At 71.5% G+C, this 57671-nt stretch carries 48 protein-coding genes and 1 pseudogene (2 of these 49 running past the window's edge); 22 read left to right on the forward strand and 27 right to left on the reverse strand.

Going from position 1 to position 57671, the window contains the following annotated elements; all coding sequences use genetic code 11:
• Nucleotides 1-108, forward strand: the 3' portion of a protein-coding gene (locus HNR40_RS49775; RefSeq protein ID WP_184974754.1) for an SAM-dependent methyltransferase. It extends 720 nt beyond the left edge of the window; only the last 108 of its 828 coding nucleotides appear in the window; its start codon lies beyond the left edge, outside the window; it ends in the stop codon at nt 106-108.
• An 84-nt stretch (nt 109-192) separates the two neighbouring features.
• On the opposite strand, the gene HNR40_RS49780 is transcribed toward HNR40_RS49775, so the two are convergent.
• Nucleotides 193-1011 carry a DUF4253 domain-containing protein gene (locus HNR40_RS49780; RefSeq protein WP_221341790.1) on the reverse strand — a complete coding sequence of 273 codons (819 nt, stop codon included), beginning with the start codon at nt 1009-1011 and terminating at the stop codon, nt 193-195.
• Between the two features lie 118 nt (nt 1012-1129).
• Here HNR40_RS49780 and HNR40_RS49785 point away from each other — a divergent pair, with 118 nt between their 5' ends.
• The 3 genes from HNR40_RS49785 to HNR40_RS49795 are packed head-to-tail and all read left to right on the forward strand — an operon-like array spanning nt 1130 to nt 3822.
• Complete coding sequence (locus HNR40_RS49785) at nt 1130-2629, forward strand: carboxylesterase/lipase family protein (protein WP_184974757.1); 1500 nt, start codon at nt 1130-1132, stop codon at nt 2627-2629.
• A gap of 9 nt (nt 2630-2638) precedes the next feature.
• Nucleotides 2639-3247 carry a response regulator transcription factor gene (locus HNR40_RS49790; RefSeq protein WP_184974760.1) on the forward strand — a complete coding sequence of 203 codons (609 nt, stop codon included), beginning with the start codon at nt 2639-2641 and terminating at the stop codon, nt 3245-3247.
• Complete coding sequence (locus tag HNR40_RS49795; RefSeq protein WP_221341791.1) at nt 3244-3822, forward strand: HAD family hydrolase; 579 nt, start codon at nt 3244-3246, stop codon at nt 3820-3822. The genes HNR40_RS49790 and HNR40_RS49795 overlap by 4 nt, the downstream gene beginning before the upstream one ends.
• On the opposite strand, the gene HNR40_RS49800 is transcribed toward HNR40_RS49795, so the two are convergent.
• On the reverse strand, nt 3812-4447 hold the full coding sequence (locus tag HNR40_RS49800; protein ID WP_184974766.1) for a TenA family protein: 636 nt from the start codon (nt 4445-4447) through the stop codon (nt 3812-3814). The two genes, HNR40_RS49795 and HNR40_RS49800, sit on opposite strands and share 11 nt — an antisense overlap.
• A 168-nt stretch (nt 4448-4615) precedes the next feature.
• A complete protein-coding gene (locus tag HNR40_RS49805) occupies nt 4616-5728 on the reverse strand; it encodes a TIGR03118 family protein (RefSeq protein WP_184974768.1) in 1113 nt (370 codons plus the stop codon).
• Between the two features lie 90 nt (nt 5729-5818).
• Here HNR40_RS49805 and ppgK point away from each other — a divergent pair, with 90 nt between their 5' ends.
• On the forward strand, nt 5819-6553 hold the full coding sequence (gene ppgK / locus HNR40_RS49810) for a polyphosphate--glucose phosphotransferase (RefSeq protein WP_184974771.1): 735 nt from the start codon (nt 5819-5821) through the stop codon (nt 6551-6553).
• Here ppgK and HNR40_RS49815 read toward each other — a convergent pair.
• Complete coding sequence (locus HNR40_RS49815) at nt 6519-8375, reverse strand: tetratricopeptide repeat protein (RefSeq protein ID WP_184974774.1); 1857 nt, start codon at nt 8373-8375, stop codon at nt 6519-6521. The genes ppgK and HNR40_RS49815 overlap by 35 nt on opposite strands.
• Nucleotides 8375-9358: an SIR2 family NAD-dependent protein deacylase gene (locus tag HNR40_RS55805; protein ID WP_184974777.1), complete on the reverse strand. Its 984-nt coding sequence runs from the start codon at nt 9356-9358 to the stop codon at nt 8375-8377. Before HNR40_RS55805 ends, HNR40_RS49815 begins: the two co-directional genes overlap by 1 nt.
• Nucleotides 9359-9497: 139 nt before the next feature.
• Here HNR40_RS55805 and fxsT point away from each other — a divergent pair, with 139 nt between their 5' ends.
• Nucleotides 9498-12041 (forward strand): FxSxx-COOH system tetratricopeptide repeat protein, encoded by a 2544-nt coding sequence (gene fxsT, locus HNR40_RS49825; protein WP_184974780.1) that lies wholly within the window; start codon nt 9498-9500, stop codon nt 12039-12041.
• A gap of 68 nt (nt 12042-12109) precedes the next feature.
• On the opposite strand, the gene HNR40_RS57710 is transcribed toward fxsT, so the two are convergent.
• From HNR40_RS57710 to HNR40_RS49840, 3 genes are read right to left on the reverse strand one after another with little or no spacing between them, the layout of a single operon-like run.
• Nucleotides 12110-13129 (reverse strand): aKG-HExxH-type peptide beta-hydroxylase, encoded by a 1020-nt coding sequence (locus HNR40_RS57710; protein WP_184974783.1) that lies wholly within the window; start codon nt 13127-13129, stop codon nt 12110-12112.
• A complete protein-coding gene (locus tag HNR40_RS49835) occupies nt 13126-13296 on the reverse strand; it encodes an FxSxx-COOH-like cyclophane-containing RiPP peptide (RefSeq protein ID WP_184974785.1) in 171 nt (56 codons plus the stop codon). The genes HNR40_RS57710 and HNR40_RS49835 overlap by 4 nt, the downstream gene beginning before the upstream one ends.
• A 51-nt stretch (nt 13297-13347) precedes the next feature.
• Nucleotides 13348-14109: a hypothetical protein gene (locus HNR40_RS49840; protein ID WP_184974787.1), complete on the reverse strand. Its 762-nt coding sequence runs from the start codon at nt 14107-14109 to the stop codon at nt 13348-13350.
• A gap of 257 nt (nt 14110-14366) precedes the next feature.
• Here HNR40_RS49840 and hrpA point away from each other — a divergent pair, with 257 nt between their 5' ends.
• Nucleotides 14367-18233, forward strand: a complete 3867-nt coding sequence (hrpA, locus tag HNR40_RS49845; protein WP_184974789.1) for an ATP-dependent RNA helicase HrpA — start codon at nt 14367-14369, stop codon at nt 18231-18233.
• Here the strand turns inward: hrpA and HNR40_RS49850 are convergent.
• From HNR40_RS49850 to HNR40_RS49860, 3 genes and pseudogenes are all read right to left on the reverse strand, one after another.
• Entirely contained in the window at nt 18223-18822 is a 600-nt protein-coding gene (locus HNR40_RS49850) for a Uma2 family endonuclease (protein ID WP_184974791.1), read from the reverse strand. The genes hrpA and HNR40_RS49850 overlap by 11 nt on opposite strands.
• A 44-nt stretch (nt 18823-18866) precedes the next feature.
• Nucleotides 18867-19589 (reverse strand): ABC transporter permease, encoded by a 723-nt coding sequence (locus tag HNR40_RS49855; RefSeq protein ID WP_184974793.1) that lies wholly within the window; start codon nt 19587-19589, stop codon nt 18867-18869.
• A gap of 50 nt (nt 19590-19639) precedes the next feature.
• Nucleotides 19640-20299: pseudogene (locus HNR40_RS49860) on the reverse strand (ABC transporter ATP-binding protein); the annotation flags it as partial.
• Between the two features lie 112 nt (nt 20300-20411).
• On the opposite strand from HNR40_RS49860, the gene HNR40_RS49865 reads away from it, so the two are divergent.
• Genes HNR40_RS49865 through HNR40_RS49890 form a run of 6 tightly spaced genes read left to right on the forward strand, consistent with a single transcriptional unit; the run spans nt 20412 to nt 24185 of the window.
• Complete coding sequence (locus tag HNR40_RS49865) at nt 20412-21491, forward strand: sensor histidine kinase (protein WP_184974959.1); 1080 nt, start codon at nt 20412-20414, stop codon at nt 21489-21491.
• Nucleotides 21488-22123 (forward strand): response regulator transcription factor, encoded by a 636-nt coding sequence (locus HNR40_RS49870; protein WP_184974798.1) that lies wholly within the window; start codon nt 21488-21490, stop codon nt 22121-22123. The genes HNR40_RS49865 and HNR40_RS49870 overlap by 4 nt, the downstream gene beginning before the upstream one ends.
• 33 nt (nt 22124-22156) lie before the next feature.
• A complete protein-coding gene (locus HNR40_RS49875; protein WP_184974801.1) occupies nt 22157-22705 on the forward strand; it encodes a TetR/AcrR family transcriptional regulator in 549 nt (182 codons plus the stop codon).
• Nucleotides 22689-23093 (forward strand): DUF5360 family protein, encoded by a 405-nt coding sequence (locus HNR40_RS49880; RefSeq protein WP_221341793.1) that lies wholly within the window; start codon nt 22689-22691, stop codon nt 23091-23093. Before HNR40_RS49875 ends, HNR40_RS49880 begins: the two co-directional genes overlap by 17 nt.
• Complete coding sequence (locus HNR40_RS49885) at nt 23090-23551, forward strand: DnaJ family domain-containing protein (RefSeq protein WP_184974805.1); 462 nt, start codon at nt 23090-23092, stop codon at nt 23549-23551. Before HNR40_RS49880 ends, HNR40_RS49885 begins: the two co-directional genes overlap by 4 nt.
• On the forward strand, nt 23520-24185 hold the full coding sequence (locus tag HNR40_RS49890; protein ID WP_184974808.1) for an HAD family hydrolase: 666 nt from the start codon (nt 23520-23522) through the stop codon (nt 24183-24185). The genes HNR40_RS49885 and HNR40_RS49890 overlap by 32 nt, the downstream gene beginning before the upstream one ends.
• On the opposite strand, the gene HNR40_RS49895 is transcribed toward HNR40_RS49890, so the two are convergent.
• From HNR40_RS49895 to HNR40_RS49905, 3 genes are all read right to left on the reverse strand, one after another.
• Nucleotides 24164-24481 (reverse strand): DUF5709 domain-containing protein, encoded by a 318-nt coding sequence (locus tag HNR40_RS49895; protein ID WP_184974811.1) that lies wholly within the window; start codon nt 24479-24481, stop codon nt 24164-24166. The genes HNR40_RS49890 and HNR40_RS49895 overlap by 22 nt on opposite strands.
• Nucleotides 24482-24853: 372 nt before the next feature.
• A complete protein-coding gene (locus HNR40_RS49900) occupies nt 24854-26392 on the reverse strand; it encodes a gamma-glutamyltransferase family protein (RefSeq protein ID WP_184974814.1) in 1539 nt (512 codons plus the stop codon).
• A 59-nt stretch (nt 26393-26451) separates the two neighbouring features.
• Nucleotides 26452-28185 carry an ABC transporter ATP-binding protein gene (locus tag HNR40_RS49905; RefSeq protein WP_184974816.1) on the reverse strand — a complete coding sequence of 578 codons (1734 nt, stop codon included), beginning with the start codon at nt 28183-28185 and terminating at the stop codon, nt 26452-26454.
• Between the two features lie 95 nt (nt 28186-28280).
• On the opposite strand from HNR40_RS49905, the gene HNR40_RS49910 reads away from it, so the two are divergent.
• Entirely contained in the window at nt 28281-28697 is a 417-nt protein-coding gene (locus tag HNR40_RS49910) for a MarR family winged helix-turn-helix transcriptional regulator (RefSeq protein ID WP_184974820.1), read from the forward strand.
• Between the two features lie 697 nt (nt 28698-29394).
• On the opposite strand, the gene HNR40_RS49915 is transcribed toward HNR40_RS49910, so the two are convergent.
• The 3 genes from HNR40_RS49915 to HNR40_RS49925 all read right to left on the reverse strand — a co-directional run bounded on the left by HNR40_RS49915 (nt 29395) and on the right by HNR40_RS49925 (nt 33118).
• Complete coding sequence (locus HNR40_RS49915) at nt 29395-30573, reverse strand: Cmx/CmrA family chloramphenicol efflux MFS transporter (RefSeq protein WP_184974823.1); 1179 nt, start codon at nt 30571-30573, stop codon at nt 29395-29397.
• A 339-nt stretch (nt 30574-30912) separates the two neighbouring features.
• A complete protein-coding gene (locus HNR40_RS57715) occupies nt 30913-31854 on the reverse strand; it encodes an amidohydrolase family protein (protein ID WP_184974826.1) in 942 nt (313 codons plus the stop codon).
• Between the two features lie 121 nt (nt 31855-31975).
• Nucleotides 31976-33118 (reverse strand): PucR family transcriptional regulator, encoded by a 1143-nt coding sequence (locus tag HNR40_RS49925; protein ID WP_184974829.1) that lies wholly within the window; start codon nt 33116-33118, stop codon nt 31976-31978.
• A gap of 100 nt (nt 33119-33218) precedes the next feature.
• Here HNR40_RS49925 and HNR40_RS49930 point away from each other — a divergent pair, with 100 nt between their 5' ends.
• Nucleotides 33219-35327 carry a M6 family metalloprotease domain-containing protein gene (locus HNR40_RS49930; RefSeq protein WP_312896841.1) on the forward strand — a complete coding sequence of 703 codons (2109 nt, stop codon included), beginning with the start codon at nt 33219-33221 and terminating at the stop codon, nt 35325-35327.
• Between the two features lie 121 nt (nt 35328-35448).
• Entirely contained in the window at nt 35449-37959 is a 2511-nt protein-coding gene (locus tag HNR40_RS49935) for an ATP-binding protein (RefSeq protein ID WP_184974832.1), read from the forward strand.
• Here HNR40_RS49935 and HNR40_RS49940 read toward each other — a convergent pair.
• The gene (locus HNR40_RS49940; protein ID WP_184974835.1) at nt 37940-38812 is read right to left on the reverse strand and encodes a hypothetical protein; all 873 of its coding nucleotides are present in this window, start codon (nt 38810-38812) and stop codon (nt 37940-37942) included. The genes HNR40_RS49935 and HNR40_RS49940 overlap by 20 nt on opposite strands.
• A 52-nt stretch (nt 38813-38864) precedes the next feature.
• On the opposite strand from HNR40_RS49940, the gene HNR40_RS49945 reads away from it, so the two are divergent.
• The gene (locus HNR40_RS49945) at nt 38865-39644 is read left to right on the forward strand and encodes a tyrosine-protein phosphatase (RefSeq protein ID WP_184974838.1); all 780 of its coding nucleotides are present in this window, start codon (nt 38865-38867) and stop codon (nt 39642-39644) included.
• 2 nt (nt 39645-39646) lie between these two features.
• Here HNR40_RS49945 and HNR40_RS49950 read toward each other — a convergent pair whose 3' ends face one another.
• Both HNR40_RS49950 and HNR40_RS49955 read right to left on the reverse strand, forming a co-directional pair.
• Nucleotides 39647-40687, reverse strand: coding sequence for a Gfo/Idh/MocA family oxidoreductase (locus HNR40_RS49950; protein WP_184974841.1), 1041 nt, complete (start codon nt 40685-40687; stop codon nt 39647-39649).
• A gap of 13 nt (nt 40688-40700) precedes the next feature.
• Nucleotides 40701-41603, reverse strand: coding sequence for a proteasome assembly chaperone family protein (locus tag HNR40_RS49955; RefSeq protein WP_184974844.1), 903 nt, complete (start codon nt 41601-41603; stop codon nt 40701-40703).
• A 95-nt stretch (nt 41604-41698) separates the two neighbouring features.
• Here HNR40_RS49955 and HNR40_RS49960 point away from each other — a divergent pair, with 95 nt between their 5' ends.
• Both HNR40_RS49960 and HNR40_RS49965 read left to right on the forward strand, forming a co-directional pair.
• Nucleotides 41699-42070 carry an ankyrin repeat domain-containing protein gene (locus HNR40_RS49960; protein WP_184974847.1) on the forward strand — a complete coding sequence of 124 codons (372 nt, stop codon included), beginning with the start codon at nt 41699-41701 and terminating at the stop codon, nt 42068-42070.
• Between the two features lie 208 nt (nt 42071-42278).
• Entirely contained in the window at nt 42279-43148 is an 870-nt protein-coding gene (locus HNR40_RS49965; protein WP_184974850.1) for a terpene synthase family protein, read from the forward strand.
• A gap of 1 nt (nt 43149) precedes the next feature.
• Here HNR40_RS49965 and HNR40_RS49970 read toward each other — a convergent pair whose 3' ends face one another.
• The 4 genes from HNR40_RS49970 to HNR40_RS49985 all read right to left on the reverse strand — a co-directional run bounded on the left by HNR40_RS49970 (nt 43150) and on the right by HNR40_RS49985 (nt 49380).
• Nucleotides 43150-45264 (reverse strand): ATP-binding protein, encoded by a 2115-nt coding sequence (locus HNR40_RS49970; RefSeq protein ID WP_312896842.1) that lies wholly within the window; start codon nt 45262-45264, stop codon nt 43150-43152.
• Between the two features lie 223 nt (nt 45265-45487).
• Entirely contained in the window at nt 45488-46336 is an 849-nt protein-coding gene (locus HNR40_RS49975) for an ABC transporter permease (protein ID WP_184974853.1), read from the reverse strand.
• A gap of 86 nt (nt 46337-46422) precedes the next feature.
• Nucleotides 46423-48951, reverse strand: a complete 2529-nt coding sequence (locus tag HNR40_RS49980) for a CocE/NonD family hydrolase (RefSeq protein WP_184974856.1) — start codon at nt 48949-48951, stop codon at nt 46423-46425.
• Between the two features lie 15 nt (nt 48952-48966).
• Complete coding sequence (locus tag HNR40_RS49985; protein WP_184974859.1) at nt 48967-49380, reverse strand: DUF4267 domain-containing protein; 414 nt, start codon at nt 49378-49380, stop codon at nt 48967-48969.
• 73 nt (nt 49381-49453) lie between these two features.
• Here HNR40_RS49985 and HNR40_RS49990 point away from each other — a divergent pair, with 73 nt between their 5' ends.
• Entirely contained in the window at nt 49454-52780 is a 3327-nt protein-coding gene (locus HNR40_RS49990; protein WP_184974862.1) for an ATP-binding protein, read from the forward strand.
• A gap of 51 nt (nt 52781-52831) precedes the next feature.
• Here HNR40_RS49990 and HNR40_RS57720 read toward each other — a convergent pair whose 3' ends face one another.
• Nucleotides 52832-53239, reverse strand: coding sequence for a PaaI family thioesterase (locus HNR40_RS57720; protein ID WP_221341795.1), 408 nt, complete (start codon nt 53237-53239; stop codon nt 52832-52834).
• A gap of 25 nt (nt 53240-53264) precedes the next feature.
• On the opposite strand from HNR40_RS57720, the gene HNR40_RS50000 reads away from it, so the two are divergent.
• Nucleotides 53265-54521: a cytochrome P450 gene (locus tag HNR40_RS50000; RefSeq protein WP_184974868.1), complete on the forward strand. Its 1257-nt coding sequence runs from the start codon at nt 53265-53267 to the stop codon at nt 54519-54521.
• Between the two features lie 60 nt (nt 54522-54581).
• Nucleotides 54582-55730 (forward strand): hypothetical protein, encoded by a 1149-nt coding sequence (locus HNR40_RS50005; RefSeq protein WP_246510790.1) that lies wholly within the window; start codon nt 54582-54584, stop codon nt 55728-55730.
• Nucleotides 55731-56112: 382 nt separating this feature from the next.
• On the opposite strand, the gene HNR40_RS50010 is transcribed toward HNR40_RS50005, so the two are convergent.
• Together HNR40_RS50010 and HNR40_RS50015 are read right to left on the reverse strand one after the other, a co-directional pair.
• Complete coding sequence (locus tag HNR40_RS50010) at nt 56113-57165, reverse strand: CopD family protein (protein ID WP_246510791.1); 1053 nt, start codon at nt 57163-57165, stop codon at nt 56113-56115.
• 104 nt (nt 57166-57269) lie between these two features.
• Nucleotides 57270-57671 carry the 3' portion of a copper resistance CopC family protein gene (locus tag HNR40_RS50015; protein WP_184974871.1) on the reverse strand. It continues 204 nt past the right edge of the window, so only the last 402 of its 606 coding nucleotides appear in the window; its start codon lies off the right edge, out of view; the stop codon is at nt 57270-57272.

The following is a 57671-nucleotide window of genomic DNA, read 5'->3' on the forward strand; positions in this document are numbered from 1 at the left end:
GTCGACCCCGGCTTGACGTGGGTCTCGCAGTGGCGTCCCGACGACCATTGCGGCCCCATCACACCGGAGTCCTCGGGCAACTACGGAGCGCTCGCCGTCCTGCACTGAACACCGGCCCGGAGGTACGGCGCCGCCGTACCCCTAGGGCCGGAGCTCAGGCGGGAAGCACGAAAGGAGGAGAGGCCCCTGGGGTCAGTCCCACCAGAACGACCAGGCATGGCCGCCGACCAGCTGCTCCGCGTAGCCGATCAGGTCGCCGGCCCCCTGCACCACGTTGTCCGGGCAGAACGTCCAGTGCTCGGCCGCCACGTGCAGGGCATGCTCGACGTCCCCGGGCGGCGCGGCCACGCTGAGTTCGAGGGTGTTGAAGCCGAGGCTCACCACACGGGCGCCGAAGCGGTCCTCCCAGCTGCGGATCACGGCGGCCAGCGGGACCATCCACTCGTTGTGGTGCAGCGCGCCCTGCCAGCCCATGACGGCCAGCGCGTCGGCGCCCCGGTCGACCGCGGCCAGGCCCATCGGCATGCCGCGCACCGCGAGTTCGCCCGCGTACCAGTCGGCGACCGCGCCGGGCTCGGCCACCAGCACGCCGGGCGGGGCCAGCCCCGGGCAGAGCGCCCCGAAGGGCTCCAACTCGCTCAGCGCCTCCGGCGGCACCTGCGACACCCACTCCTGCCAGACCTCGGCCATGAAGCCCTCGGCGGTGAAGTGCTCGATCTGTCCGGCGTCGTCGGGCACCACCTGACCCGCGGCCCACGCCTGGGTCGACTCATCAAGCAGCACCGGCCATAACCCGCTGCGGGCGTGCTCGGCGCGGAAGGCCGACCACAGCGCGCCGCCGACGGGCTCCTCGCTCATCCAGAACGCCGGCCGCGCGGCCTTCTGCGCGAACCCGGGATCGGGCCAGACCAGCTCGCCCGCGGGCATGCCGACGGCCAGGGTGCGCCCCATGCCGCCGTCCGAGAACAGCTGGCGCAGCTCCTGTGGCAGCCGCAGATCATTCACGCCCATCGACGGAGATGGTAGTGCCGAACGCCGACATCGCTTCGAGCGGCAGGACATTTGTCCTGGGCGATCCTGGATCGACGTTCCTTCCGGCGGCGGGGTGGAGATCGGCACCGTTGGGTGCATGAAGATTCTGCTCGCGGCAGCCGTACTGCTGACCGGATGCGCCGACGCGCGTACGGCGGCCGCCACCGACACGGTCGTCACCACCGACAAGGGCGCGGTGCGCGGGAGGGAGGACGGGCGGCACCGCCTGTTCGAGGGCATCCGCTACGCCACCGCGCCCCGCTGGGACTCCCCGAGACCCGCCGCGGCCTGGAAGGGAGTCCAGGACGCCACCAAACCGGGCAGCCCCTGCCCGCAGGTCGGGTCCGACTACGCCAAGATCACCAGCGAGAACGAGGACTGCCTGTTCCTGAACGTCACCACCCCGGCCAAGAAGGGCGCCAAGCGGCCGGTCATGGTGTGGATCCACGGCGACGGCGCGCTCGGCGCCGGCCACTACTCCAACGCCAGGGCGATCGCCTCCGCGGGCGACGCGGTCGTGGTCACGATCAACTACCGGCTCGGGGTGTTCAGCGGGTTCGGCTACCCGGGCCTGCGCGACAGCGGCACCTACGGCCTGCAGGACCAGCAGGAGGCGCTGCGCTGGGTACGCCGCAACGCGGCCGCCTTCGGCGGCGACCCCGGCAACGTCACGGTGTTCGGCATCTCGTTCGGTGCGCTGGCCATCGGCGGCCATCTCACCTCGCCGGGCGCCAAGGGCCTGTTCCACCGGGCCGCCATGCAGAGCGGCGAGACCATGATGGACATGCCCGCCGGCAGTATGCTCCCCGGCCTGGAGGCCCAGCCGTCCTACGCCTGGCGCCCGACGGCCCAGACCGAGGCGGTCGGCCAGATCTACGCCAAGCAGCTCGGCTGCGCCGACCTGGCCTGCCTCAAGGCGCTGCCGGTGAAGAAGATCCTCGCCGTCCCGCAGATCATGAACGTCTTCCAGTCCTACACCTACGGCAACGCCGTCCTGCCCGAGATCCCCTCCACGGCCATCGAGAAGGGCCGCTTCCACCGCGTGCCCGTGCTGGCCGGGGCCACCAAGGACGAGCACCGCATCTTCGCCGCCATGCGCGGCAAGATCGCCTACCCGGAGTCGCTGAAGGAGACGTTCGGCAAGCGCGCCGCCGCGGTCGCCAGGGAGTACCCCCTCAAGAGGTACGGCAAGCCCGCCGTGGCCTGGGCCGCCGTCATGACCGACCGCATGTGGGCCCGCGGCACCCATGCCCAGAACACCCTGCTGGCCAGGCGGACCCCGGTCTACGGCTTCGAGTTCGCCGACCGGGACGCGCCGATGTTCCTGCCCATCAAGGCCGATTTCGACCTGGGCGCCTATCACGCGGGCGACCTGCCGTACCTCTTCCCCGAGAAGGGTGTGAAGCTGAGCCCGGCCCAGCAGAAGCTCTCCGGCCAGATGCTCTCCTACTGGACGAACTTCGCCCGCACCGGCGACCCGAACGGCGCCGGACTGCCCGCCTGGCCCAAGCTCAAGGGCGGCACCCTGTCGCTGGAGCCGGGGAAGATCCGACCCGTCGACTACGCCGCCGAGCACCGGCTGGCCTTCTGGAACTAGCGTGGACCCATGACCGTGCGCGTGCTGATCGCCGAGGACCAGGGCATGATGCGCGACGCCCTGGCTCTCCTGCTCGGCCTGGAGGACGACCTGGAGATCGTGGCCCAGGTGCCGACGGGCGCGGAGATCGTCGCGGCGGCCCTGGAGCACGCGCCGGACGTGGCGCTGCTCGACATCGAGCTTCCCGGCCGCAGCGGGCTGGAGGTCCTGCCGGAGCTGCGGGCGGCGCTGCCCGGCTGCGCGGTGCTGGTCCTGACCACCTTCGCCCGGCCCGGCTACCTGCGCAGGGCGATGGAGGCGGGCGCCGCCGGCTTCCTGGTCAAGGACGGGCCGGTGGAAGAGCTGGCCGCGGCGATCAGGCGGGCGGTGGCGGGGGAGCGGATCGTCGACCCGGCGCTGGCCGCCGCCGCCCTGCGCGCCGGGCCCAGCCCGCTCACCGACCGCGAGCGCGACGTGCTGGCCGCCGCGCTCGACGGCGCCACCATCGCCGACGTGGCCGCCCGGCTGCACCTGTCGGAGAGCACGGTACGCAACCACCTGTCCTCGGCCATCGGCAAGACCCACACCAGGAACCGGATCGAGGCGGCCCAGCTGGCACGGCACAATGGTTGGTTGTGACGACCTTTGACGCGGTACTGAGCGACCTCGATGGAGTCCTCCGGATCTTCGATGACGCCGCCCAGGCCGACATCGAGGCCCGCTACGGCCTTCCCCTGATGAAGACCGCGTTCCGGTCCGACCTCATCCTGCCCGCCACGCTCGGCCAGATCACCTCGCGGCAGTGGGTCGAGGCGATCGTGGCCGAGCTGGGCGGCCACGAGAGCGCCAGGCAGGCCGCCGAGGAGTTCGCCGAGGTGCCGTTCTGGGTCGACGAGGACGTCAGGGCGGTGCTGGCCAAGGTCCAGGAGCGGATGCCGCTGATCATCGTCACCAACGCCATGGACAACCTCGACGCCCACCTCGACCGGCTGGGCCTCACCTACTTCGCCGACGCCGTGGTCAGCAGCGCCAAGGTCGGCTACGCCAAGCCCGACCGGCGCATCTACGAGATCGGCGCCGAACAGGCCGGGGTGGCGCCCGAGCGCTGCCTGTTCATCGACGACCGACTGGAGAACGTCGAGGGCGCCCGCGCGATCGGCATGACCGGCATCCACTACCGGAACATCGAGGACCTGGCGCCGCTCACCCGCTAGCCATGTCGAAGAAGCGCCGTTCCAGGGCGACCGCCCGCCGGAAGACCGCCAGCACCGCGTCCCGGCCAGGCTCACCGAGCCGGGGCCCGAGCCGGTCGAGCTCCCCGCGCAGGAACCCCACCCAGGCGCGGAACTCCGCCCCTTCGTGCAGCTCGATCCACTCCCGGTGCACGAACCCCTCAGGCAGCGGCTCCGTCGCCCGCGCCGCCCAGTCGAGATAACTCCACTCCGCCACGCACAGCACCGCCACGATCAGCGGGTAGTCCTGCGCGGACCTGACCTCGTCCATCAGCGCGCGGAACTCGGCCGTGACCGGCTCGGCCGCCGCGTCGGTGCTGCCCTTCAGCTCCGCCAGCGCCCGGTGGAAGTACGTCTTCTCCTCCGTCGTGGCGACCTGTCCCAGGAATTTCCCGTACGGCACGCGGGCCTCGAACGTGTCCGCACTGGCCACGGCCGCCCCGAGCAGGGCGGTGAAGGAGTCGACGAACAGGAAGTCCTGCTCCAGGTAGTGCCGCATGTCGGCGGTGCCGGCCGCGATGGCGGCGGCGAACGGGTGCCCGGCCACCGCCTCCCACTCCTCGGCGCACTGGGCGCGCAACCACGTGCTGAAGGCTTCTTCACTCATGCCGCGACTCTAGACACCCCTCGTGCGCGCGGAAGGCCGGGGGGACGCGCGAACCCCGCCGCGGCCGGGGCGGGCCGGGCGGGGTGTGCGGCGCGTGCAGAACTCCGTACCAGAGGAGATCACCGCCGCGGCGCGGGCCGCGCCGCCCGCGCCGGGCCGGAGAAGAGGCTAGTAACCACCTCCCGTCGTCTTCGTCGGCTTCGGGGTGGAAGTGCCGGCGGGCGCCGGTGTGGCGGGCCGGGCGCCCGCCGGCCGGAGAAGGCCGATCAGGCCGTGCTTGGCGCCGTCGATGCCCGCCGCGAACCACACGGCGTTCTCGCCGCCCGTGGCGGCGGTGCCGGGTTCCAGGTCCCACAGGCCGGGCAGGACGACCGGGCGGCCGTTGGCGCCGCGCAGCGCGCCGAGGTGGCGGCCGCTCCTGAAGGCGTGGACGGTGCCGTCGCCGAAGTTGCCGACCAGCAGCGATCCGGCCAGCGCGCCGAAGCCGCGCGGGGCCGTGGTGATCGCCCAGGGGGCGTTGAGCGGGCCGCGCCCGATGCGGCCGGTGAGCCTGCCGTCGGTGCTGAATCGGCTCAGGAAGCCCTTGCCGCGCCCGGGGACCGCCTTGCCGGTCTGGGGGTCGCGCAGCACCGAGGCGACCCACACCGAGCCGTTGGCGATCGCCACGTTGAACGGGTGGTAGTTGCTGGGCAGGGCCCGGTCGCGGAACTGGGAGCGGCCGAGCCGTACCCGCTCGAAGTCCTCGTTGAAGGCGTGGATACGGCCACCGGCGAAGTCGGCGGCCAGCAGGAACGAGCCGTCGTCGTTCTCCAGCATGGCCAGGCCCTTGTAGTCGGCGCCCCGGGTGAACGCGGCGATGATCGCGTTGGCGGGGTCGGCCTCGGCGTTCCAGCCGGTGATGGCGCCGCTCGGGCTGGCGAAGATGAACGTGGCGGGCTTGCCCTTGACGGTGAAGCCCTGGCCGGTGTTGACGACCTGGCCGGTGGGCGCGCCGCCGGGGACGGCGACCTCGGTCTTCTCCTTGGTGCCGTTGCCCGAGTAGACGGTGGCGGTGCCGGTCCCGGTGTTGGAGACCCACAGGGTCTTGCCCATGGCCAGGCCCCAGGGGTTGACGACCTTGGGGTCGGTGACGGCGGCCTTGCCACGGACGTCGGAGACGAGGTTGACGACGTCGAAGCGGTTGCGGGGGGTGGTGGATTGCGCCGGGGTGGTGAGGGTAGCTCCCAGCACGACCGCGACAGCACCGAGCGTGATGATGCCGCGTCTATGGGGGTGCCGCATCCGTGCCTCCTTGATATGCGCTTGTGACGCGAGATACGCGGGAGGCGGGAGACTGGTTCATCGCTCGTTATGACTGGGAATGGGACAGACATGGAAGTTTTGGGCATTGATATCGGTGGTTCGGGAATCAAGGGCGCGCCGGTGGACGTCACCGCCGGACGCCTCACCAAGGAGCGCCTGCGCATCCCCACGCCGCAGCCCGCCAAGCCCGCCGGAGTGGCCGAGACCGTCGCCGAGATCGTCGAGCACTTCGCCTGGACCGGTCCGGTCGGCGTGACCTTTCCCGGCGTGGTGATGGACGGCGTGGTCAAGACCGCCGCGAACGTCCACCACTCGTGGGTCGGCGTCAACGCCTCGGAGCTGTTCGACGGCGCCCGGGTGATCAACGACGCCGACGCCGCCGGGCTGGCGGAACTCGCCTTCGGGGAGGGCAGGGGACGGAAGGGGACCGTCCTGATGCTGACGTTCGGCACGGGGATCGGCAGCGCCCTGTTCATCGACGGCACGCTCGTGCCCAACACCGAACTCGGCCACCTCGAACTCCACGGCAAGGACGCCGAGCACCGCGCGTCCGACCGCGCCCGCGAGGAGCACGACCTCGGCTGGAAGGACTGGGCCGAACGCGTCGAGGCCTACCTGAAGCACGTGGAGATGCTGTTCTCGCCCGCGTTGTTCATCGTCGGCGGCGGCGTCAGCAGGAAGGCCGACAGGTTCCTGCCGCACGTGAAGATCGACACCCCGATCGTGCCCGCCGCGCTGCAGAACGAGGCGGGCATCATCGGCGCCGCCCTCACCTGCGCAGGCGGGCCGCACGCTCCCGCGTGAGCGGGCTGCCCGGCGCCAGGAGCAGGGCCGCCTCCATGGCGGCCGCCGCCTCGTCGTGCCGGCCGAGACCCGCGAGGGCCAGCGCCCGCGCCGAGCAGGCGTCGGCCTCGTCCTCCGGGTTCAGGCCGAGCGCGAGCGCCCGGTCGAGGTCGTCGAGCGCTCTGGCGTGCAGCCGCAGATCGACCCTGACCTGCCCTCGGCCGGACAGGGCGCGGGCGGTCGCGGCCGGTTCGGCGCCGGGGCGGGCCGTGATCGCCTGGGCGAACTCGGCCTCCGCGTCCGCCGGCGAGCCCAGCCGCCACAGCGCGAAGCCGAGGCCGGTCCTGGCCTCGACGTCGGTGCGGTTGATCTCCACGGCCTGCCGGTAGAGGTCGGCGGCCGCGCGGTGGTCGCCGCTGGTGGCCACCACGTTGGCCAGCGCCGACAGCGACCGCGCCGTGGATACCCGGTCGGCCAGCGACTCGAAGCCGTTGAGCGCGCTCCTGAAGCTCTCCCTGGCCGCGGTCAGGTCGCCCTCCACCAGCGCGATCTCGCCGTGCAGCGCCATGGCCTGCGCCTGCCTGCGGGTGTCGCCCTCCAGCTGGTAGCGGCTGGCGGCGACGGAGGCCAGGCGGCGGGCGCCGGTGAAGTTGCCCTCGCCGAACGCCGCCTCGGCGGCCTCGGTGAAGACCCCGGCGTCCTCGGGCACCCGGGCCGGTCCCGGCTCGGCGAACCCCTCACCGGCCCGCCGTACGACCTCGATCATCTGGTCCTGCCCGAGCTGATACCAGGTGCCGCGCAGGCGCGTCGTCGCGGTCAGCAGATGCCGGGCGACCAGGGCGTCGGCGACCTCGTTGCGCATGTCGGCCGTCCTGGTCAGGCCGCGGAGTTTGGTGTCGCGGGTGCCGTACTCGGTGATGAACGCCGACTCCACCCACGCGCGCACCTCCGCCACGGGCACGCCGGTCTCCAGGCCCGCCTCCTCGGTGGCCCTGCGGTAGAAGGCGCTCAGCGCCTGGGCGACGCCGGGGATGCCGGTCAGGCCGGGGTCGGCCCAGCTCTCGGCGCAGACGATCTGCAGGTGCAGCGGCTCGACCAGCGGATGGACCACGCTCGCCGCGTTGCCCAGCAGGTCGGTGTGGGTGCTCGTGCGCAGCCGGTCGACGAGCGCGCGCGTCTCCTCGTCCGGCAGCTCCCTGCCGGTTCCGCGCCTTGGTCCCTGTACGGCTTCCGCCGCCGCCCGCTCGTCGAGCCCGTCCAGCCGGCGGTAGTTCATGGGCACGCCGAGCAGGGCCTCGCTGGCGTTCACCGAGGCGAGATGGTCGTCGCGCACGACCAGCAGCAGGTTGAGCGAGGGGATCTCGGCCAGCGCGGCGGCGAGCTGGCGCAGCAGGCCCTCGCGCTCGGCCATCCGGGTCGGGAAGGCGCTGTAGACCTCCTCGAACTGGTCGATGGCCGCCAGCAGCCGCCCGCTCGGCGGCATCTGGGTGACCCGACCGGCCAGGAACTCGGCGACGGTGGTGCCGGGCGCGGCCGGCGCGCCCCAGTCGCTCAGCACCGAGTAGACGAAGGCGTTGTGCCCGGCGGCGCCGGCGCGCGGTGGCGCGGGCGGGGCGAGGCGGCTGGGGCGCAGCGTGACGACGTGCGGCTCCTGCTCCAGGAGCGGAAGGATGCCCGCCTGCAGCAGTGAGGTCTTGCCCACGGCGGGCGGCCCGTGCAGCACGGTGACGCGGTCGGCCAGCCAGTCGAGTGAGAGGTTGCGGGCCTGGACCCGGCGGCCGAAGAACAGGCCCGCCTCGGAGCGCAGGAACGGGCGTGGACCGACATAGGGGGAGTCGTTCATCACGTCCCTCTCAGCCGCGAGTCGAGCATGTCGGTGAATTCCTCCAGTGACATCCAGAAGATCTCGATCTGCTGCCGGCCCAGCCGCTTGTCTAGGTATTCGCGGACCGCGGCCCTTCGTTTCACCCTCGGATCGAGCTGGAGGCACACGTGGCTGCTGCGCTGCCCGTCGGGCATGGCGATCATGAGCGACTTGAAGAGCGTCCAGAAGGTCGAGTCGCGCAGGCTGTAGCCGAGGAACAGCAGCGGCGCGCGGCGTAACCGGGTGCGGACGTAGGACGGCACGACGGCGGCCCGGTCGGCCTCCGGGGTCAGGCTCTTGTCCCGCCCGTCGCGGGCGTGCCGGACGTGGAAGTCGATGTAGTCGTCCTCGGTCAGCACCATCGAATGCGGGATCGAGTGGTGGCCGTGCAGGTGGAAGACGAGGGGACGCTCGGCCGTGGGGTCGTCGGCGGGCAGGGGCGGCCGCCGGTCGTCGTCATCGTCCATCCCGGAGGAATACCACGGACTCACATTCCAGGTCGGCCTTTTGCCGGCTCGTTGCAGCGCTTCCACCATGAAATCGTCGTAGTTGGTCGTTAGATAGAGAGGAAGATCGCAACGTGCCAAGATGTGGTGGATATCAAGCTGATCGGTAGTTAAAGCGACTTGCGAGAAAACTGTCCGGTGGAGTGCCCGTTTGAGTTGATTCGCATCGTGATTGAACGCCATCACAACTGCATACTGCATGACGCTGGACAGGTTGTCGGCGTCATGGTACGGATAGCGGACTCGTTCGGCCCAGTCCTTGGCCAGCGCCGCGCCCGTGGGCAGGCCCTGGCTCGCGCCCGCACCCAAGAAAGGGACACACTCTTTCTCCTTAATTGACTTAACCAGATTCTCCCAGCCTCTAGTGCTCTGCACGTTCCCTGCCGTTCTGGTCCAGGTGGAATCTTCAGTAATCCGGATGGAACGGCGTGAGTCAACGGCCAGGAAAAACGCCATATCTCCTCGGCGGCGGGCAGTCTGGAAGCAAGAAGTCCTCGCCTACCATTGAAGCTTGACAAGGTGAGGCGTTCAATGCGTACAAATCCCCATTCGTGGGACATATCTCCAGTTTGAATATGAGCAGGGAGCGATCGGCGTGACACAAGGGGCGTCCGAGGGTGGAGCGAGGACCCGCGTCACCGCATGGGGCAAGGAAATCCCTTTCCGCAACCCCAACTTCACCGGGCGTGTCTCCGAGATCGAGGAGCTGAGACGCGGCCTGGCGCGGGAGAGCGCGGCGGTGATCGACCAGCCGCCCCAGGCCCTGTTCGGCCTCGGCGGCGTCGGCAAGACCGAGATCGCGGCCGAATACGCCCACCGCCACCGCGGCGACTACGACCTCGTCTGGTGGATCAGGTCGGAGCAGGAGACCGCCGTGGTCAACGGCCTGGTCGCGCTCGGCCGCCGGATGCAGCCCCCGGGCTTCCGCGCCGAGGAGCGCGACTACTCCGCCCAGCTGGTGATCGAGGCCCTGGAGAAGGGCGAGCCGTACGGCGACTGGCTGATCATCTTCGACAACGCGAACAACGCCGGGATGATCTCGGAGTACATCCCGCGGGGGCGAGGACATGTGATCATCACCTCTCGTGACTCCCACTGGCGCAAGGCGCTGGGCGTCTCGGGGATCGAGGTGGGGGAGTTCACCCCCGACGAGACGGTGGAGTTCCTGAGCAAGCGGGTGCCCGCGCTCACCGGCCGCCGGGCCGAGGCCGCCACGCTGGCCGCCGAACTCGGCCACCTGCCGCTGGCCGCCGAGCACGCCGCCGCGTACATGAACGAGACCGGGACCTCCGCCGCCGAGTACCTGACCAAGCTGCGCGACAACGCGCACGAGCTGCTGGCGCGGGAGGTCGACATCCCCTACCCGCTCGCCGTGGCCGCCACCTGGGGCGTCTCGCGCGACGCCATCTCGCCCGAGGCCGACACGCTCTTCCAGGTCATGGCGTTCTTCGCGCCGGAGCCGATCGCCGAGGAACTGCTCGCGCAGCCCGCCAAGGCCGGTGACCTGCCGGAAGACCTCGGCCGGGTGCTCGGGGACGTCGGCGAGCTCAGGCAGGCCGCCCGCCAGCTCGCCCGCTTCTCCCTGGCCAAGATCGACGGCGTGCTCAACGCCGTGCAGATGCATCGCGTGGTCCAGGCCGTGACCCGCAGCCGCCTGATGCGCGAGGACCCGGAGCAGGCCGAGCGGTTCCGCCATGCCGTACATCTGCTGCTGGCCGGATCCGACCCCGGCGCGCCCGGACTCGACGAGAGCGACCCCCTCTACGAGCGCTCGCGCAGCCACATCGTGCCCTCGGGCGCCATCGAGAGCGCCGACCCCACCGTGCGGCAGCTGATCATCAACCAGGTGCGCCGCCTGCACCGCCGCGGCGGCTTCTTCGAGAGCCTCTCGCTCGGCGAGCTGGCCCTGGAGGAATGGAAGCTCCGCTTCGGCGAGGACGACCGGCTCACGCTCGCGCTGGCCATCGAGGTCGGCAAGGCCACCCGGCTGAGCGGCCACTGGGAGCGCGCCTACGCGCTCAACCTCGACACTCTCGAACGGCTGCGCGCCTTCGGCGAGGACGACCAGACCTACCTGGCCTGCGCGCTCAGCCACGGCGTCGACCTGTGCATGATGGGCCGCTACCAGCAGGCGCTCGACAACGACCTCGACCTCCTGCCGCGCTACGAGCGGGTCTTCCGTCCCGAGCACGAGTTCACGCTCCAGGTGCGCAACAACATCGCGATCAGCCTGCGCTGCCTGGGCCGCTTCGAGGAGGCCCTGGAGCACGACCGGATCGCGCTGACCATGCGCGAGAACATGTTCGGCCCCCAGGAGGACCAGACCCTGACCTCCCGTTTCGCCGTGGCGCGCGACCTGCGCCGCATGGGCAGGTATGAGCAGGGCCTGGACATGATCAGGGACGTCGACCAGCTGCTCGTGCGGATGAACGCGCCCTGGGACGCGCTGCGCGTGTTCACCGCGCTCGACCTGGCGATCGCGCTGCGCCGCGTGGGCTACCACCAGCAGGCCGCCGCCCAGGCCGAGGAGACCCTCACGACGCAGATCGCGTCCAAGGGGCCCGACCACCGGATGACGCTGCTGGTGTCCACGAACGTGATCAACGACCGGCGGCTGATCGACGACCTGGCCGGGGCCCAGGCCCTCGGCGAGCAGACCGTCGCCGGCTGGGTGAAGGCGGCGGGTGACGACCACCCCAACACGCTGTCCGCCCGCGCCAACCTCGCGGTCGTGATGCGGGTACGCGGCAACCCGCGTGCCGCCCGCGAACTGAACGAGCAGGCCCTTGAGGGGTTCCGCCGCCACTTCGGCGACGACCACACCAGCACGCTGGTCGTCATGCACAACCTCGCCAGCGACCTGGCCATGATGGGCGCGGTGCGCCAGGCCCGGGAGCTTGGCGAGGCTGCTTACGAGGGTCACCGGCGGGTACGCGGCCCGTTTCACCCCTGCACGCTGGCCACCGGGGCCAACCTCTCGGTCGACCGGCTGGCCGACGGGGACGAGGAGGGCGCCGCGCGGCTGCGCGAGGAGATCCTGGCGGCCTACGCCGAGACGCTGTCCAACGAGCACCCCGAGGCCCGCCTGGCCGCCCAGCAGGGCCGGATCAACCTCGACGTGGAACCGATGATGAGCTGACCCCGCCACGCTTCAGGCGGTTTCGCGGCGCTCAGGCAGTCTGGCGGCACTCAGGGGGCTTGGCCTGCTCAGGCTAAGGCGGCTTCGGCGGCGCGGGCGGCCGGGGCGGGGACCGGTTCGGCCAGGGCGGCGCGGATGCGAGCCTCCAGGGGGCGGGCCAGCGCCGCCCCGGCCGGTGTCAGCGCCCCCGACCGGCCGAGCTGCTCCATGGCCCGCCCGGTCGCCAGCCGCCACAGCGCGAAGGCCGCCGCGTGCCCGGGACGCTCCTCCAGCGGCCCCGCCAGCCACTCGGCCCGGTGGAACTCCACCACGGCCACGTGCGCGAAGATGCCCTGCAGGGTGGCGCTCGCGTCGCGCTCGCCGTCCCGCCAGTGCACCGCGAACCGGCCGGGATGTCCGGGCACGGTCAGCGCGACGATCTCGTCGGCCGCCCCGAGCACCTGGTGCTGAAGTTCGTGGGTGAACGTGGCGGCCAGTTCGGCGGCGTCGGCGGGAGCGGACAGCGCCACCGCGCCGAACGCGGCGCCGGAGGTGGCGCTGAAGGTCTCGGGCGGGGCCGGCGGGACGACCGGCACGACGGTGGTGACCAGCTCGGCCATCGCGGCGGCCACGCGCGGATGCCGCGCGCGCAGCAGCCGGTACGCCTGGCGGCACAGCTCCGTCCAGTCCGCCGGTCCGGGACGCTCGGCGACGGCCAGCCCGAAGTGCCCGCGCAAGGGCTCACCGGTCTCGAACCGGAGCCTGAGCGGCCGCGGGCCGTCGAGCGCGACCGGCCCCCGCTCACGCTCCAGGGCGGCCAGCAGCACGCCGGTGTCGCCGGACCCGAAGCGCAGGGCGTCGTCGGCCCAGGCGCCGAGCTGGGGCGAGATCAGGACGTCCAGCGCCTGGCCCGGATGGGCGCCGAGGCGCCGCCAGAGGTCGTCGATGGCGGCCGAGCCGGACTGCCGCCGGACCGATTCGAGCAGGGCGATGTTCCTGCTGGCGATGGCCCGCTTGAGCGTGTCGGCGAGCGCGGGCGGGACCTCGCCCGCGCCCAGCCCGGCCAGGTCGGCGGGCGACAGCGTGTGCCGGGCGTAGCCGCCGGTCACCGATCTCGCGGGCCAGGTTGATCGGGCTGCGGGCAGGCCTTGTCGCTCTTGTTCCAACGCCGGCTGGCCGGGTCGGTCGCCATGTGGCGGGCCAGAGACTCGCGCAGGACCTCATCCGGCACCGTTGCCAGGCGGTCGAACGGGATATGGGTCAGATCGACGAGCATGGACTCGCCCATAGAACCCCCTGCGGCCATGTGGTGTCCCTTTCTCCGTCGCTATTCACCGTGTTGTCGACTAAGCACTCTTGAAGAGTCCCAAATCCTCTCGAACTGCTCAATCCAGTAGTGGTACCAGTACCCATGCGCACGCCGGGTCAATTCCAGGTGCATACGGTTGTCCGTCGCCCGGTTGCCGACGCCGTGGGGCTCCACGATCACCGTGCCGTCGCCGCCCGCCGGATTGACGGCGAGCAGGCTGAATCCCGGGTTGTAGGAGAAGGTGGCGTACTCCACCCGGCCGGCCACGTGCCAGTCCGTCATCGCGGCCAGCCGGTCGAGCGCGGTCGCGATGCTCGCCGGCAGGTTCTGCAACGGGAACTCCAGCCCGGCGTCGAGCTGGCGGGTGGCGAGGTCGACGGCGTGCAGCTCCTCCGGATCCAGGAGCACGACGCGGAAGACGCCGTCGGGACGGCTCAGCACGGTCCGGCGGATGATCTCGCAGTTGGTCTCGGACAGCAGGTTGATGCCGGACGGGGCGAACAGCCACACCTCCCTCGCGTCCCGCAGCCGGTCGCGTAGAGGATGCGACTCGAAGTCGGCGCGGTCGCCCAGCGGCAGGCGCGAACGGTCGGGCACGGTGATCCGGTGGAGCAGCACGCCCATGCCGGCCAGGATCGCCGCCCACCGGTACTGCTCGGCCACGGCCTCCCCGACCAGCGTCAACACCGCGAACACGATCGCCACGACGGCGATCACGTAGGCGTCGAGGTTCCTGCGCTCACGGACATCACGCAGGATGCGGCGGACTGAACGTCGCATGGCACCTCCGCCTCGATCGTGTCATCGGTCAGGAGGCGCGTCCATACGGCCAGAAATCCTTCGGGATCATGCAACCCTTCAGGCGTCTCAGGAGTCTCACTAGTGTCCGTGATCGACCGTGGTGAACTCTGGGGAGAGTGCTGACACACCGCGGCCGGTCACGGACGCTGCCGATATTCGGATGCGATCCACGGCGCGGTCAGGCACGATGGGCCGTTGGCACCCGGTACGCGGGGCTCCAATATCCTGAAAGCAGTATGGGAACCTCGTCGTTGTCTTCTCCACTCACCGAGCTTCAGAGCCGCCTGCCCGAACTCATGCCGCGCGACCAGCGGCGGCTTCGGCGCAGGCTCGACGGCGTGCGCCGGGTGCGCTCGCGCGAGGCACGGGACAAGATCACCGCGGAGATCCTCGCGGACGTGGAGCGCGCCGAGCAGCGCCTGGCCCGGCGCCGCGAAGCCGTACCCGTGGTGAGCTATCCGCAGGAGCTCCCCGTCTCCCAGCGCAAGGACGACATCCTCGCGGCCATCCGCGACAACCAGGTCGTGATCATCGCGGGTGAGACCGGATCAGGAAAGACCACGCAGATCCCCAAGATCTGCCTCGAACTCGGGCGGGGCGTGCGCGGCCTCATCGGGCACACCCAGCCCCGCCGCATCGCCGCCCGCACCGTCGCCGAGCGCATCGCCGAGGAGCTCGGCACCGAGCTCGGCCAGGCCGTCGGCTACAAGGTCCGCTTCACCGACCAGGGCGGCGACCGCACCCTGGTCAAGCTCATGACCGACGGCATCCTGCTGGCCGAGCTGCAGAACGACCGGCTGCTCGAGCAATACGACACGCTGATCATCGACGAGGCCCACGAGCGCAGCCTCAACATCGACTTCATCCTCGGCTACCTCAAACAGCTGCTGCCCCAGCGCCCCGACCTCAAGATCATCATTACCAGCGCCACCATCGACCCGGAGCGCTTCTCCCGCCACTTCGGCGACGCCCCGATCGTCGAGGTCTCCGGCCGCACCTACCCCGTCGAGGTCCGCTACCGGCCGCTCAACGAGGACGACGACCAGACGCAGGGCATCGTGGACGCCTGCAAGGAACTGGTCCTGGAAGGGCCGGGCGACATCCTGGTCTTCCTCAGCGGCGAGCGGGAGATCCGCGACGCCGCCGACGCGCTGTCCAAGGCCGAGTTCCGCAACACCGAGATCCTTCCCCTGTACGCCCGGCTGAGCGCCGCCGAGCAACATCGCGTCTTCCAGCGCCACACCGGCAGGCGGGTCGTGCTGGCCACCAACGTGGCCGAGACGTCGCTGACCGTGCCCGGCATCAAATACGTCGTGGACCCGGGCTTCGCCCGCATCTCCCGCTACAGCCACCGCACCAAGGTGCAGCGCCTGCCCATCGAGGCCATCTCGCAGGCCAGCGCCAACCAGCGCAAGGGGCGGTCCGGGCGCACCTCCGACGGCATCTGCGTGCGGCTGTACGAGGAGGAGGACTTCCTCAACCGGCCCGAGTTCACCGACCCGGAGATCCTGCGCACCAACCTCGCCAGCGTCATCCTGCAGATGACCTCGATCGGGCTGGGCGACATCGAGGCGTTCCCGTTCGTCGAGCCGCCGGACAAACGGCAGGTGCGCGACGGCGTCAACCTGCTCGTCGAACTCGGCGCCTTCGACGCCCAGGGCAAGCTCACCGGCGTCGGCCGCAAGCTCGCCGGGCTGCCGGTCGACCCGCGCCTGGCCCGCATGGTGCTGGAGGCCGACAAGAACGGCTGCCTGCGCGAGGTCATGGTCATCGCCGCCGCGCTGTCGATCCAGGACCCGCGCGAGCGCCCCGCCGACAAGCAGCAGCAGGCCGACGAGAAGCACCGGCGCTTCGCCGACCCCGAGTCCGACTTCCTCACCTATCTCAACCTCTGGAACTACCTCAAGGACAAGCAGAAGGAGCTGTCATCCAGCGCCTTCCGCCGCCTGTGCAAGTCCGAGTTCCTCAACTACCTGCGCGTCCGCGAGTGGCAGGACATCTACAGCCAGATCCGGCAGACGCTCGGGGTCCAGCCGAACAGCGCGCCGGCCGCGCCGTACCAGATCCACTCCTCGCTCCTCGTCGGGCTGCTGTCGCACATCGGCGTCAAGGACGTCGTGGACAAGCAGCGCGGGCAGGACGGGCGGCGGCCCATCCAGGAATACGTCGGCGCGCGCAACGCGCGCTTCGCGATCTTCCCCGGCTCGGCGCTGGCCAGGAAGCAGCCGCAGTGGCTGATGTCGGCCGAGCTCGTCGAGACCTCGCGCCTGTGGGCGCGGGTCAACGCCAAGATCGAGCCCGACTGGGTGGAGCCGCTCGCGCAGCATCTCGTCAAGCGCAACTACTCCGAGCCGCACTGGGAGAAGAACCAGGGCGCGGTCATCGCGCTGGAGAAGGTCACACTGTACGGCGTGCCGCTCGTCGTCGGCCGCAAGGTCAACTACGGGCGCATCGACCCGGAGCTGTCACGGGAGCTGTTCATCCGGCACGCCCTGGTCGACGGCGACTGGGACAGCCACCACGCGTTCCTGCGCGAGAACCGCAAGCTGCTCGGCGAGGTCGAGGAGCTGGAGGCGCGGGCCAGGCGGCGCGACATCATGGTCGACGACGAGGCGCTGTTCGACTTCTACGACCAGCGCGTCCCGGCGGACGTGGTCTCCGCGCGGCACTTCGACTCCTGGTGGAAGACGGTCTCCGACAAGAGCGTGCTGACGTTCACGCCGGAGATGCTGGTCAACGAGAACGCCGACGTCAGCGCCCAGGACTACCCCGACACGTGGCGGCAGATGGGCCAGCGGATGAAGCTGACCTACCAGTTCGAGCCGGGCGCCGACGCCGACGGCGTCACCGTGCACGTGCCGCTGCAGGTGCTCAACCAGGTCAACGGCGACGGCTTCGACTGGCAGATCCCCGGGCTGCGCGAGGAGTTGATCACCGCGCTGATCCGGGTGCTGCCCAAGCACCTGCGCCGCAACTTCGTGCCCGCGCCCAACTACGCCAAGCAGGTGCTCGCGGGCGTCAAGCCGACCGGCGAGCCGCTGCTGGACGCGGTCGAGCGCGAACTGCTGCGGCTGACCGGCGTACGCGTGCCGCGCGACGCCTGGCAGCTCGACCAGGTGCCCGACCACCTGCGCGTCACCTACCGGGTGATCGACGAGCGCAAGCGCACGATCGCCGAGGGCAAGGACCTGGACGGGCTGAAGAAGCAGCTCGCCCCGCGCCTGCGCAAGACGCTCTCGGCCGCCGGCGACGACATCGAGCGCACCGGGCTCCACACGTGGAGTTTCGGCACGCTGCCCAAGGTGTTCGAGCAGGGCCGGATGAAGGGCTTTCCGGCGCTGGTGGACGAGGGCTCCAGCGTCGGCGTCAAGATCTACGAGACGCAGGCCGAGCAGCGCCGTTCCATGTGGACAGGCACCCGCCGCCTGTTGCTGCTCAACGTCACCAACCCGGCCAGGTCGCTGCTCGGCGGGCTGTCCAACCAGGCCAAGCTGGCGTTGTCACGCAGCCCCCACGGCGGTGCGGTGGCGTTGTTCGACGACGTGGTCAACGCGGCGGTCGACCAGCTCATGGCCGACGTGGGCGGGCCCGCCTGGGACCCGGTCTCCTTCGACCGCCTCTACCAGCACGTACGGGCCGACCTGTACGAAACCGCCCGGGACGTGCTGGGCAAGGTGGAGCAGATCCTGAGCACCTGGCACACGATCGGCACCCAGCTGTCCGGCCTGCGCCGCAGCGCCTCGACGGACGACGCCCGCGACCAGCTCGGCAAGCTCATCTACGCGGGCTTCGTGACGGGGACCGGTGTGAAACGCCTACCCGACATTTCCCGCTATCTCCGGGCCCTTGAGCGCCGCCTGACCAAGCTGCCCGAGGAGCCGTGGCGGGACGAGGAATGGATGGACCGGGTCCACAAGGTCGAGGACGACTACCAGGACCTGCTCGACCGCCTCGCCCCGGCCCGCCGTGCCGACCCGGACGTGCGGGAGATCCGCTGGATGATCGAGGAACTCCGCGTCAGCTTCTTCGCCCAGACCCTGGGCACCCCCACCCCGGTCTCGGAGAAGCGCATCGCGAAGGCGATGGAGAAACTCAGTCCTTGAACAGGGTGGTCTCCAGGTCGAAGTCGACGGGCTCGGGCAGGTGCAGGGTCTCGCCCAGCACGCACTCGTCCTTGGCCTGATAGGCGCCGTCGGCGATGTCGCTGTAGACGGTCGCCGTGTTCGCGATCGGGTCGAGCAGGAGGTAGACGGGGACGCCGCCGATCGCGTAGAGGCCGACTTTCGTGACGCGATCGTCGTGCTTGCTGCTGGGCGAGACGACTTCGGCCACCATGATCAGGCCCGATGAGCGCATCTCGCGCTCTCCCCATCGGGGGCAGTCGGGCGGCAGGAGAACGTAGTCAGGCACGACCGGCTCACGCGGGCCTTCGATGCACACGTCCAGGCCGCCGGGATATCCCTTCCAGCCTCGCTCCTTCCTGACCGGGAGAAGCAGATCGTGAAGATCTGCGAAGGCACCCTGGTGTTCCGGGGATCCAACGGGGCTCACGTGCAAGTTCCCTTCGATGACCTCGACCCGGAGACCGGGGAGGGGGGGTAGGGCATCGAACAGCTCCCGCACCGTGAAAGGCAGCTCGGCAGGCGGGGCCTCGTAGGGCGTCACACGATGCCTACGCGCAGTTGCGACCATGGAACCTGTCCCTTCGTGTCTGGGCGGGTACGCTCAGTATTGCATCATGCCCTGACATCTCGCCGGTAAAAGACCGCCAGCCCGGCGCCGACGGTCAGGGCGACGAAGGCGGTGTAGAGGGCGAAGCCGCCGAGGTGGCCGTCCGGCGACAGGACGGACAGGCCGGCGACCATCGGCCAGATCTGGGCCACCCATTCCGGCAGCAGCCGGAGGATCGCGATCACCAGGACCGTGGCCGAGACGACGATGATGACGCCGCCCGCCGTGGAACGGACCAGGAACCCCATGGCCAGCCCGAACAACCCCAGCAGGCCCAGGTAAAGGCCCGCGCCCAGGACCGCGCGCAGCGCTCCCGGGTCGCCCAGTGCGGCCCGCGGCAGGCCCGCGGCGGCGAAGACGTGCTGGCCGATCAGGAAGGAGGCCACGGCGGTCAGGAGTCCGGCGAACGTGCCCAGGCACGCCACCACGGCGCACTTGGCGGCGAAGAGGCGGCTTCGGCTCGGGACGGCCATCACGCTGGTCCTGATGGTGCCGCCGGCGTACTCGGAGGTGACGGCCAGCACGCCCAGCACGCCGATCGCGACCTGGCCGAACAGCAGGCCGCCCTGGAGGCTGGCGGCCACCGGCTCCAGGCGCTCGCCCTCGTGGGCCGCCTCCGCCGCGGCGCCGGCCATGATCACGCCGAGCCCCGCGGTGAGCACGGCGAGGGCGGCCAGGCACCACCAGGTCGAGTGAAGCGTCCGCAGTTTGATCCATTCAGCTTTCATGATCCGAACTCCACGCTGTCGGCGGTCAGGGCGAGGTAGGCGTCTTCCAGGGAGCCGGTCACACTGGTCATCGGCGTGTCGGCCAGCAGGCGGCCCCGGCCGATGACGATCAGGTGGTCGGCGGTCTGCTCCATCTCGGCGAGCAGGTGGCTGGAGACCAGGACCGTGCGGCCCTCGGCGGCCAGCCCGCGCATCAGGCCACGGATCCAGCGGATGCCGCCCGGGTCCAGCCCGTTCACCGGCTCGTCGAAGATCAGCACGCCCGGATCGCCCAGGAGCGCCGCCGCGATGCCGAGGCGCTGGGACATGCCCAGGGAGAACGTCCCGGCCCGCCGGTCGGCGACGCCGTCCAGGCCCACCTGCTCCAGCACGGCGGTGACGCGCCTGTCGCGGATGCGGTTGCTCGCGGCGAGCATGCGCAGGTGGTCGCGGGCGCTCCGGCGCGGGTGCGCGGACCGCCCGTCCAGCAGGACGCCCACCTCGCGCAGCGGCGCGGGCAGTGCGTGGTACGGCCGTCCGCCGACGGCCGCCCGGCCCGAGCTGGGACGGTCGAGGCCGACGATCATCCGGATCGTGGTGCTCTTGCCCGCGCCGTTCGGGCCGAGGAAGCCGGTGACGACTCCGGGGTGGACGGCGCAGGTCAGCTCGTCCACCGCGGTGGCGCGGCCGTACCTCTTGGTGAGTCCTTCCAGGGTGATTGTTTGGTTCATGGGGAGATTCCAGCGTCGCGGGGCAGTCGGGCAGAAGCCCGGAAAGTGGTGACACCTGCGACTTTCGTAGGATCCGGTGCGGGCGGCTGCGGCCTAGGGTGAGGGCGTGCTGATGCGTGTCGTCATGACCCTCGCCGCACTCCTGCTGTCGCTCCACGTCGTGGGCACGCTCGATCCGCCGTGGCCGGTGGCCGTCGCGCTGGTCGCGTCCGGGCTGGTCCTGCTGGTCCGCTCGCCTCTGGTGGCGGCCTGGGTGACGGTGGGGGCGGCGGTGGTTCACCTGTTCGCGCCGCCGGTGCACCTGGAGATGATCCTCTGGGCGCCGCCGGCCGCGCCGTTCGTCGCCTATCTGGCGATGCGGTACGCGCCGCGCAGCCCGGTCGCCGTGGTGCCCGTGGCGCTGTTCACCGCGCTGGCGGCGTGGTGGGGGCCGACGTCGGAGTTCGGCATCCGCACCGTGCTGCTGACCGTGGCCGCGGCCGTGCTCGGCCTGTACCTGTCGACGCGTGCCAACCTGCTGCGGGCGCTCACCGACCGCGCCGAGCGGGCCGAGCGCGAGCAGCACCTGCTCGCGGAGCAGGCCAGGGGCGAGGAGCGGGTACGGCTCGCCGCCGAGATCCACGACCTCGTCACCCACCGGGTCAGCCTCATGGTGCTCCAGGCGGGCGCCCTGGGCCTGACCGCCGCCGACCGCCCGGCCAGGGAGGCGGCCGAGACGCTGCGCGCCACCGGCTGCCAGGCGCTGGAAGAACTGCGCGAACTGGTCGGCGTGCTGCGCGCCCCGTCGGCCCCGGTGCGCGGCCAGCCCGAGGTGCCGCTGCTGCCCGCGCTGGCGGAACTGGTCGAGGGTTCCGGCCTGCGCGTCGGGTTCGAGGCCGACGACGCGCAGGTCTCGCCGGTCGTCCTGCGTACGGCGGAGCGAACCCTGCAGGAGGCGCTCACGAACGTGCGCAAACACGCCCCGGGCGCCGAGACCACGGTACGGCTGCGCTGCGACGGCGACCGGGTGCGCATCACGGTGGCCAACTCGGCCCCCGCGGGTCCGGGCGACCCGGAGCTGGCGGCGGCCGGTTCCGGCACCGGCCTGCTCGGCCTGCGCGAGCGCGTGGAACTGGTGGACGGCACGCTGGCGGCCGGCCCGTCGGAGGCAGGAGGCTTCGTGGTGGACGTGACCCTCCCGGTGGCGTCGTGATCAGCGTCGTGGTGGTGGACGACGAGCCGATGGTCTGCGCCCACCTGCGCGCGATCCTCGGCTCGTCGGGCGAGATCACCGTGGTGGACGAGGCGCACGACGGCGCCGCCGGGGTCGAGGCGGTGGTGCGCCACCGGCCGGACCTGGTGCTCATGGACCTGCGGATGCCCGGCGTGGACGGGCTGGCGGCCATCGCGCGCATCGCCAGGCTGCCCGCGCCGCCCGCGGTGCTGGTGCTGACCACGTTCGACGCCGACCACTACGTGCTGCGCGCGCTCACCTCGGGGGCGGGCGGATACCTGCTGAAGTCGACGCCGCCCGCCGACCTGATCAACCTGGTGAAGGCGGCGGCCGGCGGCCACACGGTGCTGTCCGGACCGGCGGCGTCCCGGCTACTGGACGGCGCGGTCCGCCGCCAGGCCGCCCGGCGCAGGCTGGAGGCGCTGACCGGGCGCGAACGGGAGGTGCTGGCCGGTCTGGGCGCGGGCCGCAGCAACGCGGAGATCGCCGGGCAGCTGTTCCTGACCGAGGCCACGGTCAAGGGGCACGTCTCCCGCATCCTGATCAAGCTCCGCTGCTCGAACCGGACCCAGGCGGGGCTGCTGGCGTTCGAGGCCGGCCTACCCGATTGAAAGTATACCGGCTGACCGGTATAGTTGCGAGGCGTGCCCAGACCCAGTTCCAGGGAGCGGCTGCTCGACGCCGCCGCCGACGTCCTGCTCACCGACGGGGCCGAGTCGCTCACGCTCGAAGCCGTCGCCAAGCGGGCCGGAGTCTCCAAAGGGGGGCTCTTCTACCACTTCCCGACCAAGCAGGCGCTGGTCGCCGGCATGGTCGAACGCCTGACCGCCGCCTTCGACGACGCCCTGGCCCAGGCCGGCGGGCGGCCCGGCGACTACCTGCGCGCCTACATCGAGGCCACGATCCCGCTCCAGCCCGCCGCCGCGGCGCCCGCCGACCGGGTCACCGTCGCCCTGCTGGCCGGGGTGCTGGTCGATCCCGCCGGGCTGGAACCGCTCAGGCAGCGTTACGCCGCCTGGCAGGAGCGGCTGGCCGCCGACGGGATCGACCCGGCGGCCGCGACAGCCGTACGCCTGGCCGTGGACGGATGGTGGGCGGCGCGGCTGCTCGGACTCGGCGAGCCGGGACCGGACCTGCACGAGAGCACCCGCCGCTACCTTCTGGAGATGATCGACCGTGCTGCGCGCGACTAAGGCCCTCATGCTCGGCACCGACGTCGGCTTCGTCGTCTACTTCAGCGTGACGGGCCTCGGGCTGATCCCGCCCGAGTGGGCCTTCGCCGACTACGCCAACCCGCTCATGGCCGACTGGAACTGGTCGTTCCTCTGGATCGACATGCTGGCCAGCGCGACCGGGCTGACGAGCCTGTGGCTGCTGCGGGGGAGCGTGCCCAGGCCGGGCGGCCCGCCGCTGATGCTGGTCTCGCTGGTGCTGACCATGGCGTCGGGGCTGATGGCGATCGCGTTCTGGACGTTGCGCGGTGATTTCTCCCTGGCCTGGTGGATCCCCAACCTCTACCTGATGCTCTTCCCGATCCCCGCCATCGCCTGCCTGATCACGGCACGTAGGATCGAGGCATGACGGAGCGCAAACCTCTTGGCATGCCCTTCGAGTCATGGATCGACCGGCAGATCCGCGAGGCCGCCGAGCGCGGCGAGTTCGACGATCTGCCGGGCACGGGCAAGCCGATCCCCGGCGCCGGCCGGCCCCAGGACGACAACTGGTGGATCAAGAACAAGCTCGCAGAAGAAGGCCTGTCGATGCCGCTGCCGCCCAGCCTCGCGCTGCGCAAGGAGGCCGACGAGGTGCTCGAACTGGCGTTGAAGGCGGGCTCCGAGGGCGAGGTGCGCCTTCTCGTCCAGGGGATCAACGAGAAGATCAACAAGGCCATCAGGCGGGGCGCGGCCGGGCCGCCGGTCGACCTGTTCCCGTTCAACGTGGAGCGCGTGGTGGAGCGCTGGCGCGTCTCGTACCCTGATGGGCGTCCGCGCACGAGGGAAGAGGAAGATGATCAAGGCGCTGGTGTTCGACGTCGGTGAGACGCTCATCGACGAGACCCGCATCTGGAGCCGCTGGGCCGACCGGCTCGGGGTGACGCGGCTGACGTTCATGGGCGTGCTCGGGGGCGTGGCCGCCCTCGACCGTTCGCACCGCGACGCCTTCCAGATCGTACGGCCCGGCCTCGACGTGGACGCCGAGATCACCGCCTGGCGGCGCGACGACCCGGACGGACTGCGCAACAACTTCGACGCCGACGACCTCTACCCCGACGTACGGCCCGCGTTCCACGCCCTGCGCGCCGCCGGCTACCAGGTGGTGATCGCCGGCAACCAGCCCGTCGAGGCCTACGACGCCCTCATGGCGATGGAACTGCCCGCCGACTCCATCCACACCTCCGACGGGTGGGGCGTGGCCAAGCCGGCGCCCGAGTTCTTCGCCAAGGTCGCCTCGGTGGCCGGGCGCGAACCCGCCGAGATCCTTTACGTCGGCGACCGCCTCGACAACGACGTGCGCCCGGCGCGGGCGGCGGGCATGCGCACCGCCCTGCTGCGCCGCGGCCCGTGGGGCCATCTGCACGCCGACCGCCCCGAGGCCGCTGAAGTGGCCGACCTCGTCGTGAACGATCTCCAAGCCCTGCTGCCCGCCCTCGCTCAGCGGTCAGGCTCGATGTGAACGGCCCGCTCCTCGGCTGACAGGTCCTCGCCCGCGTCACCGCCCCAGTCCTCACCCACCTCCTCGCCGTCGACGTCCGGCCCGAGGCCTTCGTCGGGGGCGGTGAGGCGGTGGTCGGCACGCGGCTCGCGGCCGGGGCCGTCGGGCAACTCCCGCCGGAGCCGCTCGTCGAGCGTGTCACCGCGCGCCGGGTCGTCCTCCCGGATCTCGTGGTCGCGGCCGAGATCGTCGTTCCACTCCTCGACCTCTATGCCCTGCTCGTCGCTGTATCCGTAGCGGTCCGGTGTTTCGGTCATACGCGCTCCCTACCCACCCAACCCCCAAAAACCCAACCACTTGGCCCCCCAAAGCCCGGCCAAAACCCATCCTTGCCCATCCCCCCACCCTCAAGCCCAGCAACCCGCGCCCGTGCGCCACATGCCCCCACGCTCCATCGCACACCCTGCCCCAGCGTCGTCCCCGACCCGACCCGACCCAGCCGCGCTGCGCTCGCGTTCTCGCGCTGCGCGCCAACCGGGTGCCAGCCTTGCGCCTCGTGCCCTGTGCGCCGCGTCCCTTGCTCTTGTGCGGGGTCGCTACCCATGCCAAGCGGCCCCGCCCCTTGCCCTGGGCCGCCGGCCGGCCTGGCAGTCCGCGGACCTGGGAGTGCGTGGTTGCTGTTGGGCTTGTCAGCGGCCGATGGCGGCGCCGATCATCGCGCGGGGGTCGGCGGCGCCGGCGAGCACACCGTCGGGCCGCAGGTCGATGAGGTGCGCGTGACCGAAACCGGTCCCGTATGGGCGTTCCACCACGGGGTGGCCCAGGGCGGCCAGCCCGTCGCCCCACGCGGTGCCCGCCTCCACCTCCACCGCCATCTCGTCCGGCGCGTCCCACGTGTCGAACCCGGTGGTCCCGCCGAGCTTCCAGCGCGGTGCCGAGATGGCCGTGCCCGGCGCCTCGCCGTACCTGAGCAGGCGGGTGATGACCTGCAACAAGATCTGGGGCTGCGCGTCGCCGCCCATGGTGCCCACGACGGTGCGCAGTGAGCCGTCGGGGCGGGTGATGAGGGCGGGCGTGAGGGTGTGCGGAGGGCGGCGCCCGGGCGCGTACTCGGCCGGATGTCCCGGCGTCAGCGAGAACCCGATGCCCCGGTTGTGGAGGTTGATCCGGGTACGCGGCTCGAAGACCATGCTGCCGAACCCCGAGGCGTTCGACTGGATGAGCGAGACGCCCATGCCGTCGCCGTCCACCGCGCACAGGTAGGTGGTGTCGCCGTCCGCGGCGGGGACGCGCGCCTTGAGGCGCGCCCTCGGGTCCACCAGCGCCCGCCGCCGCGCGATCTCGTGCTCGCCGAGCAGGTCCTTGGCGTCTTCATGGAGTACGGCGAGGCGGTCGTGACCGGCCGCCCGCGCCGCCTCGGCCAGCAGGTGCGCCCATGCCGAGCGGGCAGGGGCGGGCGGCAGGTCCAGGCCGTCGGCGATGCCGAGGGCGAGCAGCAGCAGGTAGCCCTGGGAGTTGGGCGGGGTGGACCATACGTCGTGCCCGAAAGCCCGCACACGCAGGGGATCCACCCAGTCGGCGTTGACGCGTTCGAGGTCGGCCGCGGTGTATTCGCCGGCGCCCAGTTCCAGCAGGCCCTGGCCGAACTCACCGAGGTAGAAGCCGTCTCTACCTGATCCGGCGACCGCCTCCAGCGCGCGGCCCACGCCGGGCCTGCGGACCAGGTCGCCCTCGGCGGTGACACCGGCGAAGTCGTCGCCGCCGGGGCGCGTGGCCGCGACTTTCGCCCCATGGAGCATCAGCGGCGAGGCGGGGAAGCCGTCCTTGGCCAGCCGGATCGCCGGGGCGAGCACGTCGGCCAGCGGCAGCCTGCCGTACCTGCTGTGCAGCGCGATCCACCCGTCCACACAGCCTGGCACGGGCACGGACCTGATGTCGTGCAGGTGCGGCATCCTGGTGTGTCCCTCGGCGCGCAGCCGCCCGGCGTCGGCGCCGGAGCCGGAGCGGCCGGAGGCGTTCAGCGCGCTCACCCGCCCGTCGTGGACGAGCGCGAACAGGTCGCCGCCCAGGCCGCACATGTGCGGCGCGGTGACGGTCAGGACGGCGTTGGTGGCGATGGCGGCGTCCGCCGCTGAGCCGCCCCGGTCGAGCATGGTGATCCCGGCCGCTGAGGCGAGGTGGTCCACACTGCACACCATGCCGGAGCGGGCATATCTGGTGTTCTGCACCCATAGAGGGTACGCCTGGGCGGGCCGCCGCCGGGGGCGGAGCTCCAGCTCATGGGCGGTCAGATGAGGGTGAGCGGGAGATCCCGGGCGATCAGCGCGGCGTAGTGGCCGTCGGCGGCGAGCAACTCGTCGTGGGTGCCGAGTTCGGCGATGCGGCCGTGGTCCAGGACGGCGATCTGGTCGGCGTGCCGGACCGTGGAGAGGCGGTGGGCGATCGTGATCGTGGTGCGGCCCTCGGTCAGCGTGTCCAGAGCCTCCTGGACGGCCCGCTCGGTCTGGGTGTCGAGGGCACTCGTGGCCTCGTCGAGGATGAGGACCGGCGGGTTGCGCAGCAGCGTGCGGGCGATGGCCAGGCGCTGCTTCTCGCCGCCGGAGAAGCGGTAGCCGCGTTCGCCGACGACCGTGTCGTACCCCTCGGGCAGGTCCGCGATGTAGTCGTGGATACGGGCCGCGCGGGCGGCGGCGACCAGTTCCTCGTCCGTCGCGTCCGGCTTGGCGAAGCGCAGGTTGTCGGCGATGGAGGAGTGGAACAGGTAGGTCTCCTGCGACACCACGCCGACGGTGGCGGCCAGCGTCTCGAAGGAGAGTTCGCGCACGTCCACGCCGTCGATGGTGACGCGGCCCGAGCTCACGTCATACAAGCGTGGCAGCAGGTAGCTCAGCGTCGTCTTGCCCGATCCGGTCTCGCCGACGACGGCCAGGCTGCTGCCCGCGGGGATGGTCAGGTCGATGCCGGTCAGGGTGGGGGCGTCGCCGTACGAGAAGGAGACGCGCTCGAGACGCACGTCGCCGCGCGGACGCTCCAGCGTGCGGGTGCCGGGGATGATGTCGACGGGCAGGTCCAGGTACTCGAAGATGCGGCCGAACAGCGCGAGGGAGCTCTGCACCTCCACGCCCGTGCGCATCAGCGACAGGGCAGGGCGGAACAGTCCGGCCTGCAGCGTGGTGAAGGCCACGACGGTGCCGATGGAGACTGCCGAGGTCATTCCGGACACCCAGTAGATGACCGCGGGCATCGCGGCCATGACGATCTGGATGGTCGACTGCCGCCAGCGCCCGGCCATGCTCGACTGCACGCCGAGGTCGGCCAGTTCGTCGGAGGCGCGGGTGAAGCGGCCGGTGAGCTCGGGCGACTGGCCCATCGTGCGGCCGAGCAGAATGCCGCTCACCGACAGCGACTCCTGCACCATCGACGACATCGTGGCGAGCTTGCGCTGGCGCTGGGCGGTGATGCGCTTGCGCTCCTCGCCGACCTTGCGGCTGATCCACACGAACAGCGGCAGCAGGACGAGCGAGGCGGCCGTCAGTCGCCAGTCGAGCACGAGCATCGCGACGAAGCTGGCCACGACGGTGGTGAGGTTGGAGACGATCGAAGTCGCTGTGCTGGTGACGACCGCCTGCATGCCGCCGATGTCGTTGGCCAGCCGAGACTGCACCTCGCCCGTGCGGGTGCGCGTGAAGAAGGCCAGCGACATGCGCTGCAGATGGGAGTAGACGGTGGTGCGCAGGTCGTGCATGACGCGCTGGCCGACGGTGGTGGAGATGAGCGTCTGCACCACGTCGAACAGGCTCGTCGCGACCGCCACGGCCAGCATGCCCAGCACGAGCAGGGACAGCAGCCCGACCGCGCGCGAGGGGATCGCCACGTCAAGAACCTCGCGCAGCAGGAACGGCGAGGCCAGCGACACCAGCGAGGAAAGGAAGATGAGGCCGAGCACGATGCCCAGCTGCCCTCGGTAGGGGCGGAAGAGTCGGATGATGCGCCTCAGGGGCGCGCGGGGTTCCTCTGTCATAGGGCTCCTTTTCAGATGTTCACTTTTTCAGATGTTCACTCAAACAGAGGTTACCTCATATTCATTCCACCGAACAGTGAGATAAGCTCAGCGGGGTGAAGGACGCCACTGAACTGCTGGAACTCGTGCACCGGATCAGCCACCGCTTCCGGCGCGGCTACCGGACCGGCCTGGAGCCGCTCGGCCTGAGTCCCAGCCAGGCACGCGCCCTGAAAGTGCTCATGGAAGCCGGGCAGCCGCTCCGGATGGTGCAACTCGCCGAGGCCCTGCGCATCGCGCCCCGCTCGGTCACGCCGGTGGTCGACGCACTGGAGGAGGCGGGGCTGCTGCGCCGCGAGGTAGACCCGGCCAACCGGCGCTCGACGCTGGTGGTCCTCACCGAGGAGGGACGCGGAGCGTTCGTACGCGTGCAGCTGGTACGCGCCGAGGTCGCCGCCGACCTGTTCGCGCCCCTGTCGGCCGAGCAACGCGAAACCCTCCGCGACCTTCTCACCCTCGTAGACGAACCATAACCCCACCCCGCCCCCACCCCACCTCCCACCACAGCCCGCAACACCCCAGACCGCCACAGCCCACAACGCCGCCGCAGGCACGGCCGCAGACCGCAACGCCAGGGCCCACAGTGCCCCCGCCAGCAACGCCGCAGACCGCAAGGTCGTGGCCCGCGACGCTACGGCCCACAGTGCCGCCGCCGGCAACGCCGCAGGCCGCAAGGTCGCAGCTCGCGATGCTGCAGTCTGCACTGCTGCGGCCCGCAAGGTCCCCGCACCCGCGACGCCACGGCCTACAGTGCCGTCGCTGGCAATGCGGCAGCGCTGCACCGGCAAGGCCGCAGACTGCCGGGTCGCCGCATCTGCGACGCCACGGCCTACAGTGCCGTCGCTGGCAATGCGGCAGCGCTGCACCGGCAACGCCGCAGACTGCCAGGTCGCCGCATCTGCGACGCCACGTCCCACAGTGCCGTCGCCGACAGCGCTGCAGCCCGCAAGGTCGCAGCCCGCGACGCTGCAGTCTGCAGTGCCGCCGTCCGCAAGGTCCCCGCACGAATCGCCGTGGTTGGGTGGGAAGGTGGGTGGGTGGGTCGCGTCAGCGGGCGTGACCGTGGTGCGGGTCGGCGGGCGTGGCTGTGGTCCGGGTTGGTCCGTGTGACTGCGGTCAGGGCGGCGGGCGTGGCTGTGGTGCGGGTTGGCCCGCGTGATGGGGTGTGCGTCAGGTCGTGTGGCGGCGGTCTAGGAGGATCAGGGGGACTGTGGCCACGGCTAGGGCGGCGCCGATCCAGATGACCGAGGTGAGTCCTGCTCCGGCGTTGAGTGCGACGCCGGCCAGGCCGGGGACGAGGCTGATGCCGAGTTGGAATGCCGAGACTGTGGTGGCTCCGGCCAGTGTGGGGGCCTTGGCGGCCAGGGTGAATACGCGGCCGTAGATGGCTGGGTTCAGGATGAAGCCGGCCACCCCGAGCAGCAGTACGAGCGCTACCACGGCCACCACGTTCCGGGACAGGAGTGCCAGCAGGGCGGAGGTGGCGGCGATTCCTACCGCTCCGGCCAGCAGTGCCCGGGTGGGTTTGCGGTCGGCGACTCTGCCTCCTACCGACAGGCCGGCGAACGCGCCTACGCCGAACAGGGTGAGGATCGCTGGGACCCATACGGGCGGGACGCCGGTGATGCTGGTCAGGAACGCTGCCAGGTAGTTGAACGAGATCATGTAGGCGGCGGTGCTCAGCAGGGTGATGGCGAAGACCACCCACAGTTGGGGGCGGCGCATCGTCTGTAGTTCTGCGCGCACACTTGGTACGCCGCTCGCGCTTGTCGCCGGCAACGCCACCATGGTCAGGACCGCTGCCGCGATGGTCAGGATGGCTACCGCCCAGAAGCCGCCTCGCCAGCCGGTGAAGTAGCTGAGCAGTGCGCCCGCCGGGCCGCCGGCGATCATCGCGATGCTGAGCCCGCTGACCACCACGCCGGAGGCGCGGGCGGTGCGGTCAGGCGTGACCAGGCTGATCGCCGTCACCGCCGCGACCGCCCAGTACCCGGCGTAGGCAAGCCCGCAGACGAAGCGGGTCAGCACGATCACCGCGTAGTCGTCGGTGACCAGTCCGATCGCCAGGCAAACGGCGAAGACGGCCTGGGTGGCCACCAACGTGGTACGGCGCGGCCAGCGCAGGGTCAGGATGGCCAGCGGCGGACCGCCCACCACCACCCCGGCCGCGAACGCCGAGATCAGCGCGCCTGCCGCCGACAGCGAGATGTCGAGGTCGGCGGCGATCGCCGGCAGTACTCCAGCGAGCAGGAACTCGGCGCTGCCCATCGCGAACAGGCTGAGCGCCAGCAGGTACACCCCGAGCGGCAACCGTCCCCGGGTGGGCGGCGCCTGGGCCTCGACGCTCATCGCACGGGCCGTTCGACAGAAGCGGTGAACGCGGGCCGCCCGAGAGGGGAAGCGAACGCGGGCTGTTCGACCCAAGAAGCGAAGGCGGGCAGTTCAACCGAGAAGGCGGGCCGTTCGACACAAGAGGCGGGCTGTACGACACAAGAAGGGAAGACGAGCTGTTCGGGAGGGGAAGTGGATACAGGCATGCGAAAGTCTCCTTCGGGCTGAGTGAAGTCGGCCCGCGACGATGGGCGGGCTGGGAGGGCTTGTCGCCTTGTGGCGATCACCTCTGGCCCCGATGGTGCGGCTCTCACATGCAGCCTGGCAACTTTCGTTGCTGTTTCCGGGACGCCCCGCTCAGGAAGCGATGACGGTGGCCAGGCAGGGCGGGCCGGAAAGGAGGGCGGAGTACGGGTAGCGGCCGCGGGCGTCGAAGACGGCGAAGTCGGCGCGGGCGCCCGGCGCGAGGATGCCGATGCGGCCGGGGCCGGTGTGCATGCCCATCGCCCGCGCGCCGCCCAGCGTGGCGGCCTCGACCAGGCGCTGGTCCAGGCCGGGCAGGCGCTGGCCGCGGCCTCGGACGTAGTCGCGGATGGCGCGGGCCTGGTCGAGCGGGGTGCCTTCGCCGCGGGTGCCGAAAGCGAGCAGGTTGCCTTCGTCGAGGAGGGCGAGGGCGTCTTCGGGGCGTTCGCGCAGCAGCGACGGGCAGACGGCGGCGACGCTGCGGCGCAGGCGCAGGAGCTTGCGTTCGCCGGGGTCGAGCGGGCCCGCGCAGGCGACGTGGCAGTGCGGGCCCAGGATGCCGGACTCGTCCAGCGCGGCGGTGTTGTGGCGGTCGAGGTCGACGAGCACGCGGAGGCCGAAGGTTCTGGCGAGCACCGCCAGGTCTTCCAGGACGAGCGGGTCGGCGGTGTGGGCGGCCATGCCGACGGGGAAGGCCACCTCGCGGATCGCGGTGATCAGCGTGTCGCGGCCGGTGTCCTCCCAGGCCTCCTCGGACTCGGTCTTCACCGCGAGGTAGGTGACGCCGCCCAGCGCGGGTACGGCGGCCGGGTCGGCCGGGGCGGTGACGACGGTGGCGCGGGCGGTGACGCCGGGAGGCGGGGCGGCGGGGGGAGAGCAGGCGTCTACCAGGCCGGGCGTGATCATGCCCTTCCAGCGGACCTCTTCGACGGCTGGATGGGCGGCGAGCACCGACGTCCTCGGCCCCACCTGGAGCACCCGGTCGCGACGGACCGCGACGGCGCCGTCGCGGATCGGTTCCGCGCAGATGGGAAGCACCAGGGGTGCTGAGTGCACGACCACAGGCGCGGGCGCGCGGCTGCGAAGGACTCTTGCGGCACGCGCGACTGCCCGCATCAACTCTCCCGTCGGATCTTCTCCTTTTGGCATTAAACGGCAGCTTGGCCCGCGTATGCAATCAGACACGGGGTCGATACCTGCCAGACAATCGGGCCAGTTTTAGGCCAAGATGCAGGGCCAGCCGTTCGCCGCCGTCCTTGAGGTCGGTTTGGGCGAGTTCCTCGACGCGCTGCAGCCGGTAGTAAAGGGAGGTCCGGTGCAGCCGCAGGACGCGCGAGGTGGCCACGGCGCTGCCGGCCAGGTCCAGATAGGTCTCCAGCGTCTCCAGCAGCGGCAGGTGCTGGGGGTCGGCCAACAGGTGTTCGAGGCCGGGGTGGAGCTCGTGGTCGGGCAGGCCGGTCAGCAGCCGGTAGACGCCCAGCCGCGCCCACTCGGCCGACGGGCCCAGGCCGGGGACGCGGGCGGCGGTCTCGGCCGCGTGCAGGGCCTCGGTGTAGGAGCCCGCCGCGTCGGCGAGCGCGGGCCGCGTACGCCCGACCCCCACCACCACGGGTACGGCCAGCGCCGCGTGCACGTCCTCGGCCGGGACGGCGGGCCCGGCGACGAGCAGCACGCCGTGGTCGTAGCGGACCAGGTGCAGCGGATGGTGACCGGACAGCCGGCGGCGCAGGGCAAGCAACCCCTGCTCCAGCGCCATCCGCAGCGGCTCGTCGGGTTCGGCGGCCACGGGCCTGGCCACCAGCGCGGTCACCGGCTGTCCCTGCGGGAAGGCGCCGGCCTCGATGAGCTGGCGGGCCGCGTCGCGCTCGCCGAGCAGGACGCCGGTGACCGCCTCCAGTTCGCGGTGTGAGGCGAGCCCGGTGGCCAGGCTCTCGTGGAACAACGCCATGGCCAGCAGAGGAGCGGAAGCGGCGGCCAGGGCGATGTCGGCGTCGGGCATCTCGGGCTCGGCGTCGATGAACCAGAGGAAGCCGAGCAGGGCGCTGCCGTGCCGTACCGGAACGCAGACGCGCGGCAGCAGGCCGAGCGGGGGCGCGCCCGGGGTGCGCAGCGGGGCGCTCGCGTCGTGGATGCCGGCGGCGCGCAGCCAGGCGCGGACCTCGGGGGTGGTGTGGCGGCGCAGGATGGAGTCGCGGCGGATGTCGTCCATCGCGCCGCTCTGCTCGCTGTAGGCGACCACCCGCTGCACCCGGTCCTCCAGGAGGAGGGGCCGGTCGAGGCGGGCGGCGAGGTCGTCCACGATGCGTTGAAGATCAGCCACCGGTCACCAGGCGATTTCGACATTTGTCGGATAGGAAGTGATGGCTCTTCCCTACAACTGATCGGTGATCTCCGTCAATAACGTATATACCGTCCAATCCGTGAATCTCCCGAAGAAGCTGCTTAAAGGCCTTTTAGCGGGCATCGTGCTCGTCCCGCTCGCCTGGACAGCCACCCCCGCTTCCGCAGCACCTCCCACCGACCCTGAACACCCCTGGCGCCAGGACCACTGGCCGCAGACCCAGCCCTGGCAGCGCGACGAGCCCGAAGGGGCCCAGGCGCTCCGCTCGCAACCCGGCGACGGCCCGCTCAAGCCGATCGACCCGCAGAACTGGGAGAACCCGGACCACATGACGTGGGCCGACTACAAGAAGCCCCCCGGCACCAAGTGGAACGACCCGAACGTCAAGGGCTCCAAGCGCACGTTCAAGGGCGCGCTGGTGCTGCTGGACTACCCCAACCAGCCGTTCGTGGTCACCCAGCCGAAGGGCTCGACGGTCTACAAGAACCCCAGCGCCGAGGCGCACGACGTGCCGCGCGGCGAGGTCGCCAAGTTCTACCAGGACTTCCTCAACACCCCGAACGCCCTCAACAAGGGGCACACCATCCACGAGTACTGGATGGAGGACTCCGGCGGCCGGATCGGCGTCGAGCTGACCGGCTTCGGCCCGTACACGCTGACCGGCAAGGACCACGAGTACGCCATGGAGTTCCAGGGCGGCACCGGCTGCCCGGCGGGCGACAGCTGCAACAAGAACCTGCGCACCGAGGGCAACGCGCTCTGGATCGGCGACATCGGGCCCGAGGAGGCCGCGAAGTTCGACTTCATCTTCTACCTGAGCGCCGGCCAGGACGAATCGGCCACCTGGCAAGAGTTCGGAATGATGAAATTTCCGACCAAGGAGGACGTGACCGAGGAGTTCGGGCCTGACGACCCCAACCTCCCCAACTGGGTCAGGACCCGGTACGTCGAGTGGACCTCCTGGCAGGCCGGCTCCAACTTCTGGCCCAACGCCCGCTTCGGCGTCGACTCCGTCCAGGCCGAGAGCTCCGGCATGGCCGTCTACGCCCACGAGCTGAGCCACATCTTCGGCATCGCCGACAACTACAACAACCCGTACGGCGTGCCGCCCAGAAGGGCGTACACCGGCATCTGGGAGATGCTCAGCCGAGGCAGCTTCAACGGACCCGGCGGCCCGCACAGCCGCTGGCTGATCCCGCCGACCTCCGGCGCGTCCATGGGCGCCCAGCACATGCTCCGCAACAAGATCAAGCTGGAGATGGTCGACGAGGCCAACGTGCTGCGCCTGTCGCGCGAGGCGCTCGACGACTCCGGCCTGGTCACCGCGAAGATCACCGCCCGCACCGTCCAGCCGGGCCCGACCGGCCTGTCGGGCGTCAACCTGCAGTTCGACACCGGCGACAAGTCGCCCGCCTGCGACCCGGCCCAGAACCCGCTGTGCGACGGCGGCGGCTACGAGAACTACACCGTCGAGGTCGTCGACAGGATGGGCACCGACTCCTTCACCCCCGACTCCGGCGTGCTCCTGGCCAAGACCAAGAACGAGGACCGGGCGCCGTTCGAGTGGGTGATCGACGCCAACCCGCAGGACATCGGCATGACCGACTACGTCCTGCCCGACGGCACCAAGGTCCCGATCACGATCGGCGACTACCGGCAGCTGTCCGACGCCCTCTTCCACGCCGGAACCGACTCCGGCAGCGAGTACGAGTTCGTCGACCAGGCCAACCGCCTGCACTTCTACGTCACCGACGTCAAGCGCGACCGCAAGGGCGTGCTGTCCTACACGGTCGCCATCCGCTCCCTGGACGGCTCCGGCCCGCAGAAGCGCGGCGTCAAGGTCCTGCCCGCCATCGGCCTGCCCACCGCCAAGGGCGTGTCCACCTGCAAGTTCCCGCTGTTCAACACCGGCAGGGCCGCCCCGGCCGCCGGGCAGCACCCCGAGGACGTCAGCGCCTACCTCAACGGTGACATCTACCGCCTGAAGGCCGAGGTCCAGGGCCGTGGCTGGAGCGCCAAGCTGCCCAACGCCCTGGCCGCCGTCGACTTCGGCAAGAACGAGCTCGTCACCGTCAACGCCGTGCGCGGCGCCGGAGGCAGCCGTCTGGCCCAGGTCAAGCTCACCGCCACCTCGGAGAGCGACCCCGCCAAGACCGTGACCGCCACCTGCCAGGTGATCGGTCTCTGACCCATAGATGGGGTACGGCCACGCCGGCCGTACCCCATCGGCGTGCCCGGCGGGATCTTGGCGAGACCTCTGGCGCCGGCCGTACACAATCAGCTTGAATCAGCCCCGAAGGGGGTGCTTCTTGACCGGCCCGCTACGTCTTCCCGACGAGCCGATGCCCGAGCCCAAGCCGAGAAGGCGCAGGGTGCCGCTGGCCGCGCCCGTCGCGGCGGGTGTCGCGGCGGCGGCGGCGAGCATCCTGGCGGCCTCCCTTGAATGGGAGATCCCGCCGATAGCCAAGATCGGTGTCACCGCGACCGCCGCGCTTCTGGTGGGGCTGACCACGTGGGCCACCACCGAGGGCGGCGTGCGCCCGCGGCGGCAGCGGCTGACCGCCCCAGACGCGCCGGGCCGCGCGCCCGACCAGTGGCCGCCGGTGCCCGAGCACTTCACCGGGCGCGCCGAGTCGCTCAACGAGCTGCGCTCGGTCTTCGCCGGGCGCAGGAGGCCGAGCGAGCTCGAGCCGCCGCTGGTCGCCTCCGTGTACGGCAGGGGCGGCGTCGGCAAGTCGGCGCTGATGGCCAGGTTCGGGCACGAGGTCGCCGGCGGCTTCCCCGACGGCAGGCTCTACGCCGACCTGCGCGGCGTGGGCCCGGACGAGGTGCTGATCGGCTTCCTGCGCGCGCTCGGCGTCCGCCTCACCACCGACCCGGGCGGCGTGGAGGAGCTGCGCAAGCTCTGGCTCACCTGGACCAAGGGCCGGCGCATCCTCATCGGCCTGGACAACGCCGACGACGGCGAGCAGGTCAAACCGCTGCTGCCGGCCGACCCGGGCTGCGCCGTCATCGTCACCTCGCGCCACCCGCTGTTCCTGATGAACGCGATCGACTTCCAGCTGCCGGTCTTCAGCGAGGCCCAGAGCGTCGAACTGCTGGCCCGCCTGGCCGGCGGCGCCCGGGTCGTGGACGACCTGGAGTCGGCCAAGAAGATCGTCGGCATCTGCGACCACCTGCCGCTGGCGATCAGCATCTGCGGCGCCCGGCTGGCCACCCGCTCCACCTGGTCCTTACGCGAGCTGGCCGGCCGCCTGGCCGACGAGCGCCGCCGCCTGGACCAGCTGGAGCTCGCGCCGAGGGTGGACAAGAGCGTGCGCGCCTCCGTGCAGCTCAGCTACGAGGACTGCACCGGCATCCAGCGCCGCCTGCTGCGCATGCTCTCCGGCCTGACCGCTCCCGACGTGCCCGGCTGGGTGGCCGGCGCGCTGCTGGACACCTCCGAGCTCGACGGCGGCGACCAGCTGGAGGCGCTGATCGACGCCCAGCTCGCCGAGTGCTCCGGCACCGACCCGACCGGCGTGATGCGCTACCGCCTGCACGACCTGGTCCGCCTGTTCGCCGCCGAACTGCCGGAGGAGCGCCGCGGGCCGGCGACGGAGCGGGTGCTGAGCGGCTACCGCCACCGCGCGGAGGCCGCCGCCCAGGATCGCTGGCCGCAGGACTGGAGCAGGGGCGGGCGGCGTTCCAGCGCCGAGGGGCAGTCGCAGGCGGCCGACTGGCTCAACGCCGAGCGGCTCAGCGTGATCGCGATGATCCACCACGCCCGCGAGCTGGAGCTGTGGGAGCAGACCTGGGCGCTGTCCAGGGCGTTCTGCTCGCTGTGCCACTCGCTGCGCGCCTACTGGGCCGACTGGCGGGCGGTCGCCGACATCGGCCACGCGGCGGCGCTGCGTACCGGCGACCGGCGGGTGCTCGGCATCGCGCTGCTCGACCGCGCCGCGGTGGCCAGCGGCGGCAGCACCGCCGACGCCGAGACGGCCCTGGAGATCTTCACCGGGCTCGGCGAGTCCTGGTGGTCGGCCCGCTGCAGGCGCACCATCGGCATGATCCTTTACAGCGGCGGCAACCTCGACCGCGCCCAGGACTACCTGCTTGAGGCGATCGCCGGCTTCCGCGACGTGGACGACCTGTGGTGGATGGCCCGCACCCAGCGCAACCTGGCCGAGCTCCGCCTCGCCGAGCGCCGCACCACCGAGGCGCGCGAGCTGCTGGAGGACGCGCTGGAGGTCTTCGAGCGCGACGGCAACCGCTACTCCGAGGCACAGACCCTCCGCGTGTACGGCGAGGCCCTGGCCGCCCAGGCCCGCGGCCTGCGCAGAGAGGGCGAGACCAGGGCGGCGGCCGAGCACTTCACCAGGGCGGGACTCAGCCTGGACCGGGCCACCGAGATGTTCAAGCAGCGCGGCGAGCTGTGGGAGGTGGCCCGCTGCCTGCGCTCGGCCGGAGAGGTCGGCAACCCGGCCAACAGCCTGGTCGAACTGGACCACGTCCGCGAGTCCGGCGACATCCTGGCCGCGCTCGGCGACTCCTGGGGCGTCGCGCGCAGCGCCCAGTCGGCCGGACGGGTGCTCGGGCGCATGGGCCGGGTCGGCGAGGCCCAGGAGGAGCTGCGCCGCGCCTACGCCGCCTTCGAGGAGCTGGGCGAGCGCTGGCGGATGGCCCAGTGCCTGCGCTACCTGGGCGAGGCGCACCTGGACGCGGCCGAGCGCGAGGCCGCGGTCGAACCGCTGGAGCGGGCCAGGGAGATCTACCGCAGCCTCGGCAACGAGGCGGGCACCCGCAGGACGCTCGAACTGCTCAGACGAGCGGCGTCCTGAGCAGTTCCCCCGCGGTCTGCCTGGCCTGGTCGATGCTCTGCTCGAAGAGCTTGCGCACCTGCGCGGCCTGGGCCGCCAGCTCCCTGATGTGGGCGCGGGCCAGGTCGTCGCGGACCGTGTCGGCGATCAGCGCCTGGTAGTCGGGCGTCCTGGCGGCCAGCGCCTCCAGCCGCAGGTGCGCGTGGTAGACCTCGTCGGCCTTGCGCACCTGCATGGCGTACTCCTCCAGGCGGCGTACCCGCTTCGACAGCGACGTCCAGGCGGCGTCCAGGGCGGTGCTGTAGGGCTTGAACGCGTCCTCCAGCGCCGAGGGCATCAGCTGGGGCACGATCTGGCCGTGCTCGGCGTGCATGGACGAGAGCTTCGCCAGCCGGGTGCCGATCTGCCAGACCTCCTCCGGCAGGGACACCCGGTTGTTGACCGAGTCGAGCAGCCCCGCCCGTTGCACGTCGGCGGCGAGAATCCGGTCCACGGCGTCCTGGGCCCGGCGCAGCAGCCGCGAGCAGGGGTAGTCCAGGTCCTGCGGGAGCACGTAGTGGGCCGAGTACTCGTAGGCCAGTTTCAGGCGCCGCCGCGCCGTGGTGTTGGAGACGCCGGTGGCCGCCCAGCGCAGCAGGGCGATCAACCCCATGCCGACGCCGGCGACGATCATCCCCTCGGTATTGGTCAGCACCCAGATCAGCAGCAGGAACCCGGGCAGCACGATGAGCAGGGCCGGGTTGAACGTCCGCTCCATCCGCCGCCCGCGGCGAGCCATGTGGAGCAGGTGCGGGCTGGCCCGGAGCTCGGCCGAGATCTCGGCCGGCAGAGAGGGGTCGATGACCAGCCGCGGGGGATGAGCGCGCGGATCCATACGTTCATGTTGCGTTATGAACGGGGAATTCGCTCACATGTAGGTTAATCAGATGAACAGCTGGATTGAGCTACAAGGGGCAGTCAACGCTCGTGACCTGGGCGGGTTGCCGACGAAAGACGGCCGGACCACCCGCTCCGGCAGGATTTACCGATCCGACAACCTGCAGGGTCTCACCGAGAGTGACGTCTCCTACCTCGTGGGTGAGCTCAAGCTCCGGCACGTGGTGGATCTGCGCTCGCACGCCGAGGTCGCGCTGGAGGGTCCCGGCCCGCTGACCCGAGTGACCGAGGTCACCCATCACAACCTGAGCTTCTTCGCCGAGGGCGGCAAGCACACCGACGTCGAGGCGGACTCCATCGACGCCGACAAGGTGCTGCCCTGGCAGGAGCGCCAGCTGGACGAGGAACTGCGCGTCACCGGCTTCTACTTCGGCTACCTGCGCGACCGGCCGGACTCGGTTCTCGGAGCGCTGCGCGCGCTGTCGCTGGACGACGGCGCGGCCATCGTGCACTGCGCGGCCGGCAAGGACCGCACCGGCGTGGTCTCCGCGCTCGCGCTGGAGGTGGCCGGGGTGACCAGGGAGGCGATCGTGGCCGACTACACGGCCACGGGCGAGCGGATGGACCGGGTGCTGGCGCGGCTGCGCGCCAGCTCCACCTACCGCGACGACCTGGACTCGCGCCCGGCCGACGACCACATGCCGCGCGCGCCCTACCTCGAGCAGTTCCTCGGGGTGCTCGACGACCGCTTCGGCGGGCCGCTGGAGTGGCTGCGCTCGCACGGCTGGACGCAGGACGACACCGCGGCGGTGCGGGCCCGCCTGCTCTAGGTTCAGTCGAGGTGGGTGAGCATGCCCTGGAGGGAGGACAGGCGCGCGGCCTCGATCACCTTCAGGGCCTCCACCACGTCCGCCGGGTCCACCGGGGGCGGGCCGCCGTCCCTGAGCGCCGACTCCACGCCCCGGTAGAAGGCGAGATAGTCGCCGGGCGCCGTGGGCAGCGGGCGGGCCGCGTCGTCGGTGCCGATCAGGCCCCAGCGATCCTCCGGTTCGTCGCCGAAGCCGGGCTGGTCCGGGGTGGCTCCGGCGCGCAGCCGGTCCTCCTGGACGTCCAGGCCGTACTTGACGTAGGCGCCGGTCGAGCCCAGCACGCGGAAGCGCGGGCCCAGTTGTCCGGTGACGGCGCTCATCCACAGGTGCGAGCGCACGCCGCCGTCGTGGGTGAGCGCGACGAAGGTGTCGTCGTCGGAGCCCACGCCCTCCCGCCTGGCGTCGCTCTCGGCGTAGACGGTGCGGACCGGGCCGAACAGTTGCAGCGCCTGGTCGACCAGGTGGCTGCCGAGGTCGTAGAGCAGGCCGCCGACCTCCTGGGCGCCGCCGGACTCGCGCCAGCCGCCCTTGGGCTGAGGACGCCAGCGCTCGAAGCGCGACTCGAACCTGGCCACCCGGCCGAGCCCGCCCTCCTCCAGCAAGGCGCGCAGGGTGAGGAAGTCGCCGTCCCAGCGCCGGTTCTGGAAGACGGTCAGCAGCAGGTTCCGCTCCTTGGCCAGCGCGACCAGCCTGGTGGCCTCCTCGGCGGTCGCGGCCAGCGGCTTGTCCACGACGACCGGCAGGCCCGAGGCCAGCGCCTCGGTGGCCAGCGGGACGTGCGTGCGGTTGGGCGAGGCGACCACGACGAGGTCGCAGCGGGGGAAGAGTGACTCGGCGTCGGGTACGGCCGCCGCGCCGTACTTGTGCTCCACCTCGGCCGCGCGCTCCGGGTTACGCGTGACCACGGCGGCCAGGCGCAGGCCCGGGGTGGCGTGGACCAGCGGCCCGTGGAAGAACTGCCCGGAGGGGCCGTAGCCGACGAGGCCAACCTGGATGTCGTCCATGGCCCCAGGTTACTTAGAGATCTTCGTCCCGCTCGGCCAGGAAACGCTCGAACTGCGCCGCGAGTTCGTCGCCGGTCGGCATCGAGGACGGCTCGGCCAGCAGGCTCTCCTTGTCGGACCCGGCGGCGAAGGCGTCGTACTGCTGCTCCAGGCCCTCGATCGCGGTGGACAGCTCAGCGGAACCGCGGATCTGCTCCTCGATCTCCACGTTGGTCCGCTCGGCGGCGTCACGCAGCCCTTCCATGGGGAAGACCAGCCCGGTGCCGCGGGTGACGGCCTCCAGGGCGGTGACGGCCGCGTGGGGGTACTCGGCCTGTGAGAGGTAGTGGGGCACGTGGACGGCGTAGCCCACCGCGTCGTGGCCCTGGCCGCCCAGGCGGAACTCCAGCAGCGCCGCCATGCTGCCCGGCACCTGCACCCGGCCGAAGTTGCTGCTCTGGGGCCCGATGAGCTCGGGACGGCTGGCGTGCATGGTGATGCCGAGCGGCCGGGTGTGGGGCACGGCCATGGGGATGCCGTGCAGGGTCACGATCTTGCTCACCTTGAGCTCGGCGAGCAGCGCGCCCACGGCCTTGGCGAACAGCTCCCACTCGCGGTCCGGCTCGGGGCCGCTGAGCACGAGGAACTGCGTGCCGGTGGCGTCGGCGGTCGAATAGACGGCCAGCTCAGGACTCTCGCAGTCCACCCACTTGTCGGTGTCAAAGGTCATGATGGGCCGGCGGGAGCGGTAGTCGAGGAGGCGGTCCACGTCGAACGTGGCCACGACCCGGTGCTCCAGCTCGGCCAGGAGGTGGCCCAGCGCCAGTCGTCCGGCGCCGCCCGCATCGACGAAACCATCGAAGTGGTACAAAAGCACCGGATCGGTCAGCTCGGGCGCATCTTTGGCGAGCTCGTAGAGATCCGTCGGGTCGAACACGGTTGGACAGCCTTTCCCTAGGTACTCTCCACAGCAACCTACGGCGAGCCGGAACGATTCCGTGCAGGGCACCCTATCGAGGCAGAATGGGCTTCATGGACGGGGAGCAGGAGCTCGAGGAGTTCGCCACGCGCATGTTCGATCTGGCCAGGGCCGGGGACACCGAGACGCTGCGCGCGTACGTGGAGGCCGGGGTGCCGGCCAACCTGACCAACGGCAAGGGTGACACCCTGCTGATGCTCGCGGCCTATCACGGGCACGCGCCGACCGTGCGGATGCTCACTGAGCTGGGCGCCGATCCCGGGCGGCCGAACGACCGCGGGCAGACGCCGCTGGCGGGGGCGGTGTTCAAGAAGGAGCCCGAAGTGGTCAAAGTGCTGCTGGAAGCGGGTGCGGACCCCAAAACGGGCAACCCATCGGCTATCGACACAGCCCGCATGTTCGGGGTGGAGGACTGGTTGACATAGCCCCCAAGGGCAGAAAATTCGCTATTAATGCGATATGGCCACCCTCCAAGATCATTGCGATCATGTGGTCATGGCTAGAACCTCTGCGCAAGCCACAAACAACCCATCCCTCCGCATCCCCATCCTGCAGTGCCCGTTCGAAAGCGAGGTGAACCCCTACGTAGTAGAGGCCAGCGAAGACAGCTTCGCCTGGCTCCTCGAGTCAGGCATGCTGAACGAGCCCGACATGCTGGAACGTTACAAGAGCGCCAGGTTCGGATGGCTCACCGCCCGAGCCTACCCCCTCGTCGACCGCGACATGCTCAAGCTCCTCATGGACTGGTGCATCTGGCTGTTCGCCTTCGACGACGGCTTCTGCGAGTCGGAGAACCTCAGCCGCCACACCGCTCTCATCGCCAGGGCCCTCCCGGAGATGTTCCGGGTCCTGCACGACATCGAATCCGACGAACCCGTCACCAACGTGTTCGCCAAGTCACTGCAGGGGCTCAAGGAGCGCATCGCCGAGCACGCGGAGCGCGACCAGCTCGACCGGTGGTCCACGGCCACCAAGGAGTACATCTTCGCCCAGGTCTGGGAGGCCGCCAACCGCGAGTCCAACGTGGTCCCCAGCCCGGAAGACTACGTGTTCATGCGCCGCCGCACCGGTGCCATGTACCCGGTCTACGCCCTGATCGACATCGCGGGTGGCCGGCGGCTCACCCCCGACGAATGGCACCATCCCGACATCAGGGCCCTCACCGAGCACGCCAACGACCTCGTCGTCTGGGACAACGACCTCTTCTCCTACGCCAAGGAGAAGAAGCACGACAAGGCCCGGCACAACCTCGTCAACGTGCTCATCACCCATCGGGGCTACTCCCTGCAGGAGGCGCTCGACGAGGTCGCGACCATGCATGATCGCGCCGTCGCCGAGATGGTGCGCCTGCGCGGGTCGGTCGACACCTGGGGCACCCGCGCCGTCCGCGCGTACGTCCAGGGGCTGGAGCACTGGGTCCGCGGCCACATCGAGTACTCACTAGGCAGCGCGAGGTACGTGCACGCCTGGCCGACGGGCACCGAATGGGCCCAGGCCGTCTGAGTCAGGACGGGGCGTCCAGTTCGCCCAGCGCGAGCGCGGACGCCTCGTCCAGGTCAAGCTTGGCCCCGAACTCCGACGCCTGCTTGTACGCCACCTCGCCCAGCGACTTCTGGCACTCCTTGACCAGCTTGTCGTGGTCGTCGGTGAGCCACGGAGCGCCCAGCATCGGCAGGCCCGCGGTCTTCCAGTTTTGCTGCAGCGCGCCCAGCAGGCGGGCCGACAGCAGCGGCTGCTCAAGAGCCGTGTAGATCCGCGCGGTGGTCTCCAGCGCGATCAGCGTGCCCAGCGTGTCGTGGAAGTGCCGCTTGATCCGCAGCCCCTCCTGGGCGTCCTGCAGCGCGTCGTCGGCCCGGCCGGTGGCCAGCCGGGTGAGCGCCAGCGCCCAGTACGCGTAGGAGCTGACGAACAGCTCGCCGCGCTCCTTGCACACCTGCAGGCAGTCGACCAGCAGCGACTCGGCCTCATACAGCTCGCCCTGCGAGGTGAGCACGATCGACAGCTCGACGATGGCGGGCAGCAGGCCGGGGTTGAGCTCCTTGTTGTCGGTGTTGAACTCGATCGCCACGCCCAGCAGCGCGCTGGCCTTCTGCAGGTCGCCCTGGAGCAGCGCGGCGGTGCCCTGCATCTTGGAGGCCAGGATGACCGCCTTGGAGTCGCCGACCCGGACCGCTTCGGTGCTGCACTGCTCGGCCGCCGACAGCGCGCCGGTGCTGTCGCCCTGGGCGCTGCGCACGTACGACAGCACCCACAGCGCCTTGCACCGTTCCTTGCTGGGCGTGGGGTTGGCCTGCAGCGCCCGCTCCAGGTAGAGGCGGCCCTCGCGGGTGAAGCCGCAGCAGATCCACATGAACCACAACGACGAGAGCAGTTTCAGCGCGAGTACGGCCTCGCCCGCCGTGTGCAGGGCGTGCTCCAGCGCGACCCGGACGTTGTCATGCTCCTGGCGCATGCGCACGAACCAGTAGATCTGCCTCGGGCCGGACCAGGCGTCCTCGCTGCGCTGGGCCAGGCTCAGGTAATACTGCAGGTGCTTGTGGCGCATCTGCTGGCTCTCGCCGAGCTTGTCCAGCCACTCCTCGCCATACTCGGCCAGGGTGTCGATCAGCTTGTAGCGTACGCCCGCGTGGTTGCTGCGGATCAGCAGGATCGACTTCTCCACCAGCCCGGTGACCAGGTCGGTGATGTCCTCCGAACGCAGCCGGTCGTCGGCGCAGACGAACCTCGCCGCGTCCAGCTCGAAGTCTCCGGCGAAGACCGACAGGCGCGCCCACAGCAGCCGCTCGGCCGGTTCGCACAGCTCGTGGCTCCAGCCGATGGCCGCGCGCAGCGTCTGGTGGCGGGGCAGCGCGGTGCGGCTGGCCCCGGCCAGCAGGCTGAACCGGTCGGCCAGCAGCGCCAGGATCTGATCCACCGACAGCGCCCGCAGCCGCACCGCGGCCAGCTCGATCGCCAGCGGGATGCCGTCGAGGCGGCGGCACAGCTCGGCCACCGAGCCGATGTTGTGCTCGTCCAGCGCGAACTCCGGCATCACAGAACCGGCCCGCGCCGCGAACAACTGCACCGACTCGTTGGTGAACAGGCTCTCGGTCAGGTCCTCGCCCGGCACCTGCAGTGGCGGAACCGGCACCACCCGCTCGTACGGCAGGTGCAGCGACTGCCGGCTGGTGGCCAGGATGCGCAGGCTCGGGTTGGCCTCCAGCAGCTCCTCGACCAGCTCGGCGCAGCCCTGGACCAAGTGCTCGCAGGTGTCGATGATGAGCAGCATGTGCCGCCCCTCGACCCACTCCGTCAGCGACTCCGAGGCCGCGCGCGAGGACTGGTCGGCGATGCCGAGCGCCGAGGCGATCGTGTGCTTGACCATGCCCGCGTCCTGAAGCCGGGCCAGATCGGCGAACCAGACGCCGTCCTCGTACTGGGAGCGGACCTGATGGGCCAGGCGCAGCACCGTGCGTGACTTGCCCACGCCGCCGATGCCGGTGACCGTGACCAGGCGTGACTCACCCAGGTGGCGTTTGAGATTGGCGAGCAGGCGGGTCCGGCCCACGAAGCTCGTCAGCTCCGCCGGCAGATTGCCTTCTCGCCGCCAACCTGTAGGGGTGGCCATGGGCAGCCTCACGGGGGGTTAGGCGACACCTGCAAAGGCATCGTACCCCCGGTCAAACCTGATGTCCTTTGGGTGGCGGACGGCGTGGGGTCGGGTTTGTTCGTCTCGGTAGCATGTATTCCGTGAGCGAATTTCTCCCGGAGCAGACCGCCGACGACACCGACGTGGCGTGGGGCGACTGGCGCGAGGCCGACGACGACAGTTTCTACCTGGAGAACAAGCCGCCCCACTGGGGTTAGGACACCACGTCCTTGCGCCGGAAGCGGCGGAAGGTGAAGGCCAGCAGCAGCGCCGCGTACGTCACCGAGATCGAGGCGCCCTTCGCCATGCCGCCCCAGTCGATGGTCGGCGCGAGCGCGTCCAGCCAGGCGGTGTTCCAGAACGTCGGCAGGAATTCCCGCAGCGTCCCCAGCGCCTCCACCGCCTGCAGGATCGTGCAGACGATCCACAGCCCCACCGCGCCGCCGACCGCGCCGAGCGGCGAGTCGGTGACCGTGGAGATCAGGAACGCCAGCGCCGCCACCACGAGCTGGCTGACCAGCGCGTAGCCGATCACGATGCCGAAGCGCGGCAGCACGTCCAGGGCCGGGATGACCTCGCCGGTGCCCGGCACCTGGATGTCGTCCCAGCCGAACGCGACCGTCCCGGCCAGCAGCGCCATGAGCGGCAGCGCGATGACGGCGGCGGCGGAGAAACCCAGGGCCACGATCAGCTTCTGGCGCAGCAGGCGGTCGCGCGGCACCGGCGCGGCCAGCAGGTAGCGCAGCGACGACCAGTTCGCCTCGCTGGCCACCGTGTCGCCGCAGAACAGCGCCACCGCCACCACCAGCAGGAAGCTGGCCGAGACCGACAGCGCGAAGGCGGCGAAGTTCAGGCCGCTGGCCGTGGCCAGGTCGGAGATGCGCAGGCCTGGCTGCTGCCCGCTGGGCTGCTGGGGGCCGAACTGGAAGGCGATGACCAGGATCCACGGCAGCGCGAGCAGCAGCCCGAACATGACCATGGTCCGGCGCCGCTTGAACTGCCGGACGATCTCCACCCGCAACGGCAACGTCCGGCCGGGCGCATAGCCTTCGGCCCTGTTCATGGGTCGCTCACCCTCCTCGTTCGCTGCGCGGAGTCCCTCCTCCGTCGGGCCTCCACTCCGCTCACTCCGTCGGGTTCGCTCCGCGGTCACGAGTTCTCTCCGATCAGGTCCAGGAAGACGTCCTCCAGGCGGGGGCCGTGGCCGTTGGAGCTGGCCAGCAGGGCGGCGACCGGGCCGGTGGTGATCAGGCGGCCGCGGTGCATGACGACCACGTGGGTGCAGGTCTGCTCCACCTCGGCCAGCAGGTGACTGGAGACGATCACCGTGCGGCCGTCGCGGGCGTAGCGCTTCAGCACCTCGCGCATCTCCCTGATCTGGGGCGGGTCGAGGCCGTTGGTGGGCTCGTCGAGCACCAGCAGGTCGGGCAGGCCCAGCATCGCCTGGGCGATCGCGAGGCGCTGCCGCATGCCCTGCGAGTACGTGCGCACGGCACGTTCCAGCGCCGCGCCGAGCCCGGCGATCTCCAGCGCCTCCTCCATGTGCGCCTCGGCCGCGGGCCGGCCGGTCGCCGCCCAGTACAGCTCGATGTTCTCCCGGCCCGACAGATGCGGCAGGAAGCCCGGCCCCTCCACGAACGAGCCCAGCCGCGACAGCACGGGCGCGCCCGGCGTCACCCGCTCGCCGAAGATGCGGATCTCGCCGGCGTCCGGGTGGATGAGGCCCATCATCATCCGCATCGTGGTGGTCTTGCCAGCTCCGTTGGGACCGAGCAGGCCGAGCACCTGGCCCTGCTCGACGCGGAACGACAGCTCGTCCACGGCCTTCTCGCCGTTGCGGTAGGCCTTGGTCAGGCCGCTGATCTCCAGCGGCGCGGAGTCCTCCTCGACGGTACGGCCGGCCGTACCCCTGCGTGCCCTGCCCATGGCCAGCAGGACGGCGGCCAGCACGATCGCGGCCAGCGGCATCGCCCACACCCACCACGCGACGCCGCTCGGCGGCGCGCTCAGCGTCGCGACCGTCGGCACGCTCAGGGCGGGGGCGGCGAGCGCCACCCGGTAGGAGGCGGGCTCGGCCGGGGTGGCGAAGCCCATGTCGGTGGTGGTGACGGTCAGCCGGAGCCGGTGGCCCACGGTGAACCGGTGGTCGAGCGCGGGCAGCGCGACCGTCACGTCGGCGCTCTGCGCCCCGTCGGGGATCTTCACGCGCAGCGGCGCGACCAGCCCGGCGGGCAGGGTGGGCGGCTGGATGGCGTCGGGGACGTCGTACAGCTTGGCGAACAGCGTCACCTCGCCCTTGCCGTAGACGCGCAGCTTCACCGACGGCGAGCCGGTGAGCTGGAGCGGGGCGGTCAGCGGGGCCGACTCGAAGCTCGCCGCCTGGCCGGGCATGTCGAGGGAGACGCTCAGGTTGTTCTGGCCGCCTCCGCCTCCGCCGCCGCCGAGCAGGCCGCTGACGCCGGGCACCGTGGAGATGGAGGCGGGGTTGCCGCCGGGCGGGTTGACGATGTTCTGCTCGGGGCCCGACAGCGTGACGTCCGTGGTCGTGGTGCCGGACAGGCCCGGGTACGCGCCGGTTTCGGGGTGCAGGCGGATGCGCTGGCGGGTGCCGGGGTCGCGGCCGCCGTCCCTGGTCACGGTGAACGCCTGGACCGGGGTGGCGGCGGTGTCGCCCTTGAGGTGGCGGGCCAGCCAGGCGGAGGTCTGGGCGTAGAGCCAGTCGGCCTCGCCGTTGCCGCCGTCATGGCCGCCGTCGAACCACATGACGCTCACCGGCGTGCCCGGCGCGATCGCCTTCGCGTTGGCGTCGGCGTGGCCCAGCGGGAACAGCGAGTCGCGCTGGCCCTGGATGAGCAGCGTGGGCGCCTTGACGCGGCCCTGGACGGAGCTGGGGCTGGCCTTGCGCAGGAGTTCGATCGCCTCGGGGGTGGCCCGGCCGGTCGTGGCGACCTGCTGGTAGATCGCGCAGATCTCCGGCAGGAAGCGGCCGCAGCGCGCCTCCTCCGCGGTCATCGGGGCCGGCTGGCGGGTGAGCGCCTGCAGTCCCTGGGCCGAGGGGGCGCCCCTGCCGAAGAAGAAGCCCGCCCACAAGCTCTTGAACACGCCGCTCTGCGGGCCCTGGCCGGTGGCGTCGGGGAAGAGGGCGTCGGCCAGGTCGTACCAGGTGATCTGGGGGACGATCGCGTCCACCCTGGCGTCGTGGGCGGCGGTCATCAGCGCGATGGCGCCGCCGTAGGAGCCGCCGGCGATGCCCACGCGCGGGTCGCCCGCCTTGTCCAGGACGACCTCGGGGCGCTTGGCCAGCCAGTCGATCAGCTGCTTGACGTCCTTGACCTCGTAGTCGGGGGAGTTCAGCGCGATCTGGCCGGTCGAGCGGCCGAACCCGCGGGCCGACCAGGTCAGGACCGCGTAGCCGTCCTGCGCCAGCCGGAGCGCGTCGGCGCGTACGCTCTGCTTGCTGCCGCCGAAGCCGTGCGCGAGCAGGACCGCGGGCGCCTTCCCGCCGCCGGCGGGCGGGAAGAACGTCGTGTCGAGCTCCACCCGCTGGTCGTCGGCCGGGCCGTCGATCACGGCGACGCGGCTCTCCTGGCCGCGCACCTCGGGACCCGACGGCCACACCAGCCACGCCACTGCCCCGATCAGGGCAAGTACCGCGACCAGCGCGGACACTCTTCTCATGCGCTCGGAGCATACCTACCGATTCTGAGAGATCACTGAGATCCGCAGGTGGAGGGCGGCTGTGACGAGGACCACGACGGCCGTGGCGGTGTGGATGGCGAGCGCGGCCATGACCGAGCCGCCGTTGGCCAGGATGACCGCGGCGTCGCCGAACGGGATCAGCGAGATCACCGCCAGGCTCCAGCCGAGCGCCCTGCGCTGGCCCGACAGCAGCAGCGCCAGCGGGATCAGGCCGGACACCAGGTCCCGCACGCCCTTCACGTTGAGGAATCCGGCCGCCTCCGGGCCGGGCCAGGCGGGCAGGCCGAAGCTCGGGGCGGTGGCCAGCGGGGTGAACAGGTAGCTGAAGCCGACGTAGCCGATCATCAGGGCGGCGATCCAGGTCAGCGAGGCGGCGGTGACGCGCAGGGCGCGGGCGTTGTTCTTCATGGCCACAGCTTCGGCGGCGGTGCTTGGAAGGGACTTGGAGGCCGGCTTGGAACTCCTCGTACCATGTGGGGCGATGGTGCGGATCAGGGTGCTCGGGTCGTTCGCGGCCGAGGTCGACGGGGTGGCGGTGCCGCTGGGCGGGCCGCTTCAGCGTGCCGTGCTCGCGGTGCTGGTGGCTGCGCGCGGGCACGTGGTCTCCGCCGACCGGCTGGTCGACGACCTCTGGCACGACCGCGCCCCCGCGCAGGCGCTCGCGTCGCTGCAGGCTTACGTCTCCAATCTGCGCAGGCTTCTCGAACCCGGGCGGCCGCCGCGCACGCCTGCGCGGCTGCTGGTGAGCGCTCCTCCGGGGTACGCGCTGCGGCTGGCCGGGGACGCCGGGGACGCCGTGGACGCGTGGGAGTTCGAGCGGCTGCTGGACGAGGCGCGCTCCCTCGACGGCGCGCGGGCGCGGGACCTGGCGGAACGGGCGCTCGGGCTGTGGCGGGGACCCGCCTACGCCGAGGCGGCCGGGGCCGGGTGGGCCCTCGCCGAGGTGGCGCGGCTGGAGGAGCTGCGGCACGTGGCGCGGGAACTGCGGGTGGCGGCCGGGCTGCGGGCGGGCGACGCGGCGGGGGCGGTGCCCGAGGCCGAGGTGCTCGTCAGGGAAGCTCCGCTGCGCGAGGAGAGCTGGCGGCTGCACGCGCTGGCCCTGTGGCACGCGGGACGGCAGGGGGACGCGCTGGCCACCCTGCGGCGGGCCCGCGAGGTGATGGCCGACGAGCTGGGGCTGGATCCCGGGCCGGTGCTGGCCGGGCTGGAGTCGGCCATTCTGGAGGGGCGGGTGGAGGCTGTTGGGCCGCCGGTCGCCGCCGCTCCGGCGGTGGAGGTTGTCGCGCCGCCGGGTGCCGCCGCTCCGGCCGTTGGCGGTCCGCGGGCCGGTGGGGGTGCGCGGGCCGTACCGGATGGCGGGGTGTTCGTCGGGCGCGCGGCTGAGCTGGAGGCGCTGCTGCGGGCGGCCGCTTCCGCGCGTGACGGCGGGCCTGAAGTCGCGCTCGTGAGCGGGGAGGCCGGGCTCGGCAAGACCTCGCTTCTGCGACGGCTGCACGACCGGCTGGCCGGTGACGGGTGGCTGGTGGCCACGGGAAGCTGCCCTCGGGCCGAGGGGGTCCCGCCCGCGTGGGCGTGGGGGGAGATCCTTCGGGCCGTGGCCGCGCAGGCGCCGCCGCCCGCCGAGCTCGCCGCCACCCTCACCCCGCTGCTCGGCGAGACCGCCACCGTGTACGGCGACGCCGCCACCGGCCGCTTCCTCCTGCACCGGGCGGTCTGGTCGTGGCTGGCCGGAGTGTCCGCGGAACGCCCGCTGGCCGTCATGCTCGACGACCTCCACTGGGCCGACGCCGAGACGCTCGCGCTGATGTCCGGGCTGGAGGGCAGGGTGCTGCTCGTGGCCGCCTACCGCGACGACGAGCTCGACGGCGGCTCCACCGAGACGTTCGCCGCGCTGGCCAGGCGCGAACCGCTGCGCCTGCGCCTTCCCGGACTGGCGCGGGACGCGGTGGCCGCCCTGTTGTCCGCCCTGAGCGACGTCCCGGTCGACGCCCCGACCGTGGCGGCGCTGACCGAGCGGACCGGCGGCAACCCGTTCTTCGTCCGCGAGACCGCCCGCCTGCTCGACAGCGAAGGCGCCTTCCGGCGGCCGCGGGCGCTGCTCGACGGGGTGCCGCAGGGGGTGCGCGAGGTGCTGCTGCGGCGGCTGGCCAGGCTGCCCGAGGGCGCGGTCAGCGTGCTCAGGCTGGCGGCGGTCGCCGGGCGGGAGGCGAGCGTCGACGTGCTCGTCGCCGCCTCCGACCTCGGCGAGGAAGCGGTGCTCGACGGCGTGGAGTCGGCGCTGATCGCCGGGCTGCTCACCGAGCCCGGGGCGGGACGGGTGCGGTTCGTGCACGCGCTGGTGCGCGAGACGGTGGCGGGGGAGCTGTCGAAGGCCCGCGCCGAGCGCCTGCACCTGCGCGTCGGCGACGCCCTGGAGGCCCACGACCCGGACGACGCGTCCGCGCTGGCCTATCACTACGCGCGGGCGCGTTCCCCCAAGTCCGTCGGGTACGGCATACGCGCCGCCGAGCTGGCCGAGGCCCGCTTCGCGCACGCGGCCGCCGTGGACCTGCTCACCGGCGTGCTGGCCTACCTGGACGACCACAAGCGCGAGCGCGCCGGGCAGGCCCCGGCCGAACGCATCGACCTGCTCGGCAGGCTCCTGCGCGCCCAGGTGCGGGCCGGTGACCTCGGCGGCGCCAGGGCGACCAGGCAGCTCGCCATCGACGCCGCCGACGGCGACCCCGAACTGCAGATCGCCGCCTTCACCGCGTGGACGGGCCCGGTCCCCTGGCAGAACCACGCCTACGGCAGCGTCGACCGCCCGCTGGTGGCGCTGCTGGAGCGGCTCATGGAGCGGCCCGGCCTGGACGAGGAGGTGCGCTGCCGCCTGCTGGACGCCTACGCCGCCGAGCTGGCCGCCCAGGGCGCCCCCGAGGCGCGGGCCGCCGCCCGGCGCGCCGTCGCGATCGCCGCGGGTCTGGACGACCCGTCGCTGCTCGCCCGCGCCCTGTCCACCCTCACCCACGACCTCGACCCGGTGCTCGACGCGCCGGAACGCGCCGGGATCGCCGAACGGCTCGCTCGGGTGGAGACGCCCGAATACCGGTGGTACACGCTGTTCCTGCGCGCCACGGATGCCGTCGCCCGGAATGAGCCGGAGCGGGCGCTGGAACTGGTCGAGGAGAGCCTGGAACTGGCCAGGCGCTACCGGATGACCGAGCCGGTGAACGTGGGGGAGTGCGCGCTGGCCACCCTCGCCCGGATCAGGGGGGACGACGTCTCGGCCCGCCGTACCTATGCCGAGGCCACGGCGCGCATGGCCGAGCACGGCTCGCTGCACGCGCACGGGTACCTGCTGCTCGTGCGGGCCGCCTTCATGGACGAGGACCTGCCGCGGGTCGCCCGGCACCTGCTGGAGGAGTACGGCGGGCTCGCCGCGGACCTGGTCGCCGTGGTCCTGGCGGCGGAAGGGCGGCTGGATGAGGCCCGCGAGATGCGGCGGCGGGCGGTGCCGATCAGGGCCGACTACTTCTTCCCCGTCTTCGCCGCCTTCCGTGCGACGGCGATGGTCGCGCTGGACGAGCGCGAGGGCGCCCGCGAGCTGTACGACGCGCTGCTCCCGCACGCCGGCGGGCCGCCCGCGGGCGCGGGCAGCATGTCGGTGGCCCTGCCGCCGCCCGCGCACACGCTCGGGCAGCTGGCCCGCCTGCTGGGCGAGGAGAGTACGGCCCGCGCCCACTTCACCAGAGCCGCCGAGATCGCCGGCCGCTGGGGCGCGGACCGCTGGGCCGCCGACTCCCGTGAAGAGGGCCGTCGGCTCTCGTGAAGCTGGCCGTTGGGGTTCCGTGAAGCAGGCCGTCGGCTTCTGCGATGTGCGTCAGGCCAGGATGGCGTAGACGGTGCTCGCGTGGGCGGCCGGGTCGGTGGCGCCGTCGGGGGTGAGGGTGACGTCGGCGAACGCCAGCGTCCTGCCCAGCTTGGTGATCCGCACGTGCACCAGCACGTCCTTGCCCGCCACCGGCCGCTGGAACGTCGTGGACTGCTGCACCGTCGTCATCGGCACGAAGCCGCCCCTGGCCGAGGCGATCGCGATCACCGTAGCCGTGTCGGCGGCGGCCATCATGGCCTGCCCGCACAGTCCGCCGCCCTGCCTGGCCAGCGTGTCGGACCACGGCAGCCGGACCACCGCGTGGCGTTCGCCGGCCTCTTCCACGCGCAGCCCGAGGTCCTGGATCCAGGGGGCGAAGTAGTCCCGGAGAATCGCGTCGCCTTCTTCAGGTGTCACGGGCTCATCATGCACGCTGGGGACCATGGATGTGGAGACCGTCTTTCTGCCGTCGACGTACGAGAGTGGCGTGCCGTACGAGCTGTTCGCCCGGTTGCGGGAGGAGGCGGCGGTTCACTGGGTTCCGGAGCCCGCGGTGGGGCCGTGGGGGGCGGGGACCGGATATTTCGGGATTTTTCGGCATCAAGAGGTCAAGCATGTGCTGCGTACACCCGAGGACTTCTCCTCCCATCGCGGCGCCACCCAGATCCGTGACCCGCAGACGCCCGCCGATCTCGCGTTCGTGCGGGCGATGATGCTCAACACCGACCCGCCGGACCACTCCAGGTTGCGCAGGATCGTGGCGGCGGCGTTCTCGCCCCGGGCCGTGCGGCTGCTGGAGCGCACGATCGCCGGGCGGGCGGCGGCGCTGTTCGCGGCGGGGGAGTGCGACTTCGTGGAGGTGGCGGCCGACCTGCCCGTCTGGACGCTCGCGCACGTGATGGGCGTGCCGGACGGCGACCGGCGGCTGCTGCACGACTGGGCCTCGCGGGTGATCGGCTACCAGGACGCCGACTACGCGGGCCTGTCCACCGCCGACGCGCGGCGGCTGAGCCCGATGGGACAACTCGCGCTGGCCGCCCGCCCCGAACTCGCACCCGGCGTGAACCCCCGCTCGAAGGCCGCCCTGGCCGACATGTTCGCCTACGCCAAGGCGCTGGCCGCCACCCCCACCGATGAGACGTCCGTGATGTCGGCCATGCTCAAGGGCGGGCTCACCGAGGCCGAATTCCAGAACATGTTCTTCCTGTTCGCCGTCGCCGGCAACGAGACCCTGCGCAACGGCATCCCCGGCGGCCTGCTCACCCTCCTGCGCCACCCCGCCGAGCACGCCCGCCTGCGCGCCGACCCCGCGCTCCTTCCGGCCGCGATCGAGGAGATGTTGCGCTTCTGGCCGCCCGTCATGAACTTCCGCCGTACGGCCACGCGCGACCTCACCCTCTCCGGCCAGGAGATCAAGGAGGGTGACAAGGTCGTCGTCTACCACGCCGCCGCCAACCGCGACCCTTTGGCCTTCGCCGAACCTGACCGCTTCGACGCCGGCCGTACCCCCAACGACCACGTCAGCTTCGGCTTCGGCCCGCACTTCTGCCTGGGCGCGCACCTGGCCAGGGTGCAGATGCGCGCCGTCTTCACCGAGCTCCTGCGGTGGGAGGTCACGCTCACGGGCGCGCCGGTCCGCCTCACCTCCAACTTCCAGAACGGGCTCAAGCACCTTCCCGTACGGCTGCGCCCGGCTTGATCTGCGGTTTGTGTCCTGGGTAAAGGCCGGGCAAGATTTCGTGCCGTGAAACGAGCAGCAATGATCAAGGCCTGGGCTCTGCCGTACTGGACCAGAGGCCAGGCGGGGCGCGAGACGCCACCGGACCTCTTCCGGGTCCTCTACTACGGCTGGCTGGCGGCGTTCTCCCTCAAACTGCTCGGATCGGCCTGGGACGTCTCCTGGCACTTCAAGTGGCTGCGCGACGACCTGGCCCCGCCGCACCTGCTGAACTCGGCCGGAACGGCCCTCGCCCTGGCCCTCACCATCGTCCACGGCTACACCGGCTACGGCGTCGACAGGACCGCGCTGCGGCTCATCCAGTGGGGGACCGGCATCTTCCTGGTCGCCGTCCCGCTCGACCTGATCAACCACCGCGTCAACGGCCTCGACATCACCTCGTGGAGCCCGTCGCACATCCTGCTGTACGTGGGCACGTTCTTCATGATCGCCGGGGTGATCCGGGGCTGGTTCACCGGAGCGCCGCCGGGCCGGGAGCGGACCGTGGTGCTGGGCGCGTTCTTCGCGTTCTTCCTGGAGAACGTGCACTTCCCCGAACAGCACCAGGAGTACGGCGTGCTGTCCATCGGCGCCTGGGACAACAACGCCGCCTACGCCGAGCCGATCCTGCTGCAGTTCGCCGCCGACCAGATGGGGCGGCCGGTCGACCGGACCACCATGGTCGGCTTCTCCCTGCCGGTGCCGGACGCGCTCTACCCCGTCTACGCCGTCGTCGTCGGCATGACCGTGCTGGCCGTCGCCCGCCTGATGATCGGCCGCTTCGGCAGCGCCACCCTGATCGCCGCCGCGTACGTCGGTTTCAGGACGCTCGTGTGGCCGATGCTGACCGCCACCGGGTTCCCGCCGTCGGCGGTGCCGTTCTTCCTGATCGCCGGGGCGATCGCGGTGGACCTGGCGTTCGCGATCAGGATGCCGGTGGTGCGCGCCGTCGCCGGATCCGTCCTCGCGACCGCCGCCGTCTACGGCGGGCTGATCGCGCAGAGCGCGCTCATGGGCGGCGTGTACGGCACGCTCAACGGCATGCACGGCCTCCTCGGCGCCCCACCCCTGGCCACGGCCTCGGCCATCTGGGCAGGGGCTGGCCTCCTGGTTGCCTGGCTGGCCGGCGAATGGTTCGTCAACCGCTTCGAACTCCACCCCCTCAACCCCCGAGGCGTCGTCCCCGCCTAACCACTCACCCGCCCCCCACGGGGCTGTGCGCCCCCCGGGGCTGTGCCCCCTGGGTGCTTGGCTGGGCCGCGCCCCACGCCGCGCCCCACGCCTCGCGCCCCACGCGCGCTCGCGCCGCCCAGGCGGTCAGCCAGCGCCCCGCGCGGTTGTGCTCGCGCCTCGCGCTCCGCGCGCGCTCGTGTCGCCTGGGCGGTCACCCGGCGCCCCGCGAGGTTGTTCCCGCCTGGGCGCCAAGCCGGTTCCCGCGCGTAGGCGTGCCCCCTGGGCTCTTGGCCGGGCACTTACGGGGTTGCGCCCGTCCAGGTGGTCGGCTGGGGCCCGCGTGGATCTGTGCCCGTCGGGGTGGTCAGCGGGGCGGCGTGGGGGTGTGGCCGGCGGGTGGTTAGCCGATTGAGGCGCGGGTGATGGCTACGGCGACGCCGTAGGCCAGGCCCATCACGGCCACCTCCGCGCTGGCCCAGCCGACCACGGAGGTGGCCTTCCCGGCGGCGATGCCGGGCAGCAGGCGCCACCTGATGTGGGCGGCCAGCGGCACCAGCAGGGCGGTCAGGGCGACCTTGGTGACGACGAGCAGGCCGTACTCGGTGGTGAGGATCGCGTCCGGCAGCTCCACGCCCGGCGTCAGCGCCAGTGTGCCGAGGCCGCTGACCAGCCCGGACGCCGCCACCAGCGCCAACGCTAGCGTCGCCAGCCGGGAGAACTTGGGCAGCGCCGTCGCCAGCAGGTCGCGGCGCGGGGCCAGGAACACCACGGTGGCCAGCAGCCCGCCGGTCCAGGCGGCGGCGCCGATCACGTGCAGTTCCATGGAGATCATGATCGGGTCGTGCCAGACGGAGTCGACCGCGTGCCCGGTCACCGGGATCGGCAGCAGCCCGAACGCCGCCACCACGATCCGCAGCTCCGCCGGAACCTTCTCGCCGTACCGCACCGCCATCAGCCCGATCCCCGCCGCCGCCAGCGCGCACGCGGCGCTGAACAGCAGTCCTTGGCCGGTGCCCACACCGTCCACGTAGGCGGTGATCATGCCGAGGGTGGGGACGCCGCCCGGGTTGAGCTCGGCGGTCTGGAAGACGATCGTGACCAGCGCGCAGATCGCCCACGCCCAGGCGGCGGTGACCGCCAGCGGCCGTACCCGCCGAAGAACCGGCTCGGTGCGTTCAGGCTCGTCGAACCCGAGCAGCTTGGGCAGCAGGCTCAGCCCGACCGTCGCCACGGCGGCCACGTCGAGCAGCACCCGCACAACGGGCAGCCCGAAGGCCACCACCGGCCCCGGCAGCACGATGCCCGGTACCGCCTCCTGCGCGGTCACCGTGCTGGCCACCACAGCCGAGGCGACAGCAGCCAGCACGAAGACCCCGGCCATCCCACGCACCCCGGCCATCCCACGCACCCCGGCAAGCCCGTGCACTCCGGCCATGCCACGCACTCCGGTCATCCCGCGCACGGTGGTCAACCCACGCTCGGTGTCCGGACCGCCGGCGGCCGGACCGCCTGTCCCGGTCTCGTGATCCTCGCTCTCGTGGACCGGCGTGGTGCCGCTCACGCCTGTGCGCCCTTGTCTCCCGGGGGTGCGGCGGGCTGAGCGCTTCGGCGCAGGGCGATCACGGTTCCGGCCGCGAGCAGCAGCAGGGCGCCGACGATCCAGACGACCGCCATCCCGGCCCCGCCGTTGGCCGCCGCCTCCGCCGCCTGCGCGCTGAGGTCGGCCGATCCCGTGGCGGGCCGCGCCACTGCGGCAGCACTGGGCTGCCCGTCAGCCGCCGCGGTAGGTGCCGCGGGGGTGGTGAGCTTGAGGGTGAAGCGGACCTGGCCGGTTACCGGGTGGCCGTCGGACGACAGGATCCGGTAGCCGATCACGTACGCGCCGTCCGTGGTCAGTGTCTTCAGCGGTACGGTCACCCGCTCCTTGGCCACCACGGTCGCGCCCGAGGTCAGCGCCTC

It is taken from the genome of Nonomuraea endophytica, from assembly GCF_014203235.1.
Classification (GTDB): domain Bacteria; phylum Actinomycetota; class Actinomycetes; order Streptosporangiales; family Streptosporangiaceae; genus Nonomuraea; species Nonomuraea endophytica.

Bases quoted from the DNA above. Each gene is read 5' to 3' on its own strand.
- HNR40_RS49895 (WP_184974811.1), bottom strand. From the start codon at position 24,481: ATGACCGAAACACCGGACCGCTACGGATACAGCGACGAGCAGGGCATA.
- ppgK (WP_184974771.1), top strand. From the start codon at position 5,819: ATGGAAGTTTTGGGCATTGATATCGGTGGTTCGGGAATCAAGGGCGCG.
- HNR40_RS49780 (WP_221341790.1), bottom strand. From the start codon at position 1,011: ATGGGCGTGAATGATCTGCGGCTGCCACAGGAGCTGCGCCAGCTGTTC.
- HNR40_RS49855 (WP_184974793.1), bottom strand. From the start codon at position 19,589: ATGAAAGCTGAATGGATCAAACTGCGGACGCTTCACTCGACCTGGTGG.
- HNR40_RS49940 (WP_184974835.1), bottom strand. From the start codon at position 38,812: ATGGATCCGCGCGCTCATCCCCCGCGGCTGGTCATCGACCCCTCTCTG.
- HNR40_RS49850 (WP_184974791.1), bottom strand. From the start codon at position 18,822: ATGGTCGCAACTGCGCGTAGGCATCGTGTGACGCCCTACGAGGCCCCG.
- HNR40_RS49805 (WP_184974768.1), bottom strand. From the start codon at position 5,728: ATGCGGCACCCCCATAGACGCGGCATCATCACGCTCGGTGCTGTCGCG.
- HNR40_RS49840 (WP_184974787.1), bottom strand. From the start codon at position 14,109: ATGCGACGTTCAGTCCGCCGCATCCTGCGTGATGTCCGTGAGCGCAGG.
- HNR40_RS49965 (WP_184974850.1), top strand. From the start codon at position 42,279: ATGCTGAACGAGCCCGACATGCTGGAACGTTACAAGAGCGCCAGGTTC.
- HNR40_RS49950 (WP_184974841.1), bottom strand. From the start codon at position 40,687: ATGGACGACATCCAGGTTGGCCTCGTCGGCTACGGCCCCTCCGGGCAG.
- HNR40_RS49890 (WP_184974808.1), top strand. From the start codon at position 23,520: ATGATCAAGGCGCTGGTGTTCGACGTCGGTGAGACGCTCATCGACGAG.
- HNR40_RS55805 (WP_184974777.1), bottom strand. From the start codon at position 9,358: ATGGCGTTTTTCCTGGCCGTTGACTCACGCCGTTCCATCCGGATTACT.
- HNR40_RS49800 (WP_184974766.1), bottom strand. From the start codon at position 4,447: ATGAGTGAAGAAGCCTTCAGCACGTGGTTGCGCGCCCAGTGCGCCGAG.
- HNR40_RS50000 (WP_184974868.1), top strand. From the start codon at position 53,265: ATGGATGTGGAGACCGTCTTTCTGCCGTCGACGTACGAGAGTGGCGTG.
- HNR40_RS49945 (WP_184974838.1), top strand. From the start codon at position 38,865: ATGAACAGCTGGATTGAGCTACAAGGGGCAGTCAACGCTCGTGACCTG.
- HNR40_RS49785 (WP_184974757.1), top strand. From the start codon at position 1,130: ATGAAGATTCTGCTCGCGGCAGCCGTACTGCTGACCGGATGCGCCGAC.
- HNR40_RS49960 (WP_184974847.1), top strand. From the start codon at position 41,699: ATGGACGGGGAGCAGGAGCTCGAGGAGTTCGCCACGCGCATGTTCGAT.
- HNR40_RS49980 (WP_184974856.1), bottom strand. From the start codon at position 48,951: ATGAGAAGAGTGTCCGCGCTGGTCGCGGTACTTGCCCTGATCGGGGCA.
- HNR40_RS49865 (WP_184974959.1), top strand. From the start codon at position 20,412: ATGCGTGTCGTCATGACCCTCGCCGCACTCCTGCTGTCGCTCCACGTC.
- hrpA (WP_184974789.1), top strand. From the start codon at position 14,367: ATGGGAACCTCGTCGTTGTCTTCTCCACTCACCGAGCTTCAGAGCCGC.
- HNR40_RS49835 (WP_184974785.1), bottom strand. From the start codon at position 13,296: ATGCTCGTCGATCTGACCCATATCCCGTTCGACCGCCTGGCAACGGTG.
- HNR40_RS50005 (WP_246510790.1), top strand. From the start codon at position 54,582: ATGATCAAGGCCTGGGCTCTGCCGTACTGGACCAGAGGCCAGGCGGGG.
- HNR40_RS49975 (WP_184974853.1), bottom strand. From the start codon at position 46,336: ATGAACAGGGCCGAAGGCTATGCGCCCGGCCGGACGTTGCCGTTGCGG.
- HNR40_RS49790 (WP_184974760.1), top strand. From the start codon at position 2,639: ATGACCGTGCGCGTGCTGATCGCCGAGGACCAGGGCATGATGCGCGAC.
- HNR40_RS49885 (WP_184974805.1), top strand. From the start codon at position 23,090: ATGACGGAGCGCAAACCTCTTGGCATGCCCTTCGAGTCATGGATCGAC.
- HNR40_RS49990 (WP_184974862.1), top strand. From the start codon at position 49,454: ATGGTGCGGATCAGGGTGCTCGGGTCGTTCGCGGCCGAGGTCGACGGG.
- HNR40_RS49905 (WP_184974816.1), bottom strand. From the start codon at position 28,185: ATGACAGAGGAACCCCGCGCGCCCCTGAGGCGCATCATCCGACTCTTC.
- HNR40_RS49815 (WP_184974774.1), bottom strand. From the start codon at position 8,375: ATGAACGACTCCCCCTATGTCGGTCCACGCCCGTTCCTGCGCTCCGAG.
- HNR40_RS50010 (WP_246510791.1), bottom strand. From the start codon at position 57,165: ATGACCGGAGTGCGTGGCATGGCCGGAGTGCACGGGCTTGCCGGGGTG.
- HNR40_RS49915 (WP_184974823.1), bottom strand. From the start codon at position 30,573: ATGAGCGTCGAGGCCCAGGCGCCGCCCACCCGGGGACGGTTGCCGCTC.
- HNR40_RS49985 (WP_184974859.1), bottom strand. From the start codon at position 49,380: ATGAAGAACAACGCCCGCGCCCTGCGCGTCACCGCCGCCTCGCTGACC.